At 67.6% G+C, this 46037-nt stretch carries 56 protein-coding genes, 1 tRNA gene and 1 pseudogene; 14 read left to right on the forward strand and 44 right to left on the reverse strand.

The annotated features are described in order from the left end of the window. Positions 1-487: 487 nt before the first annotated feature. The 23 genes from ACT3UN_RS13345 to ACT3UN_RS13455 form a co-directional block, all read right to left on the reverse strand. Positions 488-1477, reverse strand: a complete 990-nt coding sequence (locus ACT3UN_RS13345) for a hypothetical protein (protein ID WP_444657258.1) — start codon at positions 1475-1477, stop codon at positions 488-490. Between the two features lie 83 nt (positions 1478-1560). Continuing rightward, positions 1561-1953: a hypothetical protein gene (locus tag ACT3UN_RS13350; protein WP_444657259.1), complete on the reverse strand. Its 393-nt coding sequence runs from the start codon at positions 1951-1953 to the stop codon at positions 1561-1563. After that, positions 1943-2701 (reverse strand): hypothetical protein, encoded by a 759-nt coding sequence (locus ACT3UN_RS13355; protein ID WP_444657260.1) that lies wholly within the window; start codon positions 2699-2701, stop codon positions 1943-1945. The genes ACT3UN_RS13350 and ACT3UN_RS13355 overlap by 11 nt, the downstream gene beginning before the upstream one ends. 8 nt (positions 2702-2709) lie before the next feature. Continuing rightward, on the reverse strand, positions 2710-3015 hold the full coding sequence (locus ACT3UN_RS13360) for a hypothetical protein (RefSeq protein ID WP_444657261.1): 306 nt from the start codon (positions 3013-3015) through the stop codon (positions 2710-2712). 70 nt (positions 3016-3085) lie between these two features. Beyond that, complete coding sequence (locus ACT3UN_RS13365; protein ID WP_444657262.1) at positions 3086-3289, reverse strand: hypothetical protein; 204 nt, start codon at positions 3287-3289, stop codon at positions 3086-3088. After that, complete coding sequence (locus tag ACT3UN_RS13370) at positions 3286-3663, reverse strand: hypothetical protein (protein WP_444657263.1); 378 nt, start codon at positions 3661-3663, stop codon at positions 3286-3288. The genes ACT3UN_RS13365 and ACT3UN_RS13370 overlap by 4 nt, the downstream gene beginning before the upstream one ends. Next, positions 3660-3938 (reverse strand): hypothetical protein, encoded by a 279-nt coding sequence (locus ACT3UN_RS13375; protein WP_444657264.1) that lies wholly within the window; start codon positions 3936-3938, stop codon positions 3660-3662. The genes ACT3UN_RS13370 and ACT3UN_RS13375 overlap by 4 nt, the downstream gene beginning before the upstream one ends. Continuing rightward, a complete protein-coding gene (locus tag ACT3UN_RS13380; protein WP_444657265.1) occupies positions 3938-4171 on the reverse strand; it encodes a hypothetical protein in 234 nt (77 codons plus the stop codon). Before ACT3UN_RS13380 ends, ACT3UN_RS13375 begins: the two co-directional genes overlap by 1 nt. Before the next feature lie 64 nt (positions 4172-4235). Continuing rightward, positions 4236-4706, reverse strand: a complete 471-nt coding sequence (locus ACT3UN_RS13385) for a hypothetical protein (protein ID WP_444657266.1) — start codon at positions 4704-4706, stop codon at positions 4236-4238. Beyond that, on the reverse strand, positions 4703-5257 hold the full coding sequence (locus ACT3UN_RS13390; RefSeq protein ID WP_444657267.1) for a hypothetical protein: 555 nt from the start codon (positions 5255-5257) through the stop codon (positions 4703-4705). The genes ACT3UN_RS13385 and ACT3UN_RS13390 overlap by 4 nt, the downstream gene beginning before the upstream one ends. Then, a complete protein-coding gene (locus tag ACT3UN_RS13395) occupies positions 5236-6111 on the reverse strand; it encodes a hypothetical protein (protein ID WP_444657268.1) in 876 nt (291 codons plus the stop codon). Before ACT3UN_RS13395 ends, ACT3UN_RS13390 begins: the two co-directional genes overlap by 22 nt. 185 nt (positions 6112-6296) lie before the next feature. After that, positions 6297-6722, reverse strand: coding sequence for a single-stranded DNA-binding protein (locus tag ACT3UN_RS13400; RefSeq protein ID WP_444657269.1), 426 nt, complete (start codon positions 6720-6722; stop codon positions 6297-6299). Beyond that, a complete protein-coding gene (locus ACT3UN_RS13405) occupies positions 6719-7579 on the reverse strand; it encodes a hypothetical protein (protein ID WP_444647344.1) in 861 nt (286 codons plus the stop codon). The genes ACT3UN_RS13400 and ACT3UN_RS13405 overlap by 4 nt, the downstream gene beginning before the upstream one ends. Next, a complete protein-coding gene (locus ACT3UN_RS13410; protein ID WP_444657270.1) occupies positions 7579-8079 on the reverse strand; it encodes an NUMOD4 motif-containing HNH endonuclease in 501 nt (166 codons plus the stop codon). Before ACT3UN_RS13410 ends, ACT3UN_RS13405 begins: the two co-directional genes overlap by 1 nt. A gap of 11 nt (positions 8080-8090) precedes the next feature. Then, positions 8091-8429: a hypothetical protein gene (locus tag ACT3UN_RS13415; RefSeq protein WP_444657271.1), complete on the reverse strand. Its 339-nt coding sequence runs from the start codon at positions 8427-8429 to the stop codon at positions 8091-8093. Beyond that, positions 8426-9424 carry a YqaJ viral recombinase family protein gene (locus ACT3UN_RS13420; protein WP_444657272.1) on the reverse strand — a complete coding sequence of 333 codons (999 nt, stop codon included), beginning with the start codon at positions 9422-9424 and terminating at the stop codon, positions 8426-8428. Before ACT3UN_RS13420 ends, ACT3UN_RS13415 begins: the two co-directional genes overlap by 4 nt. Positions 9425-9575: 151 nt before the next feature. Next, positions 9576-10271, reverse strand: coding sequence for a hypothetical protein (locus tag ACT3UN_RS13425; protein ID WP_444657273.1), 696 nt, complete (start codon positions 10269-10271; stop codon positions 9576-9578). 101 nt (positions 10272-10372) lie between these two features. Then, on the reverse strand, positions 10373-10660 hold the full coding sequence (locus ACT3UN_RS13430) for a hypothetical protein (RefSeq protein WP_444657274.1): 288 nt from the start codon (positions 10658-10660) through the stop codon (positions 10373-10375). 139 nt (positions 10661-10799) lie between these two features. Next, positions 10800-11120 carry an integration host factor, actinobacterial type gene (gene mihF, locus ACT3UN_RS13435; RefSeq protein WP_444657275.1) on the reverse strand — a complete coding sequence of 107 codons (321 nt, stop codon included), beginning with the start codon at positions 11118-11120 and terminating at the stop codon, positions 10800-10802. Between the two features lie 461 nt (positions 11121-11581). Further along, positions 11582-11896: a hypothetical protein gene (locus tag ACT3UN_RS13440; protein WP_444657276.1), complete on the reverse strand. Its 315-nt coding sequence runs from the start codon at positions 11894-11896 to the stop codon at positions 11582-11584. Continuing rightward, the gene (locus tag ACT3UN_RS13445; protein WP_444657277.1) at positions 11893-12081 is read right to left on the reverse strand and encodes a helix-turn-helix domain-containing protein; all 189 of its coding nucleotides are present in this window, start codon (positions 12079-12081) and stop codon (positions 11893-11895) included. Before ACT3UN_RS13445 ends, ACT3UN_RS13440 begins: the two co-directional genes overlap by 4 nt. Further along, positions 12078-12323 carry a hypothetical protein gene (locus ACT3UN_RS13450; protein WP_444657278.1) on the reverse strand — a complete coding sequence of 82 codons (246 nt, stop codon included), beginning with the start codon at positions 12321-12323 and terminating at the stop codon, positions 12078-12080. Before ACT3UN_RS13450 ends, ACT3UN_RS13445 begins: the two co-directional genes overlap by 4 nt. A gap of 26 nt (positions 12324-12349) precedes the next feature. Next, positions 12350-12562: a hypothetical protein gene (locus ACT3UN_RS13455; RefSeq protein ID WP_444657279.1), complete on the reverse strand. Its 213-nt coding sequence runs from the start codon at positions 12560-12562 to the stop codon at positions 12350-12352. A gap of 203 nt (positions 12563-12765) precedes the next feature. Between ACT3UN_RS13455 and ACT3UN_RS13460 the strand changes: the two genes are divergently transcribed. The 6 genes from ACT3UN_RS13460 (at position 12766) to ACT3UN_RS13485 (ending at position 18463) form a co-directional block, all read left to right on the forward strand. Further along, the gene (locus ACT3UN_RS13460; RefSeq protein WP_444657280.1) at positions 12766-13287 is read left to right on the forward strand and encodes a hypothetical protein; all 522 of its coding nucleotides are present in this window, start codon (positions 12766-12768) and stop codon (positions 13285-13287) included. Positions 13288-13298: 11 nt separating this feature from the next. Further along, positions 13299-13676, forward strand: a complete 378-nt coding sequence (locus ACT3UN_RS13465) for an ImmA/IrrE family metallo-endopeptidase (RefSeq protein WP_444657281.1) — start codon at positions 13299-13301, stop codon at positions 13674-13676. After that, positions 13673-15226 (forward strand): HIRAN domain-containing protein, encoded by a 1554-nt coding sequence (locus ACT3UN_RS13470; RefSeq protein WP_444657282.1) that lies wholly within the window; start codon positions 13673-13675, stop codon positions 15224-15226. The genes ACT3UN_RS13465 and ACT3UN_RS13470 overlap by 4 nt, the downstream gene beginning before the upstream one ends. A 165-nt stretch (positions 15227-15391) precedes the next feature. After that, entirely contained in the window at positions 15392-15523 is a 132-nt protein-coding gene (locus tag ACT3UN_RS13475; RefSeq protein ID WP_444657283.1) for a hypothetical protein, read from the forward strand. A gap of 84 nt (positions 15524-15607) precedes the next feature. Continuing rightward, a complete protein-coding gene (locus tag ACT3UN_RS13480; protein WP_444657284.1) occupies positions 15608-16783 on the forward strand; it encodes a tyrosine-type recombinase/integrase in 1176 nt (391 codons plus the stop codon). A gap of 480 nt (positions 16784-17263) precedes the next feature. Beyond that, positions 17264-18463, forward strand: coding sequence for an MFS transporter (locus ACT3UN_RS13485; protein WP_444657285.1), 1200 nt, complete (start codon positions 17264-17266; stop codon positions 18461-18463). 4 nt (positions 18464-18467) lie between these two features. Here the strand turns inward: ACT3UN_RS13485 and ACT3UN_RS13490 are convergent, their stop codons facing one another. From ACT3UN_RS13490 to ACT3UN_RS13500, 3 genes are read right to left on the reverse strand one after another with little or no spacing between them, the layout of a single operon-like run. After that, positions 18468-18884: a phage holin family protein gene (locus tag ACT3UN_RS13490; protein WP_301443309.1), complete on the reverse strand. Its 417-nt coding sequence runs from the start codon at positions 18882-18884 to the stop codon at positions 18468-18470. 45 nt (positions 18885-18929) lie between these two features. After that, positions 18930-20090 carry an AbrB family transcriptional regulator gene (locus tag ACT3UN_RS13495; RefSeq protein WP_444657302.1) on the reverse strand — a complete coding sequence of 387 codons (1161 nt, stop codon included), beginning with the start codon at positions 20088-20090 and terminating at the stop codon, positions 18930-18932. Beyond that, positions 20087-20368, reverse strand: coding sequence for a DUF3618 domain-containing protein (locus ACT3UN_RS13500; protein WP_301443307.1), 282 nt, complete (start codon positions 20366-20368; stop codon positions 20087-20089). The genes ACT3UN_RS13495 and ACT3UN_RS13500 overlap by 4 nt, the downstream gene beginning before the upstream one ends. Before the next feature lie 163 nt (positions 20369-20531). Here ACT3UN_RS13500 and bcp point away from each other — a divergent pair, with 163 nt between their 5' ends. Beyond that, positions 20532-21029, forward strand: a complete 498-nt coding sequence (bcp, locus tag ACT3UN_RS13505) for a thioredoxin-dependent thiol peroxidase (protein ID WP_444657286.1) — start codon at positions 20532-20534, stop codon at positions 21027-21029. A 45-nt stretch (positions 21030-21074) separates the two neighbouring features. On the opposite strand, the gene ACT3UN_RS13510 is transcribed toward bcp, so the two are convergent. Then, positions 21075-23138 carry a neutral/alkaline non-lysosomal ceramidase N-terminal domain-containing protein gene (locus tag ACT3UN_RS13510; protein ID WP_444657287.1) on the reverse strand — a complete coding sequence of 688 codons (2064 nt, stop codon included), beginning with the start codon at positions 23136-23138 and terminating at the stop codon, positions 21075-21077. Between the two features lie 200 nt (positions 23139-23338). Here ACT3UN_RS13510 and ACT3UN_RS13515 point away from each other — a divergent pair, with 200 nt between their 5' ends. Continuing rightward, the gene (locus ACT3UN_RS13515; RefSeq protein WP_444657288.1) at positions 23339-23899 is read left to right on the forward strand and encodes a DUF4352 domain-containing protein; all 561 of its coding nucleotides are present in this window, start codon (positions 23339-23341) and stop codon (positions 23897-23899) included. A gap of 34 nt (positions 23900-23933) precedes the next feature. Here ACT3UN_RS13515 and ACT3UN_RS13520 read toward each other — a convergent pair whose 3' ends face one another. The 3 genes from ACT3UN_RS13520 to ACT3UN_RS13530 all read right to left on the reverse strand — a co-directional run bounded on the left by ACT3UN_RS13520 (position 23934) and on the right by ACT3UN_RS13530 (position 25644). Then, positions 23934-24068 (reverse strand): hypothetical protein, encoded by a 135-nt coding sequence (locus ACT3UN_RS13520; RefSeq protein WP_301443303.1) that lies wholly within the window; start codon positions 24066-24068, stop codon positions 23934-23936. A gap of 643 nt (positions 24069-24711) precedes the next feature. Then, positions 24712-24840, reverse strand: coding sequence for a hypothetical protein (locus tag ACT3UN_RS13525; protein WP_444657289.1), 129 nt, complete (start codon positions 24838-24840; stop codon positions 24712-24714). 719 nt (positions 24841-25559) lie between these two features. Further along, positions 25560-25644 (reverse strand) — tRNA-Leu (locus ACT3UN_RS13530). Positions 25645-25736: 92 nt separating this feature from the next. On the opposite strand from ACT3UN_RS13530, the gene ACT3UN_RS13535 reads away from it, so the two are divergent. Both ACT3UN_RS13535 and ACT3UN_RS13540 read left to right on the forward strand, forming a co-directional pair. Continuing rightward, positions 25737-26204 (forward strand): hypothetical protein, encoded by a 468-nt coding sequence (locus tag ACT3UN_RS13535; protein WP_444657290.1) that lies wholly within the window; start codon positions 25737-25739, stop codon positions 26202-26204. Further along, a complete protein-coding gene (locus ACT3UN_RS13540) occupies positions 26201-26578 on the forward strand; it encodes a DUF3817 domain-containing protein (RefSeq protein ID WP_301442458.1) in 378 nt (125 codons plus the stop codon). Before ACT3UN_RS13535 ends, ACT3UN_RS13540 begins: the two co-directional genes overlap by 4 nt. Before the next feature lie 28 nt (positions 26579-26606). Here the strand turns inward: ACT3UN_RS13540 and ACT3UN_RS13545 are convergent, their stop codons facing one another. The 9 genes from ACT3UN_RS13545 to clpS form a co-directional block, all read right to left on the reverse strand. Continuing rightward, positions 26607-27977, reverse strand: a complete 1371-nt coding sequence (locus ACT3UN_RS13545; RefSeq protein WP_441579482.1) for an amidohydrolase — start codon at positions 27975-27977, stop codon at positions 26607-26609. An 80-nt stretch (positions 27978-28057) separates the two neighbouring features. Further along, positions 28058-28702 (reverse strand): non-canonical purine NTP pyrophosphatase, encoded by a 645-nt coding sequence (locus ACT3UN_RS13550; protein WP_301442473.1) that lies wholly within the window; start codon positions 28700-28702, stop codon positions 28058-28060. Positions 28703-28725: 23 nt separating this feature from the next. After that, a complete protein-coding gene (gene rph / locus ACT3UN_RS13555) occupies positions 28726-29487 on the reverse strand; it encodes a ribonuclease PH (protein WP_444657291.1) in 762 nt (253 codons plus the stop codon). Positions 29488-29498: 11 nt separating this feature from the next. Then, positions 29499-30326, reverse strand: coding sequence for an MBL fold metallo-hydrolase (locus tag ACT3UN_RS13560; RefSeq protein ID WP_444657292.1), 828 nt, complete (start codon positions 30324-30326; stop codon positions 29499-29501). A 75-nt stretch (positions 30327-30401) separates the two neighbouring features. Further along, on the reverse strand, positions 30402-31253 hold the full coding sequence (gene murI, locus ACT3UN_RS13565; RefSeq protein ID WP_444657293.1) for a glutamate racemase: 852 nt from the start codon (positions 31251-31253) through the stop codon (positions 30402-30404). Positions 31254-31301: 48 nt separating this feature from the next. Further along, positions 31302-31961, reverse strand: coding sequence for a rhomboid family intramembrane serine protease (locus tag ACT3UN_RS13570; RefSeq protein ID WP_444657294.1), 660 nt, complete (start codon positions 31959-31961; stop codon positions 31302-31304). Between the two features lie 32 nt (positions 31962-31993). Continuing rightward, the gene (locus ACT3UN_RS13575; protein ID WP_444657295.1) at positions 31994-33019 is read right to left on the reverse strand and encodes a P1 family peptidase; all 1026 of its coding nucleotides are present in this window, start codon (positions 33017-33019) and stop codon (positions 31994-31996) included. Between the two features lie 7 nt (positions 33020-33026). Continuing rightward, positions 33027-33629, reverse strand: coding sequence for a DUF2017 domain-containing protein (locus ACT3UN_RS13580; RefSeq protein ID WP_301442464.1), 603 nt, complete (start codon positions 33627-33629; stop codon positions 33027-33029). A gap of 25 nt (positions 33630-33654) precedes the next feature. Then, positions 33655-33969 carry an ATP-dependent Clp protease adapter ClpS gene (clpS, locus tag ACT3UN_RS13585; RefSeq protein WP_301442465.1) on the reverse strand — a complete coding sequence of 105 codons (315 nt, stop codon included), beginning with the start codon at positions 33967-33969 and terminating at the stop codon, positions 33655-33657. Positions 33970-34001: 32 nt separating this feature from the next. Between clpS and ACT3UN_RS13590 the strand changes: the two genes are divergently transcribed. The 3 genes from ACT3UN_RS13590 to ACT3UN_RS13600 all read left to right on the forward strand — a co-directional run bounded on the left by ACT3UN_RS13590 (position 34002) and on the right by ACT3UN_RS13600 (position 39182). Next, positions 34002-35336, forward strand: coding sequence for a nicotinate phosphoribosyltransferase (locus tag ACT3UN_RS13590; protein WP_444657296.1), 1335 nt, complete (start codon positions 34002-34004; stop codon positions 35334-35336). Then, on the forward strand, positions 35333-37444 hold the full coding sequence (locus tag ACT3UN_RS13595) for an ATP-dependent DNA helicase (RefSeq protein ID WP_444657297.1): 2112 nt from the start codon (positions 35333-35335) through the stop codon (positions 37442-37444). Before ACT3UN_RS13590 ends, ACT3UN_RS13595 begins: the two co-directional genes overlap by 4 nt. A gap of 154 nt (positions 37445-37598) precedes the next feature. Continuing rightward, positions 37599-39182 (forward strand): AMP-binding protein, encoded by a 1584-nt coding sequence (locus ACT3UN_RS13600; RefSeq protein WP_444657298.1) that lies wholly within the window; start codon positions 37599-37601, stop codon positions 39180-39182. Here ACT3UN_RS13600 and ACT3UN_RS13605 read toward each other — a convergent pair. The 4 genes from ACT3UN_RS13605 to nrdF all read right to left on the reverse strand — a co-directional run bounded on the left by ACT3UN_RS13605 (position 39171) and on the right by nrdF (position 44617). Then, positions 39171-40010, reverse strand: coding sequence for an aminoacyl-tRNA hydrolase (locus tag ACT3UN_RS13605; RefSeq protein ID WP_444657299.1), 840 nt, complete (start codon positions 40008-40010; stop codon positions 39171-39173). The genes ACT3UN_RS13600 and ACT3UN_RS13605 overlap by 12 nt on opposite strands. After that, positions 40011-41291 (reverse strand): phosphoserine phosphatase SerB, encoded by a 1281-nt coding sequence (serB, locus tag ACT3UN_RS13610; RefSeq protein WP_301442469.1) that lies wholly within the window; start codon positions 41289-41291, stop codon positions 40011-40013. A gap of 111 nt (positions 41292-41402) precedes the next feature. Further along, positions 41403-43103, reverse strand: coding sequence for an aa3-type cytochrome oxidase subunit I (gene ctaD / locus ACT3UN_RS13615; protein WP_444657300.1), 1701 nt, complete (start codon positions 43101-43103; stop codon positions 41403-41405). A 515-nt stretch (positions 43104-43618) separates the two neighbouring features. Continuing rightward, positions 43619-44617 (reverse strand): class 1b ribonucleoside-diphosphate reductase subunit beta, encoded by a 999-nt coding sequence (gene nrdF / locus ACT3UN_RS13620; RefSeq protein WP_444657301.1) that lies wholly within the window; start codon positions 44615-44617, stop codon positions 43619-43621. 413 nt (positions 44618-45030) lie between these two features. Between nrdF and ACT3UN_RS13625 the strand changes: the two genes are divergently transcribed. Next, complete coding sequence (locus ACT3UN_RS13625; RefSeq protein WP_301442502.1) at positions 45031-45528, forward strand: ferritin; 498 nt, start codon at positions 45031-45033, stop codon at positions 45526-45528. Positions 45529-45787: 259 nt separating this feature from the next. On the opposite strand, the pseudogene ACT3UN_RS13630 reads toward ACT3UN_RS13625, so the two are convergent. Then, positions 45788-46037 (reverse strand): annotated as a pseudogene (locus tag ACT3UN_RS13630) (class 1b ribonucleoside-diphosphate reductase subunit alpha); the annotation flags it as partial.

The raw sequence follows: 46037 nt of genomic DNA on the forward strand, positions 1-46037 counted from the left end.
ATACCTGCGGTGGTCACCGTCGTCGTTGACGGGGTGGTCACCAGCAGTTACAGATACACCACGCTAGAGGACGTAACCCGTCTCCATCGGAGGACGGCCCATGCTTGGGTGGCGCCTATGCGCCGGGACCTCTGTATCCGCCAACGTGGCGCAAGGTGGCGGCATATGGCCATTCTCGCCCGTTTCATGGACCACGTGAGGGTCGCAACGATGGCGATGGCGGCCCAGATGATGCCTACCGCCTGGAGTTCGGGGTGGATCGGGATCATGGACTTCTCCTTGTCTGGGTATGCGTAAGGCCCCCGGTCCGCTTCGTGTGCGGTGGGGACCTTACAGGAGTGAAGTGTGGCTACTGGCCGACGATGTCGACGGTCAACAAGATGACCTCAGTCATGGAATCTCCGGTCAGATAATGTTTAATGGCAGCGTCCGTCGGTCTAACTGCAATTTGCCAGATAGTATTGAGATCAATAAACCTCAGAACCGTCTAGTAAAAACTCGGAAGGGGTCCAATTGCAGTTTCGGTATCCGCCTGCCTCGTCAGGTCAATGGTCTCTGTCATGACGTCTTCGGGCTTAGTCTCGAGGAGGTGCGGCTGGGCGTACGGTGATGTTGCTTCAAGCACATCCTCGACAGAATATTCTCGACGCTCTACATAGACACGGGCAGTCTCTCTGTGGGAGGGAGCTGGCAGCTCTACGTCCTTCGGCATATTGAAATCGTTCCTGACTAGCGACTGTACGATGCGCATTCCTTCATAGAAGACAAGCATAAAGCTGGGGTCGTAAGGTATCGGGCATACGATCAGGTTCTTTGCTTCATCCTTCTTGACCGCATCTGATTTGTTGGACGAGCTGGGAACTATGGCAACACGCAGGCCGTTCGCGGCCTCCAAGGAGCGGGGATTCACTTTCACCGTGGCTCCAAGCCACCGATCGGAAGCTGCCGAGCCTAAGAAAAGGTCAGCCTTCCAGAGTCCGTTAATGCTCTTTGGCAATCCGGTGCGGACTTGAGGCCGCCTAAAGGCCGCAGACAAGTTGTTCAACTGTGCTTGCAGCTTAATGGGACGGCCCGGCCGGCCTGTCATCAACTGAGAGTCTGGGGTTATAAGATCCCGTCGAGTGTCTATCAGCTGCTTGGATCCTGACTTCTCGATTGCGGAAAGAATGGAGTCGGGAGAACCCCCGCGGATTTTTGCCACTCTGAGAGCTGTTTCTACTCTATCGATCACACTCTCTTCGTGTCTGTTAATTGCATCATGGACAGCGTATTCGAATGCAACGCCAAGATCTCCGTCGCTACTCTTCCTGACGCGGCCGATATTCTTGAGGAGTAGCTTCTTTCTTCCTCCATGAACCTCGAGGTGTTCTTCCGCTATCGAGTGCAAGAGTCCAGCGATTATTGGTCGCGTTACTGCTATCAGTGCGCTGACTTCATCTGCCACCGGCGAGAGTTGACGTTCTTTGCGGATTTCCATGCGGCTAGAATACCCCGTTGTCAGGTTCGCTAGATACGGCCTACCCCCGCTTGTCCCTTCGCCTGGACGGTCGGAACCTGCGCTCATTCCTGGTTCCTTTCGTGGTGCGCGGCGGCGAGCAGCAGCGACGCGAGCTCTTCGGCCTCGGCTGGGGTGAGGCGGATATACCCACTCCCCCTCCCGATGACGACTTCCCACTCCCCGTGGCGGAGTCCCCCGCCTCGAGTGAGGGGAACGTGCCCGCTCACGTACCCGTAGTTGCGCCCGTGCTTCGGCCACCAGTAGCCGTGACGGTCTCCCAGCGGCAGTTCCGGGATCGGCCAAGTGCTGACCATCTCGGCCACCTGTTCGAGGTCGTGATCTTCCAGGCCGTCGAGGCCATCGGTGATCACTAGCGCGACGTCATCGGCTAGATGGAGGCGGCTTGCTCGGAGTTGGTCAGCCGCGATCTGCCGTAGTTCCTTCTCACTGGTCATTGGCGTGCTCCTCGGCGTAGTCAGCGGGGTCGGGCAGGGCGTCGGAAGGATACGTCGAGCCTGTGGCGACCATTCGGCTGACCTTGCTCTCCAGTTCCTTGATCTGGTCAAGTCGGGCAGCGCTCTCACGGGTCAGCCGCTCCACCTCAGCGTGGGCTTCTTCTGCCTCGTGTCGCCACTTTCGCACCGTATCCTCGAGTCGCTGTTCCGGCCCTCCATCGAGAATGTCGGAGATTCGGACTAGTTCGGCGCGGGCCTCGTCGCGCTGCCGTTCGACGTGCGCCATTGCCGAATCGGTGCTCTCTATATCAGTCGTCAGTCCGCGTACCTCAGCTCGGGCCTCGTCGCGCTCTTTCGCCACGCGGGCATAGTCCTGTTCCCACAGTCCCATTGCCCGCACATGATCCCTGTCCGTCTGTGCTGCGTGCTCCCATGCGTCCACGGCATCCTGCTGAGCCTTGTCACGCTCCTTCTCGACGGTTTCCACACGATCAGCGAGGGCGCTGATTACCGCTGCCGAGTCTCCATCAGGGTCGCCGTTATAAAGCAGCGTGGCGCGGTACCGCAGTTCGGCGGCGAGGGTCGCAGGCGGGGCGGGGACGGTGGCGCGGTAGTGGCGGATGACATCCGCCATCGGGGTCCGATTCTCGTCCGTGGGCCAGTGGAGGTCGCACCATTCGTGCGCCCTCCGGATGGCCTCGTCGGTCACGGTCGGGGTCTGGTCGGTCTGGTCGGTCTGGTCGATCATGGTGTCTCCTAGCGGTTGGTGTGGAAGTCGTCCGGCACGGGCCGGTAGGTCGGGGTGGTGGGCTGCTCGGGCTCGTCCACGGTGGGGACGTCGAGGTCGGCGGTGTGGCTGCGCCATTCCAGCAGGCCGTCGATACGCCCCTCGGTCAGCGTCGCGGCGCTGGTGAGGTAGTCCACCGCACCGTCCAGCCGGTCAACATCCGCGCCCAGACCGCGCACGTCGCGGCGCAGGGCGATCAGGTCGATGGCGGACCACACCGCCCACGGCACCACGACGAGCAGGGACAGGGTCAGGATCGTTTCGAGGGGGGTCATCGGGTTCTCCTTCGGAGGATGCGCCGCCACCAAGTGCGGGGACGCCGGACGGGTCGGGGTCGGAAGCGGGTCATGGAGTTTCCACCCATTCGCCGTCGTCGGTGAGGGTGAGGTCGTAGAATTCGGCCGCTTTGCCCCAGTCGCAGCCGTGCTCTTCGGCCCATTCGCGGCAGGCGGGACAGTGCGGGTGCGGCATGCGCACCTCCCCTTCCCGGTACGGGTCGCGGGGATCAGGACGGCCGGACGGGACAACGTCGCACACGGTGTGGGTCATGGTTCGTACCTGTCTTCCTGTTCGTCTCCGGTGAGGAGGAATGCGAGGTCGGAGAGGGTCATGGTGACCCACTGGCGGGAGGGGTCTCCGACGCCGTGGCGCTTGTGGACGATGAGTCCGACGGCGGCGTCGTCGTTGCCTGCCTCGGTGTGTGCTTCGGCGATCCAGCCGGCGAGGTTGGGGCGGCTGGTGTTCTTGATCTCGACGGCGACGCGTTTGCCGTGGGCGCGGACGCCGGTGAGGTCGCCGCGGTCTTTCGCGCCGGTTTTGGCGCGGCGGTCGATGAACTCGGAGACCTGGTCTCGGAGCCAGTCGGCGACCTGTCGTTCGAAGCGGGCGCCGGCGGCTTTAGCGGATGCTCGGGTGCGGGTCATGGGGCGATTCCTGGGATGGTGAGTTGGGTCATGGGTGGGGCCGTGTCCTGGTGGAGCTCGTCGCTGATGGTGCGCAGGAGCCAGGCGAGGTGGTGGCCGTGGGTGGTGAGGACATGCCGGCCGTGGCCGGGGCAGCCGCGTCCGCAGTCGTGTGGGCCGCGGGCGTGGCAGGCGCGGAGGGCGAGGCCGTCGGTGATGAAGTCGCGGGCGATCCAGGGTTGGCACTGGCCGGTATCCGCGAGCTGGAGGAGGGCGCGGCGGTGCATCGCGAACATCAGCCGACCTTGCGGCCGGTGGCGAGTTGGTGGCAGGTACGGATGCGGAAGGCGAGGCGGTCCGGGACGGGGGTTTCGGGGTGCTTGATGAGAGTTCGGAGTTGTCCGACGGTGATGCCGAGTCGGTAGGCGGCGGCGCGTTGGGTGCGGCAGTGGCGGACGATGTCGAAGGTCATGTTGGCGATCGCGTGGCGGTGCGGTGGCGGTGGAAGTTGGTGTGTGGCGGGCGGCATACTGTGCTCCTTTCTGTGTTCGCTCGTGTGGTCGATTCGTTGGGCGGGATGGTTGCGTGTGTGGTTAGGCGGCGTCGGTTTCTGGGGGTTCTGCGGGGTCGAACAGGGCCAGTTGGCACCAGCCCTCGGGTATGGGCTGAAAGTCCGGGAGAGGGGCCAGTGGGCGCTGTTTTGGCGGTGTGGGTGCGGTGCGGCGGGCGTGCATCACGTCGGCGTGGACGTTCTGCAGTTGCTCCCACGCCTTCGACCGGACGTGGGCCCAGGTGCCTCGGCGGACGTGGTGCACGAGGTCCTTCGACAGGCCGGTGCGGGCGGCGACGCTGCGCACGGACTCCGTTGGGGCGGCGATGTCGGCGAGGAGGGCTTGGGCGCGGGCGACGGGAACTTCGCGGCTGGTTGGGTCGTGGCCGGTGCCGATCGTGCCGTCCGCGAGTTGGCGGTTGTGTTGCTCGCACAGGCCCAGTCCCACCCGGTCCGGGTCGGCTTTCGGGTTGGGGCATCCGACCCGCAGGCACCTGCGCGGCGGGGTTGTCATCCAGGCGCCCCCTCCCCCGACGGTTCGGTGACGTCGAGACGCGAACGGACCTCGTCGGCCTGCTGACGCTCGGTGGCGCGGCGCTCACGGGCACGCTGTGCGATCTTCGCTCGCGTCTCCCGCCACCGGGTCGTGGTGTCCGCGCTCCGCGGCTCGATCGCAACCATGCCGGTGTCGCCGGCGGCCTCTGGTGCCGTGCCTGGCGGCAGTTCGCCACGCGACTCCCTCGCCCGCAGGCGGGCAGCACGGTGGTCCTGGAGGATCCGCCGCTTCTCCGGGTGGGTCTCCCATACGTCGCGGACGATGTGCTGCGCGGCTTCCTTGAGCTCTCGTGGCGTGGCCATCCGGTCACTGGCGGAGTTCATGGACCACCAGGCGATCGCTTCTGGCCACACCTCGGCTGGCACGCGCATCTCGCCGAGGACCATTCCCCAGGCGACGAGCGCTTCCCGCGTCGGGCGGGGAAAGCGGTCAGGGGTGAGGGACTTGCCGAACGCCAGCACTGTCGCGGCTAGTTTCTCGCGCTCGGTCAGTGCTCGATCTCCGGCCATGAGACCAGCTCTCCTTCCAGGACGTCGGGTGATTCGGGGTTGTCGAAGCCCTGCAGCCAGTCCTCCGGCCGGGTGCCGAAGGTGTGCGAGGGGCGGGGTTCAGCGACTTGCTGGTCGGTTTCCGTGACGGTTTCCCACTTGTGGCCCTTCAGCCACCGGTGGGCGTCAGGGCAGTAGTCGACGTCTGAGACGCCGGGGCGGTCGGCGTACTCGCTGGTGAGGCGGAGCAGTTCGTCCGGGGCGATGATCTTGGTCGCCTTGCGCCACTCGGCGTAGGCGTCCTTCTTCGACCCGTTCTTGTGCTTCGGGTAGGTGCGCCACCACTCGTCGAACTCGGGCGGGTATGCGGCTCGCTTCGGCTCGGTCGCCGGAACCGGAGGTTCGGGCGAAGTAGTTATCCCCTGTTCCCCTGTTCCCCTGCTCCCCTGTTCCCCTGCTCCGTGCAATGGGGTGTCGTGAGTGTCTCCGGAGGGTCTCATGCACTTTGCATGAGCCTCTATCGTTTCCGCAGTTGGGAGGGGGTAGCAGTGCCCCTTCGACGGGCGACTGATCACCTGGTGATCTTTCCACGTCGTGACGTACAGCAGATGCCGCTTCCCGACGATGTACCGGACGATCAATCCGGCGTCTTCCAGTGTTTGAGTGTCTCCGGAGACCCTCCGGAGGGTCTCATGCGGATTACATGCAAGGTCGTCGGCGTACAGATCCGCGGCTATGGAGGATGTCCGGGCTTCCCCGACTCCGTTGTCGTCCACGTAGGACCACAGGCCGATGAACGTCAGCCTGGCCGACAACGGAAGGGCAGCGATGTCCTCCGACCGCCAGAACTCCGGCTTAATCGACCGGATCCTCATGCGATCCTCCTTCCAGGGGTTTGAGAATTTGAGATATGGCGCCGGCCGCGGCGACGGTGAGATACAGCGGCCTGCCGCGTTGGCAGGTGGTGCACCCCATCCAGCCGGCCACCCCGCGGGCAGTCATGTCGTCGGCGTGATGGTGGCGGTCACGGTCCGGTCGGACGATTCGAACAGGCATGCGCCTAGAAGGGCGGCTCGTCGCCTCCGCTGAAACCGGAGGTCGGCGGCGCGCTCCCCTGCTGCTGGTTCCACCCGCCCGACTGCTGCGGAGGCGTGTTGTTCGGCAGGGCAGGACGCACGTAGAACTCGAAGCCGGTCAGCTGGTTCTGCGACCGCTTGTTGCCCTCCCGGTCCTCCCACTGACTCGTCACCGGTTTCGCCTTCACCACGATCTGCTGCCCCTTGACCAGCTGGCCGGCAGCCTCGGCCCACCGGCCGAAGATCGTGACCGACCAGTAGACGGACTGGGTGTTCTCCCACTGTCCGGGGCTGACCTGCTTGCTGTCGGACTCACCGATGCGGAAGCGACAGCGCGGCTTCCCCGCCGGGCTGTACTCGAGTTCGGGGTCGGCAACGAGGCCGCCGGAGTAGTACTGGGGTGTGATCACGCCTGCTCCCCCTCGGTTACGAGCCCGAGCTCGTCGGCACGGGCGGCAGCCGCGTCCTTCAGAGCGTCCAGCTGCGCTTCGGACAATCCCTGGTTCGCGGCCCAGTTCAGCATCTGGTCGAGCTGGTCAGCGTCCTGGCACCGGCCGATGCCCTCCAACGCCTGCTGCGACGGGTCGGCCTTCTCCTCCGGCGCAGGCTTCTTCTTCGCCCGCTCCAGGGCAGACTGGCCACCCCGACGGTCGGTGCGCTCCGCGGTGGCCTTCACCCGGTCACCCTCCCGGTCGCGGACCTCCTCGGCGGACTCGGTGACACCGGCAAGGACCTCCACGCAGTGCGTGCGGATCGCCTCGGACTGAGCACGCCACTTCAGCATCTGGTCGGTGTAGTTGCTCCAGGGCCCCTTACCTCCCCACAGTCCGGCCTTCTTCGCCTTCGCCTCGTCCCACACGATCGGCGACGACGGCTCGTCTTCGTCCCGTCGCCAGATCACGCAGGTGGCGGTCTGGGTCTGCGGGTCGTAGTCCGTGGTCACCTTGTGCCCGGCCTGGCGGGCGAGAGTGACCATGAGGTTCGTCATCGGGGCGGGACGTCCGTTGACGACGCTGATGGAGGTCAGTGCGTGGATGGCGGGGACGTGGACGCTCTCGGCGTACTCCAGGGCGAAGAGGACGTTGGCGGGGTTGCCGCGGTACTGCTGTGGCACCATGTTGCCCTTGCTCATCATGTCGGACCACCGCATCTTCTCCTCCATCGTCATCACCGTGGACGAGAGGGAGGACGGGACAGCTGCCTGCTGCTGGCGGGCGACAGCGATGTCGGCGTCGTGGGTCTGGGTCTGGATTTCGGTGCTGGTCATCATGCAGCCTTTCGGTTGGTGGATCGTGCCTTGTGGCACGCCTTGCAGTAGCGGGCGGTCGGACGAGACGGGATCACCTTCATGTTCTCTGCGTCGTAGGGGTGTCCGGCCGGACAGTGGGTCTTGTTGGCCTGGTAGTCGGTACCGTGTCGGCGCCGATCACGCTGGTTCTCGGATGCTGAGTCCCATCTGAGGTTCGCCAGGCGCGGGTCTCCCCTGTCGCCGTTGTTGTGGCACGCCTCCATGCCCTCGGGGCACGGGCCAACGAACGCCTCGAGGACCAGGCGGTGGACCCTCTTCGATCGGAGGACTCCACCGTCGGCGAGAACGACCAGCGGGTAGCCATGTCGGTTCGACTTCGGGGCGAGAGTCTTGCCCCGGTACCTCCGGTCGCCCTTGCGCGTCGACACCACTCGGCTCAAACTTCGAACTCTCCCCTGGTCAGACACTTCGTAGATGCCCCCATGGCCGGTTACAGGGAGCCAGCGTTCGCTGGTCATGTTGTGTCCTTTCAGAACGGAGCCGGGGCGTTGTCCGGCGGGTTGAGGATGGTAGTGGCCTGGTCGATGAGGTTGCGGGCGCCTTCGGGGTTGATGCCGATGGTCTGGCGGGCCTTGCGGAGCAGTTCGATGGCCTGCGCGTCCTCCCTCTCGTGCGCGTCGAGTGCGTTGCGGTATCGCCTGCACTTCTTCGCGTTGTCATCGGCGCGCATCTCTACGCGCTGGTTGGTGCTTTCGAGCTCGCGCCTGTCCCGGTTCGCCAGGGCAAGTTCGTTCTGGAGCTCGCGGATCTCCTCGGTGAGGCCGTAGGTGAAGTCGGCCGCGCCGAGTAGGGATTTCGCACTGGTCATTTCCAGTCCCCTCTCTTGAAGACGTAGGTGGGCGCCGCGGTGGCGGCGGCGTACAGGTCGGGGTGGTCGCGCTTCAGCGCGGCGGTGTCGAGGGCTTCCTTCGTGACGGTGCACGCGGCGACCGCGGCTTTCGCCTCGTCGGTCTTCGGCAGGCGGGTCTTCGCGAACCGTCCGGCGGTGCGGGAGGCGACGACGCGGCCGTCGAAGCTGGCGCGAGCTGCGTCGCCCATCTGCCCCCGGACCTTGTTCTCGACCGTGGCCAGCGCCTTCTCCGCGGCGGCGGAGCGGTCAAGCGCGGTCGTCCACTCGTCCATGACGTCCACCGGCAGCTCGACGGCAGTGTCCGGCTCCGGGGTGGGGTGCAGGGCGGCGAGGATCTGAGCGGCGTGCTCACTCGCACCGGCGTCCGGCGGGGCGCCGGCCTCGAGGAGGTCCCAGAAGGCGGCGGCGTCGTCCACGATCGCGGTGTACAGGTCCGGGTCCCACTCGATGTGCTCGATGCGCTCCTCCCCGTACTGCGGCATGAGCACCAGGTCCGCCTGGTGGATGCCTGTGACGCCCATCTGAAACATGACCTGGGCGCGCCACTTGTCGTGCACACCCTGGTCCTTGCGCGGTGCCTTGATCTCCACGATGCGGCGAGACCGGCCCCGCGACGCCCGGGAGTCGAGGGTGACGAGGTTGGGGAACGGCAGCTCTGGGTCCGTGTACGCGACCTCCTTGCGGCTGATGCGCCAGCCGGGGTTCTCGTACTGCCAGAACGCCCGACCGGAGGGCTCCATCCAGTGACCGCGGTCGAGGACGCGACTTTCGATGGCGTCCGGTTCCCACCGGCCGGCCATCTCGTGCCACAGCTCGAACGCTGACTGGTAGCCGAGACCGAGGTACTCGCCATCGGCGTCCTGGAGCATGGATGCGACCTTGCTCGCGGTGATCATGCGCCGCCACCCCGCGGTGCCCGGCGCGGGCGGGTCGGTGACTGGTCTGGGGGTCATGCTTGCAGCGTCCTTTCGATGCGTCTTTCTATTTGAGCCCTGAGGGCTTCGCGGTGGCCGTCACGGAGGCTGCGGCAGGCATGCCAGGCGTCGTTGTAGACGCGGAGCAGTTCGTCCCGACGCTCGGGGGTCATGGCCCAGGGATCGGGGGTCATGCTGCTGCTTCCTTCCTGAGCTCGCGGGTAGCCCGGTAGATCCCCCGGGCGGATTTGATGGACAGATGAGCGCGCCGCCCGCTGAGCCAGCTGTTCAGCGACTGCCGGTGAACGCCGCAGGCCTGGGAGACGGTGTCCATGGACCCGAGTGCATCGAGTAGCGCCAGGAGTTGAGCCAGCACGGCTCCAGCGACCCAGACGTTCCCTGGTTCGAGTACGTGGGTCTCGTCGAGGTCGTCGATGTCGTCCCACACCATCGGCGGAACCCACCGGCGGGCCTGAACCCTGATGGATGCTGGACGGATGACGCCTCGACCCCCCAGCCGTTCGTAGGCGTCGTGCACCGTGGTGGCCTTGTCGTCGGGTATCCGGTGGTCGTAGTCGTCGCGAGTCATCGAGCAGATCGACCCCACCCCGATGCCGGTGTGCCCGGAGAGCTCCTCCAGCGTCCAGCCTGCGGCGCGTAGGGCCTGGAGTCGGCGGCGCGTGAGCTCCGGATGGTGCCCACGTTCCGGCGGTGGGGTCACCGGCACGGACATGATCGCCTTGGCGGTGTCGTGCCTGATACGCCCCTGTTCGAGGACTGCTGTGGCGGTGGTGTGGGCGATGCCGGCGGCGGAGCCGATCGCGTGGCGGCTCCACCCTGCATCGAGTAGGTCGCGTATCCGCTGCTGCGCCGGGCCGGAGCTCACAAGGGGGCGGATAGCGCCGACGGCGTAGGCATGGTCCTGGCACAGCATGTGGGACGGACTGTCTGCACGGCGTTGGCATCCGGGTCGACGGCACGTCGTGTCTACAGCCACGGGAGCACCGCCCAGACGAGCTTCCCGATGCCGGCGATCAGCAGGCCGACGGCGAAGATGCAGAGCAGGACGAAGAGGACGGCGCCCACGTTGTCGGTCTTGCGCTGGTAGTACGACAGCTCCCGGGTTTCGTCCTTGGGGGTCTTCTCCCCCAGGTTCAGGTGCTCCGGCGGGACCGGTGGCTGGAACGGGTGCTGGTGGCTTCGCCGACCGGGCGCGCCACGACCTGCAGGGTGGTCGACCATCGCCTTCAGGTACTCGTAGTCGTGCGGTTTCACGATGCCTCCTCGCCGGTGGTGTAGTGCCGGGGCGGTCCCGGCGGTAGGGTGTGTGTCATTGGTCCTCCTTGATCGGTGGATCGGTTGCCGCCCCGCGCAGGTCTGCCAGGACATGCGGGGCGGTTCTTCGTGTGAGGGGTCAGAGCTTCGTGGTGAAGCCGAAGCGCTCGAGGAGTGCGCGGGTCTGGTGCTTGCCGAGGCCACGCACGCGCCGGTTCGAGGCGATGCCGAGTTCGAGCATCAGGACCCCGGTGCGCTTCTTCCCCACGTTGGGGAGGGCTTCGAGGAGCTGGGCGACCTTCATCTTCTGTGCGATCTCGGCGCGTCCTTCGAGGACGTCTTCGAGGGTGAGCTTCCCGGACTTCAGGTCCTTCTTCAGCTCAGCTCGGAGCCGGCGGACGGCGCGTGACTTCTCCAGGGCGATTTCGCGTTGCTCGGGCGTGAGTGTGGGCAGGGTCATGGGTGACCTCCTTGGGTCTGTGGGTGTTCTGGAGTGGAAGGGGTGGGGCGCAGCTATCACCTCGCGGGGAACAGAAAAGCGCCGGTCGTGGGCGATGCTTTGCGGTGTGCTGTGCACGCGTTCACGCCCCTACCCCGGTGCCCTGGTTCGTCCGTGACGACGGTGGCAGGCTCACCTGCGACCAGGGCGGGGTCTGGATACCTCCGAGGGCGTTACCTCGCGGGCCGGCTTGTTGAGGGCCGGGCACCGCGGTGTGGGGAGGGTCGTGGCGCGTCTGTGAACCAGCGCTCGCCACCCCGTATCTCACCTCGGAGTTCCAGGATTCAGTTCTCAAATATCGAGGCCAGTCGGCCTTGCCCCCGACGAGGGATTTGCACCCTCCCCGCTGCGGCTGAGACAGCGGGGCACTTCGCGAAGGGGATTGCGGTCGTCCGTCCTTCCCCGACAGACGACTAGGGGGTCTAGCTCGGTGGGTGGTTGGTACCTCTCCAAAGGTGGCGGTGCCCGCCGTGGCGCTTGAGTGCGCGGGAGGATCCTCCGCCGACCTTCTGGATGAGGCCCTGCTTCGACCAGGAGATGAACAAGCCGCCGAACGCATTGGGGGTGGGCGGGTCGCCGCAGTCGGCCAGAAGCTCACGGAGGTCGTCGCACGAGAACGGCCGGCCAGCGTCGGCGAGATGCTTCATAGCGGCCTCGGCGGCGGTCGCCCAGGGCGCTCCGGCGCGGATGCTGGCGTAGTACGCCGCTTCTGCCGGGTGCAGGTCAGCGGCGATCATGCCGTCACCTCCTCGGTGGTCAGTCCGAGTAGGTCGTCGAGAGGCCTGCGGGGGATGACGTAGCGTCCGCCGATCTTGATGACCGGGACGGGGAACGCGTCAGCCTTCGCTGCGGCGTAGGCCGCGGAGGCGCCGATGCCGAGGAGCTTCGCCGCTTCCCGGACGGTGTAGGTCGCTGAGCTCATGCCGCCACCGCCTTGGCGACGTGGACGCGGGCGGCGGCGAGGACGGCCTGCCCGACCTTGCTGGAGTGGCTGATCTTCCGGTGGGTCGTCAGGCTCCAGATCTCGCCCCACCTCATTCCGGCGCGGGCGTCGGGGTACTCGGCGATCTCGTAGCGGGCCTTGGTCGACTCGACCACGAGATACCGGACGCGGAGGTCTGGGACCGTGCAGGAGTGACCGGAGGTGTCTTCGATGATTTTCATGTCGGGTGTCCTTCGTGGTGTGAGTGTCAGGCAGCTTCGACGCCGACCGGGAGGTCGACAGCGGCGGCATTGAGCAAGGCGATCGTGGTTCCGAGGCTGGGGCTCTCGCCTCGTCGGGCCCGGCCGATCGTCGCCGCTGTCATGCCGAGTCGGACGGCGAGCTTCTCGTCTGAGGTGCATCCGAGGCGCTCTCGTGCCCGGTCGATGACCTCGGGGCGGATCCGGTACGTCTGTCGCACGGTCCCCTCCTCGCTAGTTTTCGGTCTGTCGCCAACTCTTGCTGACACCGTTGAGACTGCCACGGATGACAAGTTCTTGTCAACCAATTCTTGTAATTCCTGCCAAGTGTTGTCTGTAATTACAAGAATCTCGGCAGGTCAGAGCCCCGGAATCTGTCGCAAAGGGTTGCGTTCTTCCGGCCCGTCTGGCAATAATTGGCGACATGACAACTCACGAAGCATGGTTCCAGGACCTCATCGGCCCGGACACGAAGTCCGCGGCCGCCGAGAAGTCCGGGGTCTCGACGTCGACGCTCACGCATCAGCTCAGGAACGGGCACCTATCCGCCCCCACCGTTGTGGCTCTGTCTCGCGCCTACGATCGTGACGTTGTCCGTTCCCTCGCGGAGACCGGCCACATCACCGCCGATGAAGCGACTTTGATCCCGATAGACACAGCGCTCCAGGTCGCGCCCGACAGGAAGCTGCTCGAGGAGTTCGCTCGTCGACTTCGCATGATCCGCCCCGAAGACCGCGATGCTCCGCTAAATGAAGTCGCCGACATCGTCCCTTTTCCTGTTCTTACCCCCGGAGAAACATCGGTTGACCTGCCCGATCGCGACGAAACTACCCCAAGTGTCCGTGACGATGAGCAAGATCTAGACGAAGCCCTGCGCGACGCCAACGCACTGCGTGGAGCCGCACAGCCCCGCACTCCCCGACTCGAGGAGCCCGAAGACCCGTAGAGACGAACAACATGGACCTAGAAACCAAGGCTAAGGAGTTGGACGTGACGATCGTCCCCACCCCACAACTCCGCCCCGACCTCAACGCGATCTACCTGCACAGGCACAAAGTGATCTTCATCCAGGAGGACCTCGACCCCTACACAGCCCGCTCGGCCCTCGCCCACGAGATCGGTCATGCGATCCACAAGGACGAGCACTCCAACAACCCCCGGACAGAACGCCGAGCTGACACGTGGGCAGCACAGGCACTCATCGCCCCGGACGAGTATCGAGACGCCGAGCGCTTGTACGGCCCTCACGTCGGCGCCATCGCCTGGCACCTCGGCGTCACTCGGCACCTCGTGGAAGTCTGGCGGAATATGTTTGAAAGGACATCAATAGCATGATGAATCGTACTTACGACGTGTCAGTTCCCGGGCAACACTGGTGTAGCCAGGAGGTCGCCGGGGAGTACTACTACTCCAAGCACCTGCTCGATCTCAGGTCGGCCTACAAGGCGGGCGGAGAGGAAGAGGTTTTCTTCACCGCTGAACTCATCCCGGAACCTGACAACCCTTACAGCGAGAACGGCCAAGCTATTTCCGTGCGCTGGAAGAACCGGGTGATCGGCTACCTTCCGGAGGAGGACTCCGCTCGCTACCAGCAGCTCAGAAGGATCGTCGCCAGCGGGTACACTCCCATCGCGCATGCTCGCCTGTGGTCCTACGAGGACTACGCCGGCAACTGGAGCTTCAACGTCCGACTCTCGCTTAGAGACCCTGACATGATCGCTCCACTCAACGAACCTCCGCACGACGGATGGACCCTCCTACCCCACGGTTCTACCGTGCAGGTAACGAAGGAGTCTGACCACTTTGACGTGCTCCTAGACTACGTTCCGCCGTCCGGTGTCGGCCAGCTTCTTGTGTCCCTGCACCTGTTCATCGCTGGCATTCGAGCAAAATACGAAGCAGTGGAAGTCCGTCTCGACGGTGAACGAATCGGCGAGCTGTCCAAGCAGACGAGCGGGAAGTACGCCCTCGCCGTACGGCACTTCGATGACATAGGTCTCACGACGTTTTCCCGTGCGACCATCAAGGGGTCGTCACTCTCCGCCGAGGTCACTCTGCAGTCCGCGAAAGCCCACGAGTTGTCCGAAGAAGACCTGGAGCCGGAGATCGCTCCATTGCCCCGCCTGGTCCCTTTCTGTGCTGACCCAGCCGAGTACGGCGTCCCTGACGCCTATGTGGGCGAAAATGCTCAACTTCCGCAGAAGGAGTGGGAGCCGGACTGGGAGGAAGAAGACTGGGATGATGACTGGGAGGAAGAAGAGGACGAGATCGAACCGGTAGAGGAAGAGCGAGCTCCTGCCCCTAAGGTCTCCCGACCTTCCGCGGCGTCGAAGCCCACGCCTCCCCAGTCACCTCCGATCTCGACACCCACAGGGGAAAAAACGCGTCCGGAGATCAAGGTCAGTGACTTCTACGTAGATGGGAAGGTATCCGGTGCAGCCGTGCTCAGCGCGGCTCAGAAGGTGCCCAACAAGACCGGCATCCTGCTGTGGGTCGGCATCGCATTCGCCGTCATGTGCGCCATCGCCGGGCTGGGTTCGTTCGGAGAATCAGCCGCTCTCGCGATCGGGTACATCATGGTTGGTGCTGGTATCGCTCTTGCCTGCGGGTGGCCGTTGCGCTGTCGCAGTCAGGACAAGAAGTCTCACGCAAAGTGGCAGCAAGAGCAGACTACGAACCGCGATCTCGCCCAGTACCTCACTGACGAAGACCGAACGTTGCTCAGCGGACTCAACGACAGCCAACCGCCAGCTCCGGTTGCGAGGAAGTGGAAGGTCGTCGCTCCCATTGCGGCCGTGCTAATCGTCATCGGCTTCGGCATGTCGTCCTCTTCGTTGCCGGAAACCGATTCTCCCGCAACCTCAGGGGTTGGCACCTCTCCATAGACGAACCCCCGCGAGGGTTCATTCCCGCGGGGGTCGCTGAGCTGACACCCTTCAGCTACGAAGGCCACCGACCACGATGGCCCCGCACCCGTGACACTACGGGGCTCGCCGAACCCCTCCGACAAACTCGACACACGAAGAAGACTCCCACTACAGAAGGCCGAGATGACCCCACCAGAGCAGAAACCACCACCACGCGCTCTAATCATCCTCCTTGCAATCATCGCCACAATTCTCGCCATACCTGGAGGAATCATCATCGCGCTGTTCATCATCTCGATCGCGCTGCGGATCTAGACAAGCAGAAGACCCCCACCGCCGGCCAGGGCGATGAGGGTCAGAACGTCCACATACTCAGCAGCAGACACCAGGAGTCTATCAATGGCGCGAGGACGACCGGTCACACCGCCGGGAACCTACGGTGAAGTCAACGCCATCAAGATCAGCACCGGCAGATGGCAAGCGAACCTGCGCGTACGCCTCCTCAACGGCCAGACACAGCAGATCCGGAAGAACGGGACGACGAAGGCCGAAGCGGTGCGCCGAGCGAAGCAGGCGGCGCTGGACGCCGCCGGTGTGGCGGACACGGACGACCTGACCACGGCGAGCACGATCACAGCACTGGTGGACCACTACCTCGACCACCTCGATCGCTCCGCCGGCACGCTCGAGGTCTACCGTTCCACGGCCCGGAACCACATCACCCCCGGCATCGGACAGCTACGTCTCAACGAGGCGACCGCGGGGCGGCTTGACGCGTTCCTCCGCGCCCTCGCGCCGTCCACCGCGAAGCGGGCGCGGTCGATGCTCTCTGGCGCGTTCGGCGTCGCCGTGCGCTACGGACTGGTCCTCCACAACCCCGTGCGAGACACCCTGCCGCCGAAGATCACAACGCCGGAGGCACGGGCGCTCACGATGGAGGAGCTGCAGACCGTGCGACGCATGGCCCAGTGGTTCACCACCGCCCCCGGACACGGGCCTCGGCCGCGGGCCCTGCCGTTCCCCAACGTCCTCGACTTCCTAGCTGGCACGGGAGTGCGGATCTCCGACGCGCTTCGCCTGCAATGGGACGACCTCAATCTCGACGCCACGCCCCCGACCGCGGTGATCCATGACGTGAAGGGCGGCGGACGCCGGCGGATCATCGAACTGCCGGATCTCGCAGCCGAAGCTGTGCGCTCACAGCAACGAGCGACGATGCAGACCTACTCGTCGGTGTTCCCCACCGGCACGGGGAAGCCGCTGACGAAGTCGAACATCGAGCGGTGGATGCGGCAGGCGAAGGAAGCGTGGGACTCACGACCCGCCGACCAGAAGACGGGCGAGCCTGACGTGTCGTGGGTGACGCCCCACACCTTCAGGCGGTCCGTGGCTACGTGGCTCAACGATCGCGTGAGTCTGCAGGCGGCGTCGCAACAGTTGGGGCACTCGGATTCGACGGTGACGGAGCACCACTATCTCGATCGGACGGCGAAGGGGCCGGAGGTGGCCCTGGTCCTCAACGGGGTGCTGGAGTGCACAAATAATGCACAGAAAGAAATGGCGACCAACGGGTAACGGATGGAACGTGTGCGATAGACAGCGCAACTACCTGCGGATACAGGGCACTAGTCGAAAATAGATGGAATCACAAACGCCGAGATCCCCTCCCAGCGGGTTCGGGGTTCAAGTCCCTGATGACGCACCACCTACCCCAGGTAGACACGGTCACCGACCAGAGTCTACCTGGGGTTTCGTCATGCCGCGCCCAATTCCCGCGCTACCCCTCCCCCACAGTCGGCGACGAACGGCCGGTGGGGTACCAAGTTGGACCTGGGAGCTCTGAGTTGGCCGACTCAACGCTCCCAAGTCCAACTTGGTACCCGTCCCCGACGGAGACAGGGGCAAAGATCGAGCGTGGGATCGTTGAACACGGGTGTTCAGACATCCCACGCTCGATCTTGGCCCCTCGGGCACCGCCGCACCGCGCAGCACCGCCGCAACCCGGGAGGCACCCGAGCACGCCGCCGCACCACCTCGTAGTATCAGTGCCCAGTCATGGTCAACAGAAGAAACCGCACGCCGCTGCCCGTCGAGGTGTGGGCACTCGTCGCAGGCGCCTTCGCCGTCGCCCTCGGGTACGGCGTCGTCGCCCCCGCGATCCCCCAGTACGCGCACGCGTTCGGCGTCTCGAACGCCGCGGCGTCCGGCATCGTCAGTGCCTTCGCGCTCATGCGGCTCATCGGCGCACCGCTGGCGGGGCGCGTCGTCGTACGTCTCGGCGAGCGGCGCACCTACACGCTCGGGATCCTCGTCGTCGCCGCGTCCACCGGCGCCTGCGCCCTGGCGGCGAACTACACCCAGCTGCTCATCCTGCGCGGGCTCGGCGGCCTGGGCTCGATCATGTTCACCGTCGCAGCGACGGCCCTGCTGATCAAGGTCAGCCCGGTGGACGCCCGTGGGCGGGTGTCCAGCATCAACGCCGCCGGCTTCCTGCTCGGCAACCTCATGGGCCCGGTGTTCGGCGCCCTCGTCGCCGGCTTCGGACTGCGCGCCCCGTTCGTCTTCTACTTCGGCATGCTCGTCGTCGCCGCGACGGTGGTGTGGGTCGCGTTGCGCGGCTCCACGCTGGCCGGTGTGCGCGCCGACGACAGTCCCCGTACTCCGCTGACCTTCGCCGAGTCGCTGGGGATCCCGCAGTACCGGGTGCTGCTGGGCTCCGTGTTCGCCTTCGGGTGGACGTCCTTCGGTGTGCGCGTGTCGATCGTGCCCCTGTTCGTCGCCGCCGCCTTCCACGGCGACGCCGCCGTCGCCGCCTGGGCGTTGGCCGCCTACGCGGCGGGAAACGCGGTGCTGATCCTGCCGTCGGGACGCTGGAGCGACACCGTCGGACGCAAACCGATGCTGGTGCTCGGCATGCTGGTCACCGCCGTCGGCTACGTGACCTTCCCCTTCTCCCCCGGCATCGCGCCGGCCTGTGCGGCGATGTTCGTCGCCGGGGCAGGGTCCGCGCTGGTCAACCCGGGGCAGCAGGCCGTGCTCGCCGACATCGTGGGCACGAAGCGCGGCGGGTCGACGGTGGCCGGCTACTCCATGTTCCAGGACCTCGGAGGGGTCCTCGGCCCACTGCTCGCCGGGATGGTCGTGGACGCCGCCGGGTTCGGCTGGGCCTTCGGACTCAGCGGGGTGCTGCTGGTCACCGCGGCGATCGGGTGGTCGACGGTCGCCGACTCCCGGACGCTGCAACGCGGCAGCTAGACAGTCAGCGCCGGGCAGACAGCATCCCGGTGATGGGCCCGAGCACCCAGCTGACCAGCGCCATGATGATCGCGCCCCAGAACGCCGCGCTGAAGGAGTCGATGTTGAGCCCCAGGCCGACCGCCTGGGCCAGGATCTCGGCGAGGAGGAAGACGCCGGCGTTGATCACCAGGGCGAACAGCCCCAGGGTGAGGATCGTCAGCGGCAGGCCCAGCAGCCGCAGCACCGGACGCACCGTCATGTTGAGCAGCAGGATCACCGCCGCGCAGCCGAGGAAGACCCACAGCCGGTCGTTCGACCCGTCGCCGACCAGCGGCTGCGACGGGGCGGTCACGGTGACCCCGGTGACGAAGTAGGTCACGACCCACAGTCCCAGGGCGGTGCCGACGGCACGGACGAGGAAGTTCCAGATGAAGCCCATGGCCTGAAACTACCATCGCGGCGCGCACGGTCAGGTCAGGCCTGGTCAGCTCCGGCGCCGCCGGCCCCACCAGCCGATGACCGTGGGCAGGTACGCACCGATCACGAGCATCGCCAGCGTGCGCATCACCTGCACCACCGTGACGATCGGCTCCGACCCCGACTCGTGGGCGAAGGCGAGCACAGCGTAGATCCCCCCGGGCACGGTCGCCAGGTAGGCGTCCAGCATCGGGACGTCGCTGACCTGGGCGATCACCAGGGCGGCGACGATGGCACCGAGGATCATCGACGCCACCGCCGCGAGAATCAACGGCAGGCTGTGGCTGAACTGGCGCAGCGCCGACTTGGTGAGCGTGCCGCCGGCCTGTACCCCGATCACCGCGTAGGCGAACAGCAGGATCAGGCCCTCGGGCCGCAGCCACTGCTCGGAGATCCCCGCCACGCCGGCGACCCAGGTCAGCAGCATCGACACCAGCAGGTAGGGCACGGGCACCTTCACCACCCGGCGGGTGAGCCGCACCAGCAGCCACACGATCGCCCAGATCACCAACGCGCCGACGACCGGACGCAGCTCCGGGGACCACCACGGCGCCGTGTCGGACGCCGCGGCGTCCTGCCCCGCCGTACCGCCCGCGCCGCCCGCCGAGCCGGCGGCGAAGAGCTGCACGAATGCCGGCAGGGTGAGCACCACCAGCGACAACCGCAGGTACTGCGTGAGGACGACGAAACGCACGTCCTCCTTCAGCTCCGCGGCGAGCACCGTCATCCCGCTCGCCCCGCCGGCCAGCGTGGCGAGCAGCGAACTCACCGCACTCGCGGCACCGGAGCGGTGCAGCAGGAACGCCGCCGCCGCGCACACCGCCAGAGTGATCGTCAGCGCCAGGAGCGTCGGGACCACGTAGCCGAGCACGGTGGAACCGTCGAGCTCGACCAGCGGCGCCACGCACACCATGGCGATCACGACCTGCGCCGGCTGCATCAGCCGCGTCGGTGGCGTCGTCTGGCGGTCGGAGACGATCGCGTAGACGCCGAAGGACACCAGGAAGGCGAAGATCCAGGACGCCGGCACACCCAGGTGGGTGCACAGCGCCCCGAGGCCGAGCGCACATGCGCAGACCCCGGCGATCTCGACGGCACGCCTGGTGCCGGAGATCCGCCGGGGCCCGTGAGGTTCGCGGGGGTCGCGCGGTGCGGGGATGAGAATCAGGACCGGGCGTCGGCCAGCAGGCGCTGGATTTCCTTGATCTGCTTCTTCTCGTTGCGCTTGCCCACCACGGTCAGGGCCACGACCAGGCCCACCCCGGCCACGACGCCGCCGATGATGAGCTGGACCTTCGGCTGGGCGAGGATGTTCGACGCCTGGGTCTTCGCCTCGTCCGCCAGGTTCTTCGGAGCCGCGCGGACGCTGAGCTCGTCCAGTGTCCTCGCGAGCTGGTCACGGGTGCGTTCGATGTCGCTCTGGATAGAGTCGATGGTGCGGGCCACTGAAGTCTCCTGCATTGCTGGTCGTGAATGACGGTTTTTAGAGATTGTTCCTGAATTGTACGTTCTCCGGTGCGTGCGGTGCAGAAGAACCCTCCGATGTCGCCGTAGCGACCCGTGCAGCGGCCCTGCCGTAGCCGCGCCGTCCGCCGTACACTCGGATGCCATGAGTACTCCCGAGAACCCCTCCGAAACCCCCGCCCGCACCGTCCTGGAGGTCGGCGACGTCGCCCCGGACTTCACCCTCACCGACGACCGCGGCAACCAGGTCAGCCTCTCCGACTACCGCGGACGCCAGGTCATCGTCTACTTCTACCCGCGGGCGAACACCCCGGGCTGCACCACCGAGGCCTGCGACTTCCGCGACTCGCTCACCGAACTCAACGACGCCGGCATCGACGTCCTGGGCATCTCCCCGGACACCGTGGAGAAGCTCACGAAGTTCCGCGAGGACCACGAGCTGACCTTCCCGCTCCTCGCCGACCCGGAGAAGACCGCGCTGACGGCCTACGGTGCCTTCGGTGAGAAGAAGAACTACGGCAAGATCGTCCAGGGCGTGATCCGCTCGACGTTCCTCGTCAACACAGACGGCACGATCGGCATGGCCAAGTACAACGTGAAGGCCACCGGGCACGTCGCCCGCATCGCACGCGACGTGCTCTGACGTGCTCTGACGTGCTCTGACGTGCTCTGACGTGCTCTGACGTAACTACACGACGCGCACCGTCGCCGAGCCCTCGAAGGGCCGAACGGTGCCGCCGGCGTCGCGCCAGTCCCCGCGCAGGACGACCCGGTGCTCGCCGCGTTCGGCGCCGGTGGTGTCCCACTCCACGGTGGTGGTGGTCTCGGTGACACTCCTGTCGAAGGTCAGCAACGTCGACCAGGAGGAGTCGTGCGCGACGACCGTCCCTTCCGGTCCGCCGCGCACGACCTGCAGGTAGCCGTCCTCCAGGCGCAGGTCGTTGTTCGGGTTCGTCCCCACGAAACGCACCGTGGCGGTCTGCCCGAGGGACACGTCCCCACCGCCGGACAGGACGTCGCCGAAGGCGCGGCCCGGCGCGGCGGTGTCCGGCAGCGCCACGGCCGCCGGGCTGTCCGGGATCACCCCGGTCAGGTCCCCGGCCGGGACGCCGGACGCCACGTCCTCCCCCACCGCGAGCGCCGTCGCCAGCGCGTCCACGACCTGTTGCACCGCCGGCAGCTGCAGGCGTCCGAACGCGGTCGCGCCGCCCTCGTAGTCCTGCTGCAGGTACTCCTCGGGTGTGGTGACGTAGTGGCCGTAACCGCACGAGTAGCCCTGAACGACCACGTTGTCCTGCGGCACCCCCATCGCCTCGGCGACGGTGCGTCGGATGCGCAGCCCTGCGGTCACCGTCGGTTCGAAACCGAGGTAGACCAGGACCAGCCCTCCGAGACGCCACACGCCGAAGATGTGGCGTTGCTGGATCATCCCGTCGATGTAGCCCATCGGCAGCAGCATGTCCTTCGGGGCGTGCACGGCACGTACGTCCTCGGGGACCGGGGCGAGCTCGTTGAGCTGTCGCACCCACGGCGCGCCGCCACGTTCGGCCTCGTCGAGCCCGATGTCGACGTCGAGGCCGCCGCCGTCCTCCTGGCTGGACGCCGCGAACGCCGCGCCGAGCACCGCCGGGCCGGTGCGTCCCGGGCGCCCGTCGGGCGTCCACCGCCCGTCGACGTCGACGGCGTCCATGTCCACCCACCGGGTGCGTCCCTCGAGCCCACCGGGGATGCCGGCGAAGCGGCCCGTGGTGTCCCGCGCGGCGTCTGCCTGCCGGGTGCCGAGGATCTCCACCGAACGTTTCTGCCCCTGCACCCCGGCGCCACCGGGCCCGGACTCCGGCACCAGGCCGTGGTTCGGGGTCACGTCCCCGGGCGCGCCCTGCGCGAACGCCGCGACGAACGGCGCTGCCGCCAGCCCGGACTCGTCGCGGTGTTCCACGCCCGCGGCGTCCTCCACGCTGTAGGCGGCGAAGCCCTTGTTGTCGCCGGAGATGTGGCGGATCTCCGGGCTGAAGCTCGTGGCGTGCACGGAGTACCAGTTGATCAGCCCCACCGGGGTGCCTGCGCGCGCGACGTGCAGGGTCACCGAGGTGCGGTCCACCCCGTCCGGGTTGGCCTCCTTGTCCTGCGGCGGGTTGCGGTCGAAGGCCTGCTTCGAGCGGTTCTCCCCCACACCGTCGAGGTGACCGCGCACGAGGGTGAGTTCGGCCGGGGCGACGTCGCCGTGTGCCCGACGCACCGAGCGCACGATGCCCGCCACCTGTGCCTCGAAGGTCACCGGACGAAAACCCAGGGAGACCAGGTCGACCATGGCGTGGCCGGACCGCCCGCCGGGGCCGACGTGGGTGTGCGTGGCGGTGACCACCACGTTGTCGCTGGTGTAGGTGTCGCCGTAGTCCGCGCGCAGTCGGCGCAGGACCTCCAGGAAAACCGACTGGAACATCAGCGGGGTGTCCACGGTGACGTGGCAGAACCGGTTGGTGCCGTCGTCGAAGATGAAGGCGCGGGAGTACAGGCGTTGGCGGATGCCGACGCTCGTCTGCTCCTGCACGGCGTAGCCGTCCATGCCCGCGCCCAGGGGCTCGCCGGTGGTGTCGGCGATGCCGCGGCCCACGGCGAGTCGGTCGGCGTCCGGTGCTCCCTGCGCACGATCCTGGGCGGTACCGGCGGTCGCGGTGTGCGACGACCAGAGCACCGTGCCCCCGAGCGCGGCGAGGCCGGCGAAGAACGTGCGGCGTGAGAATTCGGTCATTCGGGCTCCCCTCGGGTCCGCACTGACGCTACCTGGGTGGGGGTGCCCTTGTTTCCGGAACGCAAGGAAAACGACCGTGGTTTTCGCGGGGCGAACATCGTTTCCGGCGATTGCGCTGGTCAGCGCGATCCCGATGCAGGTTCGGTAGGAGCTGCTATAGATTCGGTCGCAACCACCGGCACGATCACCAGGAGAGATCCATGACCAGACGCCGCAGCATCGCCGCCCTCGTCCTCACCGCACCCCTCGTCCTGGCCGCCTGCGGCGGTGGGGACGACGACAACAGCGACGGCGACGGGGACGGTGCCACAAGCTCGTCCACCGCCAGCGCTGGGGACAGCGGGGACGGAGAGGACAACGGGGACAGCGGGGACGGAGACGGGATCGACTCCGACCTGCCGCGCATCGGTGAGACGATCAGCATCGACAAGGCCGACATCACCGTGGACAACCTGCGGGAGTATGAACGCGATCCGTCGAACCAGATCTGCGCGGACGTGAACTTCACGGTCACCAGCGAGACCGAGCCGCTCAACGTGCGCGGGCTGGCGGCGTGGAAGCTCTACGACCCGGAGCAGCATCCGCGCACCCAGACGGTCTCCGACGAGACCGTCCACGTGCTCGACGAGGTCGCCCCCGGTCAGAGCGAGGACGGGACGATCTGTTTCGACGGCCCCGTCGACCCCGGTGAGTACCGGCTGAGCTTCCAGGAGAACTTCGAGGCCGGGACCGACCGTGCCGAATGGATCGGCGCGCTCTGACCGCAGCCATCCGGGGCGCGGGGAGCTCCCGCGGCTAGGGGTGTTCCACGCCCTGCGGCAGCTGGAACAGCGCGTCATACTCGACGGCAACTGTCGGGTGGTGGGGCTCGGTCGGTTCATAGGCCGGTCCAGTGAGGTTGTGGATCAGCGTGCGGAAAGTGCGGGGCATGGTCACTCCTTTCGGAAAATGTGTCGACGACAGGTGTCTGAGAAAGTGTTGAGATACAGGGTTCTTAGCAGTTACTTACAGGGAAGAGGACGCGCCTGTCCGTTCGGAAGCCGCCGCAAGCGCTCTACGGTCGGGCTCCCGGGACGTGACATGAAGGACGTTCCCCTGTGATTGCCCGCTCCACCGTCCCCCGGTGGTTTGCTGCCGCGCGGTTCCCCGCATGGCACCACCCTGACGGTCGAGCCGGACGCTGCAGTGTATCACCTAAGAACGCCCCGTGGCCAGCCCCTTTGCCGACACTTTTGCGGGCCACTTGCCGGCCCACCTGCCAAGCTTTGACACCGGGCGCGGCGGACGCGCGGCACGCCCACACGTGCACACGCATGTGACGCACAGGTGACCGTCATTCCGGACTGCCTGTGCGCCACTCGAAAGGAAAATGATCGCTGATCATCGTTGATGGAGATTCATCACGTCTCCACATCCAGAACATTACATGAGCAAACCAAAGGAGTGTGGCAGACACCCCCAGGGGTATAGACCGTGCCGACCATTTCCCCCAACTGTGCGGTCCTCGAACCCAGCTCCGCAGCCGTTCACGGATACGCCACGCAAAAGGACTTGATCCCGCGCTGGCAGCGAGCTAGCCGAGAGTGATGCCAGAGGACCCCGGCTCCTGCTCCAGTTCGTCCATCTCGCGTGACGCCGAGGGCAGGACCACCAGTGTCCCGTCCTTCCGGAACTTCGGGGAGTCCCCAGTCAACCAGGTCACCGCCCGCTTCAGGGTGCCCCAGCAGGGCTCACCGGCTAGGTGCTTGGTGTAGTCAGACTTGTCCTCTACCCAGTGCTTGGCGAATCTAGGATCGGGCGGCGGTAGGTCGTCAACAGGAACCCAGCACAGTTCTACTTCCCCACCCAACCTCGTCACTCCGAGGAAGAAATTCGTTCCCAGGCGCGCCTCAGCATGCTTGTGAACAGTGACGATGGGAACTTTATGGGTGACCGTGTTGCGAACCACCCGGAGCGCCGACACTAGTTCGGACGCGTCAGACTCTGTACCGTCGCCGGACAGCTCCTTGCCCGGGTACGAGAGCTGCTCTGCCAGTAAACGCACCCACCACAGAGTCTCCACCGCGGCAATCCTCCCGGGAGCATCTTCGCCATTCGCTCGCGGCGTTCTGGTCAGCAAAAGTCTCTCCAATGCCGCATTCGCACCACATCGGGCAAGTCGAATGTCATCGGTTGTGGGCTCGGGCACGTCGTCCTCCAGGTCTTGGGGTTTATGCCGCCGAGGGTACGGGAACTCGCGACCGCCCCATTCCCGAAATCCTCGGGAGTTCCAGCACCCCGGTGGCACTGTAGGACTTCGTCCCGCGATCCCTGCGCTGTCATTTCTCGGGTAGCCCAATCGACACATAACTCGAGACCCGGGGTCACGAACCCTTTCGAGTGTGTGACCTCCGGCCGGTCCAGTTCGTGAACCGCTCACTGTGCGCCCGGGGGGACTTGAACCCCCACATCCATCAAGGACACCAGGACCTAAACCTGGCGCGTCTGCCAATTCCGCCACGGGCGCGGTGAGGGCCACGACGTGGTGGTCCTCACAGCCGGAAAGGACCGGCTGCTCTGGGTTATGGTAGCAGCACCGCCAGGGGTACCCTTGAACCCGTGCCAGACGACACCACCGGATCAGCGAACATCTCGACGTCCCCCGGACCTCGGCAGCCGCAGTCGCTGCGGGTCCGTGTCGTCCAGCTGGTCTTCCTGGCCCTTGCGGTTGTCGCCACGCTCTGCCTCGCCTGGTGGCAGTGGGGGCGTTGGTCCAGCGGCGACGGCTCCTACCAGAACCTGGGCTACGCCCTGCAGTGGCCGATCTTCGGCCTGTTCTTCATCTTCGCCTACCGCAAGTACATGGAGTACGAGCGCGACCGGGCGGAGGGCAACGCCAGTCCGGCGATCCCGGAGGAGACCCCGGAGTCCGCGCCGCGTGAGATCCCCAGCGACCTCCTCCCCTCCCGCGCGACGACCGCGCAGGACGCACCGCTCCTCGACGACCGTCGACGCCGGGCCCGGCAGGCCCGCGGGAGCACCGAAACGACCGACGACACAGCAGGAACGGACCACGAACCTCGATGACCACCTCCACCCCCGCACCCCAGGTGACCCCGGAGCGTAAACGCCGGGTCAAGGGCGCACTGACGCGCTACTCCGTGCTCGCCTACATCACCGGTGTACTGCTCCTCGTGCTCTGTGTGGAAATGCTCCTCAAGTACGTGATCTTCCCCCCGATGGACATCGAGGCGCCGGGCTGGTTCTTCATCGTGGCAGCCGTGCACGGATGGGTCTTCCTCGCCTACTGCGCGACATGCCTGGACCTGGGCATCAAGGCACGGTGGGCGCCGAGCAAGTGGGTCACCACGATCCTCGCCGGCGTGATCCCGGTGCTCTCCTTCGTGCTGGAGAAGCGGCGCCGCAATGAGGTCGTGGAGGCCTTCGGCCTCGACAGCTGACAGTCCCCCGGCCGCACACCGTCCCCACTCAGTCGGCCTGCGAGGTCTCCACCTTCGCCCGACGCACCGCGGCGGCGTCGATGTCGCCGGTCCCCGTGCCCGCGTCCGGCGACCAGCCCGCCGGGGCGTCCGGCCACCGGTGGGTCAGGCAGCCCAGCACCGCCAGTGCGGCTGCCTGCGTGGTCACCGGCAGCGTGGTGATGTCCGGCAGGAACCCCGGGTTGTGGTTCGAGGGGATGTCGATGTCCAGCCGGTCGGCAGCCTCGGCACGGCGCCACTGCTTCAACGGCGTGATCCCCACCGTCCAGAACAGGTACGGGGCGTTGAACGCCCGCGGGATCACCGAGAAGTCCTCCGAGGCCGTCCACGGCTCCATCTCGTGGGACTGCTCGCCGAAGAAGCTGTCGAAGTGCGGACGCACCACCGCGTAGGCGGTGCTGTCGTTGTCCGTGGCGGCGAGCAGGCCGAGGAACTTGAACTCCGGCTCACGCTCACAGCCGGCTGCGGCGGCCTCGGCACGCACGATCCTCTTGATCGCGTCCACCGCCCGGGTCCGCACCGACTCCTCGTAGAACCGGCAGCTCAACGCGATACGCGCGGAGTCCGGGATCACGTTGTTCGCCTTGCCCGCCTCCACCGAGGCCACGGTGACCACCGCGAACTTGCCCGGAGGCAATTCGCGGGAGACCACGGTCTGCAACTTCATCACCACCGAGGCGGCCAGCACCACCGGATCCACCGCCCGGTGCGGCATCGAGGCGTGCGCGCCGCGCCCGAACAGGGTGATCTCGATCGTCGTGGAACTGGTCAGCACCGGTCCCGGCGCGGAGTACACCTGGCCGGACGGGCCGGGCACCACGTGCTGGCCCAGGCACACGTCGGGGCGCGGGATGATCGAACGAAGCCCGTCGTTCACCATGCCGTGCGCGCCGATCGACGCCTCCTCGGCGGGCTGGAACAGGAAGACCACCGTGCCGGACCACTTGTCGCGCGAGGCGTCGATGATCGACATGGCCCCCAGGGCGCTGGAGGTGTGCGCGTCGTGCCCGCAGGCGTGCATCGTGGGCACGCGTTGGCCCTGCGCGTCCAACTGGGAGTGGGTGGAGGCGTAGTCCACACCGGTGGTCTCGGCGACGGGCAGGCCGTCGAAGTCGGCGCGGAAGAGCACCGTGGGCCCCTCCCCGTTGCGCAGCACGGCGGTGATGCCGTACCCGCCGATTCCGGTGGTGACCTCCCAGTCGGCGAAGCGGCCGAGTTCCTCGCTGATACGCGCTGCGGTCCACTCCTCGGCGCCGGAGAGCTCCGGACGCCGGTGGAACTCCTTGTACAGGCTGGTGAGCCAATCCCGGTCAAGCGTTGTCCCTGCCACGATGTCAGCGGGTTCGACGGTCACGGGCACGGTCTCACTGGTCCTTCCGGGACGGTCACCGACTCTGCGGTGCCGGTGGGAGTTGTTTTTCCTCCCACCACCCTACCGTCTCAGCCGCGCAACGCCGTGAGGAACGGCACGAGCTCTGCCAGGGCGCGGCCACGGTGGGACAGTTCGTCCTTACGCCGCGGGTCGAGCTGTGCGGAGGACAGCTGCGGCTCCTCGTCCGGGGAGAACAGCGGGTCGTAGCCGAAGCCGTTGTCACCGCGGGGCTCGCGCAGCAGGCTGCCGCGCCAGACGCCGCGCACGGTGAGCTCCTGCTCGCCGCCGAGGCGTCCTGCCATGTCCTCGGGGACCGCCAGGGCGCAGGCGGAGACGAAACCGGCACCGCGGCGCTCGTCCGGCACGTCGGCGGTCTGCGCGAGCAGCAGCCGGTTGTTGGCGGCGTCCACGTCCCCGTCACCGGTGTCGTGGTCACCCGACCAACGCGCCGAGAGCACCCCGGGCATGCCGTTGAGCGCGTCGACGCACAGGCCCGAGTCGTCGGCGACGGTCGGCAGGCCGGCGTAACGCACCCCGTCACGCGCCTTGATCAGGGCATTGTCCTCGAAGGTCGCACCGGTCTCCGGGGTCTCGGGGTACTCGGCGACGTCGCGCAGGCTCAGCAGCTCCACGCCGTCGACACCGGCGGCCTCGAGCACGCGGTGCAGCTCGGCGAGCTTCTTGGCGTTGCGCGAGGCGACGAGAACCTTCAGGGGCTGCACGTGCTCTCCCCCACTCACAGGGTGACCGCCTGACCCAGCTCGGCGTCCAGCGCCTTGCGCTGCAGGGCGGTCAGGTCGCGCAGCCCGCCCTCGGCGAGGTCGAGCAGCACGTTGAGCTCGTCACGGCTGAACTCGGAGTTCTCGCCGGTGCCCTGGATCTCCACGAAGTGGCCCTCCTCGGTCATGACCACGTTCATGTCCACGTCCGCCCGGCTGTCCTCCTCGTAGGGCAGGTCCAGGCAGCCGACACCGTCGATCACGCCGACCGACACCGCGGCGACCGGGTCGAGCAGCGGCTCACCGGGGACCACGCCGCGCTTCTGCAGCACCGCCAGGGCGTCCGCCAGCGCCACGTAGGCACCGGTGATCGAGGCGGTACGGGTACCGCCGTCGGCCTGCAGGACGTCGCAGTCGATGTTCACGGTGTTCTCGCCGAGGGCGCGCAGGTCGACCGCGGCGCGCAGCGAGCGGCCCACCAGCCGGGAGATCTCCTGCGTACGGCCCTTGACCTTGCCCTTCACTGACTCGCGCTGCATGCGCTCGGCGGTGGCGGAGGGCAGCATCGCGTACTCGGCGGTCAGCCAGCCCTCGCCGGAGTCGCGCTTGAAACGGGGCACGCCCTCGGAGACGCTGGCGGTGCACATCACGCGGGTGTCGCCGAACTCGACGAGCACGCTGCCGGCGGGGTTGGTGGTGAAACCGCGGGTGATGCGCACGGTCCTGAGCTGGTCGACGGCGCGACCGTCGGCACGGGTGAAGTTCTCGGGGTTACTCATGCCACGAGAGTCTAGTCACCCACGTGCAGCTCCATGTCGGGCCGGGCCAGCTCCACCGGGCCGTCGTAGAAACGCCGCGCCCCACGCAGCGCACCTTCCGCGTCGCCCCACGGCGGCACGTGGGTGATGACCAGGCGTCCCACCCCTGCCTCCGCGGCGGCCTGGCCGGCCTCCTCACCGGAGAGGTGCATCTGCGGCGGGTTGTCGCCGTTGTCGCGCTCACCCCACGTCGCCTCGCACAGCAGGGCGTCCGCCCCCGCGGCCAGCGCGGCGAGGTGCCCGGTGGCGGCGGTGTCGCCGCTGTAGACCAGCGAGGAGCCGTCCCGGTCCTCCACCCGGATCATGTACGACTCGGTGGGGTGCACCGCCGGGGCGGCGTACAACGTCGCCGAGCCGATGCGGTGACCGGGATAGACGGTGCCGCGGGAGGTCTCGTCGAAGACCACCGGCGCGTCCTGCGCCGCCGGCGCGCGCCAGGAGTGCACGTCGAGGATGTCGGAGAAGTCGTCGACCTGCGACGGGTGGTCCGCCGAGACGCGCCCCAGGTGCAGTGCCGCGATCGACGGGCCGAGCAGGACGTGGCGGTCGGACGCCGCACGCGTGGGGTGGAAGCGCTGCCACACCACCAGCGACGGGAAGTCCGAGCAGTGGTCCGGGTGCAGGTGGGAGAAGACTACGTCCACGTCACCGGGGTTACCCAGCTCCTGCAGGCGCGCCAGCACGCCCGGTCCGACGTCCATGAGGATCTGACGCCCGTCCGCCGTCCGCAGCAGGTAGCCGGAGGCGGGGTTGCCGGGGGCGGAGAGACTCCCGGAGCATCCCAGAATGGTCATGTCCATGCCCGTCATTGTTACATGATACCCCCGTGGATCCATGAGCCAGGCCTCCGACAGCCACCAACGGGTGCCGGACGGCTACCGCAGCATCTCCGGGATCCGGCTGACCCCGGCCACCGACGGGCCGAGGAAACGCGAGGCCAGGGACGCGAAACGGGCCGGGTCGCCGGTGGACTCGAAGGTCAGCTCCGGGGCGGCGGCACCTGCACCGTCAGCTGCGTGCGGGTCGGCGAGCAGGTCGTTGTCGCTCAGGGTGCGGTAGACCATCTTCGCGGTCTCCTCCGCCGAGGACACCAGCGTCACGTCGTCACCCATGACCAGCTGGATCACGCCGGTGAGCAGCGGGTAGTGGGTGCAGCCGAGCACCACGGTGTCCACCCCCGCCTCCTTCAACGGCTCCAGGTAGGTCTCCGCCAGGCCCAGCAGCTGGCGTCCGGAGGTGATGCCGCGCTCGATGAAGGGCACGAACTGGGGGCACGCCTGGGCGACGACCTCCACGCCCGGGCTCGCGGCGAAGAGGTCCTGGTAGGCCCCCGAGGTGACCGTCGCCCGGGTCCCGATGACCCCGACGCGGTTGTTGCGCGTCACCGACACCGCGCGGCGCACCGCCGGCAGGATCACCTCGACCACCGGCACCGGGTAGCGCTCGCGTGCGTCGCGCAGGAAGGCGGCGGAGGCGGAGTTGCAGGCCACCACGATCATCTTGCAGCCGCGCTCCACGAGCTGGTCGGCGATGCTGGTGGCCAGGGAGCGCACCCTGGCCAACGGCTTGTCGCCGTAGGGGGAGTTCGCGGTGTCGCCGATGTAGATCACCGACTCGCCGGGCAGCTGGTCGATGATGGAGCGGGCCACGGTGAGCCCGCCGACCCCGGAGTCGAAGATGCCGATGGGTGCTGACGCGGTCGGTGCTGCGGGGGTGAGGTCGTCCATGCCCTCCGAGTCTAGGCCCGCGCTCCCCTACGCGGTGCCCCAGGTGCACTAGGAGCCCTTGGCCGCCTTGAGCGCCTTGTCCTGCTCGCGCTGCTTGATCGCCGGACGCCCCGCACCCCAGGCCGCCACGGCACCGCCGACGCCGCCGAACAGGTGCCCCTGCCAGCTGACCCCGGGCTGGTTGGGCAGGATGCCCCAGAACAGTCCGGCGTAGAGGATGATGACCAGCACACCGAGCAGGATCTCGGGGACGGCCCGGGTGAAGATGCCGCGCACGGCGAGGAACACCGCCCACCCGTAGATCAGGATCGACGCCCCGACGTGCACCATGTTCTCCCCGCCGAGGAAGAACACGCCCACCCCGGCCACCAACGTGGTCACCACGGTCGACGCCCACACCGCCTTCTGCCCGGACAGTGCGACGAGGAACAGCAGCACCGCCACCGCCGGGGTGTTGGCCAGCAGGTGGGAGAAGCTGGTGTGGATGAACGGGGCGGGCAGGATCCCCCAGATCCGCGAGAAGTCGAGCGGGTGGATACCCCACGACACCAGCCGGTTGCCGGACGCCCAGTTCACCACCTGCACCGCCCACAGCACCGCCAGGAACACCAGGGTGGTGACCAGCGCCTGGCCGACCCGCCCGCGGTCGCGGAAGCGCGTCCGACCCGTATCGTTCGTACTGCTCTGGGTTACGTCTGATCCGCTCATGGTTCTCCTCAGGGTGTGTGGGGTCTGCCGGGTCAGTTCATCACGTCGCGCCAGGACGGCACGTCGAATGCGGTCTCGGCGGCCAGGACTGCCTCCACGACCGCCCGTTCGGTCACCGTCGCCGCCGCGGCGCACAGCGCCGCCAGGTCGGTGGTCGCCACACCGCCACGTGCGCCGGACGGTGCGAGGGCGAAGAAGGTGTCGCCGTCCATCGGCAGGTGCGAGGGCCGGACGGCGCGGGCCAGGCCGTCGTGCGCGGCCATGGCCAGACGCTCGGCCTGCGCCTTGGTCACCGTCGCGTCGGTGGCGACGACACCGATGGTCGTGTTCATCGGCGAGGGGTCCGGACCGGTCATCTTGGTGCCGTCGACGCCGCGCTCCAGGATGGTGCGCAACCCCGCCGCGGTCGGTTCAGGGACAGGTTCGGGTGTCCGGTTCCCCCACAACGCCCCGGTGGACGGGTCGACGACCGAGCCGACGGCGTTGACGACCAGCCCGACGGCCACCACCGCACGCCCGCCGCCCGGCAGGTCCACCCCGCAGGACGCCTCGCCGAAGCCGCCCTTCAGCGCGCCGGCGGTCGCCGCGCGCCCCGCGCCGACGTTCCCCGCGTCCTGCGTCCTGTCCTGTGAGCCGTCCTGCGAGCAGTCGAGGGCACGCTGCACGGCCCGGCGTCCGGTGTCGGCCGTCGGACGTGACGCGGGGTCGCCGACGGGCAGGTCGAAGATGACCGCCGACGGCACGATCGGCACGATCAGAGACGGGGCGAGGTCGCCGAGCACCTGCAGGCCGATGCCGCGGTCCTCGAGTTCGGCCATGACCCCGCCTGCGGCGTCCAGCCCGAAGGCCGACCCGCCGCACAGCGCGACGGCGTGCACCGCCTCCGCCGAGTTCGACGGGGCCAGCAGGTCGGTCTCCCGGGTACCCGGTCCCCCACCGCGTACGTCGACGGCCCCGACCGCACCTTCGGGGCACACCACCACGCTGACCCCCGAGCTCTGCACCTCGGCGTGGCCGAGGAACAGGCCCGGCACGTCCGGCAGGCCGCCGGTACTCATTCCCCGCTCATTCCTCAGGCACGTCCATCGGCCCCATCAGGGCCGTCAGCAGGCTGTCCTGGTGGTAGCCGAGCCACTCCACGTAGTTCTCCGCCGCGGCGATCTCGTCCGCACCGGCCTGGCCACCGGTCTCGCCGAACTCGTCCAGACGCTTCCTGATCAACTCGATCTGGCCGTTGTGGAAGGCACGGATGTCCGTCAGCGCATTGAGCCACGGCCCGGTCTGCTCGGTGTTCAGGCTCACGTTCACCGACCCGTCCGGGCCGAGCAGTTCGCTGACCAGGCGCAGGTTCGTGAGCTTGCCCTTGATGATGTCGGTCTCGTTGAACTGGCGCGACACCCCCGCCTCGCCGTCGACCTCCTCGTCACCGTCACGGAAGAACGACGGCAGCATCGCCGCGAGCACCGGGTCGTCCGGTGCGTCGGTGTGCCCCGACGGCAGGCCCGTCATCTCCGCCAGCTCGTCCTTCGGCGCCGAACGCGCCCGTCCGATCAGCAGCTCGCCGACGTTGGCGGCGCTGTTGCCGAGCATCTCGCGCTCCACCGGTTCCAGCTCGGTGACGAAACGCACGCCGCGCACCAGGCTCTTCTTCTTCGTCCACGGTTTCATCGCATGCCCTCCATCGTGTGCCGCACTAACCTTCCGAGCGCTGCATCGTGGCCCACAGGCCGGCGGTCTGCAGCTTCTTCACGTCGCCCTCGACCTTGTCGCGCTCCCCGGAACTCACGATGGCCTTGCCCTCGTTGTGCACCTGCATCATCAGCTCGGTCGCCCGCTTGCGGGAGTAGCCCAACACGGTCTGGAAGACGTAGGTCACGTAGCTCATCAGGTTCACCGGATCGTCCCAGCAGATGCACTGCCAGGGGAGGTCCGCCTCGGTGAGGGTGTCGGGAAGCTGCTCTTCCACAGGGGTGACCGCCGGTGCGGCGGGAGCGGCGGGTGAAGTCATGGTGTCCAGACTACCGACTAGGATGGACGACCGTGACCGAGCACACCGATAACCCAGCCGACACAGCAGGCCGGTCGACCGCCCTGCTGACCGACATGTACGAACTGACGATGCTGCAGGCCGCGCTGCGCGACGGCACCGCGCACCGCCGGTGCAGCTTCGAGGTGTTCACCCGGCGGCTGCCGAATGAGCGTCGTTACGGTGTGGTCGCCGGCACCGCGCGTGTGCTGGAGGCCGTGCGCGACTTCCGCTTCACCGAGGAGCAGCTCGCCGGCCTGGACTTCCTCGACGACACCACCCGCGAGTACCTGCGCACCTACCGCTTCACCGGGCAGATCGACGGCTACCGGGAGGGCGAGGTCTACTTCCCGAACTCGCCGATCCTCACCGTGCGCGGCACCTTCGCCGAGACGGTCATCCTGGAGACCGTGATCCTCTCGATCCTCAACTACGACTCCGCCGTCGCCTCCGCCGCCGCGCGCATGGTCACCGCGGCGGAGGGACGTCCGATCATCGAGATGGGTTCGCGGCGCACCCACGAGCAGTCCGCGGTGAGCGCCGCGCGCGCCGCCTACCTCGCCGGCTTCCACTCCACCTCCAACCTGGAGGCCGCCGCGCGCTACGGGCTGCCCGCCGGCGGCACCAGCGCGCACGCGTGGACGCTGCTGCACGTCGACGAGCACGGCCGGCCGGACGAGAAGGCGGCGTTCCGCTCCCAGATCGAGGCCCAGGGCCCCGGCACCACCCTGCTGGTCGACACCTACGACATCACCCAGGGCGTGCGCAACGCCGTGGAGGTCGCCGGCACCGCCCTGGGTGCGGTGCGCATCGACTCCGGTGACCTGGGCGTGCTCGCCCGGCAGGTCCGCACCCAGCTCGACGGGCTCGGCGCCTACGACACCCGCATCGTGGTCTCCTCCGACCTCAACGAGTTCGCCATCGCCGCACTGCGCAGTGAACCGGTGGACACCTACGGGGCGGGCACCTCGGTGGTCACCGGCTCCGGGGCGCCGACCGCGGGCCTGGTGTACAAGTTGACCTCCGTCGACGGGCACCCGGTGGCCAAGCGCAGCAGCCACAAGGCCAGCCACGGCGGGGCCAAGCGGGCCCTGCGCGCCTGCCGCGACACCGGCACCGCCGTCGAGGAGGTCGTGTACCCGCTGGAGGCGGACACCCCGGATCTCGGGATCCTGCACCCGGTGGAGCTCACCGTGCCGATGGTGCGCGACGGACGTCTCGTCGACGACCTGCCCACCCTCGACGAGTCCCGTGACCACCTCGCCCGCCAGCTCGTCTCCCTGCCGTGGGAGGGGCTGGCCCTGTCGCGCGACGAGCCGGCCCTCAGCGTCCGCTTCGTCGATCTATGAGCGGACCTGTGGGTACCAAGGTGAGCACGAAGGGAACCAAGGCAAAAGAGAGGACGACGGGACTGCTCGACCACGTCGTCGGGGAGCTCGGCGGGTCGCGTCGTGACGGGCAACGCCGGATGGCCGCGGCGGTGTCCACGGCGATCTCCTCGCAGCGTCACCTCGCCGTGCAGGCGGGCACCGGCACGGGCAAGTCCCTGGCCTACCTGGTGCCGTCGCTGGAGCACGCCGTCGGCTCGGGCGAGCGGGTGGTGGTCTCCACGGCCACGATCGCGCTGCAGCGCCAGCTCGTCGACCGTGACCTGCCGCGGGTGACCGAGGCACTGAAGGACGAGCTGGGCCGGCGTCCGTCCTTCGCGATCCTCAAGGGCCGCAACAACTACCTGTGCCTCAACCGGATCGGCGGCGGCACCGCGGGTTCAGGTGCCGACGGCGCAGAAGGTACGGAAGCACTCATCGACGAGGCCGAGGTCACCGCCACCGGTTCCCAGGTCGCCCGTCTGCACGAGTGGGCCCAGGAGACCGAGGACGGCGACCGTGACACCCTGCCCCGCGGCGTGTCCGACCGCGCCTGGCGCCAGGTCAGCGTGACCAGCCGCGAATGCGTCGGCGCGACCCGCTGCCCCTTCGGCGACCAGTGCTTCGCCGAGGCCGCCAAGGAGAAGGCCGCCCAGTCCGACGTGGTCGTCACCAACCACGCCCTGCTGGCCATCGACGCCCTGTCCGAACAGTCCGTGCTGCCCAACCACGACACCGTGGTCATCGACGAGGCCCACGAGCTGGAGGGACGCATCACCTCCGTGGCCACCGAGGAACTCTCCGGTGCGGCGGTGGCGATCCTCGCCCGGCGCTGCGAGAAGGTCGGCCCGGACGACTGCGCCGCCGAACTGCTCACCGCCGGCGACACCTGGACCGCCGAGATCGAGGCCGCGGTCACCGCGCACACCGCCCCGGAAGGACGCTGGACGTCCGTGCCGATCACCCTCGTCGAACCCCTGCACGCGCTGCGCGACGCGCTGTGGAAGACGCGCAGCCGGCTGCAGGGCACCGGCGGGGCGTCCGGCTCCCCGGGCAGCGCCGTGAGCGAGGCCGACCAGGAGAAGTCCGCGGAGATCTTCTCCTGCCTCACCGCCTGCGAGGAGATGCACGACACCGTGGTGCGCATCCTCGAGGCGTCCCCCGCCGAGGGCGGGGACGGTAGCGGCGACGCCACCGGCGACGCAGCGTCCGAAACGTCCGAAACCTCCGACGACCTGCTCGGCGAGGACGTCGTCTGGCTCTCCGGCGACCGCAACCGGCGCAGCGTGTACGTCGCCCCGCTCAGCGTGTCCGACCTGCTGCGCGGGCGCCTCTTCGCCGACCAGACCGTGATCCTGACCTCGGCGACCCTCGCCCTCGGCGGACGCTTCACCTCCATGCTCGCGACCTGGGGACTGGCCGCCTCCGCGTGCACCACCCTCGACGTGGGCACCCCCTTCGACCCGGCGACGCACGGCATCCTCTACACCGCCCGCCACCTGCCCCCACCCGGACGCGAAGGCGCCTCACCGGAGTCCATCGACGAACTCGCCCAGCTCGTCTCCGCCGCCGGCGGCAGGACGCTGGGACTGTTCTCCTCCCGCCGCGCCGCGGAGAACGCCGCCGCCGAACTGCGCACCCTCGTGCCCCACGAGATCCTCTGCCAGGGCGACGACTCCCTCAGCGCCCTGATCAAACGCTTCCGCGGCGAGCCCGAGACCTGCCTCTTCGGCACGCTGAGCCTGTGGCAGGGCGTGGACGTGCCGGGGCCCTCGCTGTCGCTGGTGGTCATCGACCGGATCCCGTTCCCTCGTCCCGACGACCCGCTGTCCCAGGCCCGCAAGGAGGCCGTGGACTCCGCCGGACGCAGCGGGTTCATGGAGATCGCCGCCACGCACTCCGCCCTGCTCATGGCCCAGGGCGCCGGACGTCTGCTGCGCGCCGTCGACGACCGGGGTGTGGTGGCCGTGCTCGACCAACGGCTGGTGACGAAGCGCTACGGCTCCTTCCTGCGCTCCTCGATGCCGCCGTTCTGGCAGACGGTGGACGGCGACACCGCGCGCGGCGCGCTGCGCCGGTTGCGCGCCTGACGGCGGGGCGCTTGTCGGCACGGGTATCAGGGGCGGGTGTGGCCGCGCGGGGGATTGTGGCGGGGGTCACCGACGGTCGCGGGTAGGATTGACCGCGACCACAAAAGACACCGGGGCCACGACTACCCCGACCATCCCGCGCAGGAGGACACGCATGCCCGTCACGAGCGACCGTCCCGACGTCACCATCCCCGACGTCGGAATCCACGAGTACCTCTACGGCGACCTGTCCCCCGAGGACGAGGACCGCATCGCCGTCGTCGACCTCGCCGGAGGCACCGAGACGTCCTACGCCACGCTGCGCAGCCACGTCGACTCGGTCGCCGGGTGGCTCTCACGCCACGGTGTCGCCAAGAACGACGTCGTCGCCCTGCACTGCCCGAACTCCGTGGAGTTCATCGTCGCCGCCCACGCCGTGTGGCGTCTCGGCGCGGTGCTGACCCCCGTGCCGCTGCTGGCCTCCCCGCCGAAGGTCGCCGAGCAGCTGCGCGACTCCCACGCCGTCATGCTGCTCACCCTCGCCGGGCTGGGCGACGGCGGTGAGGAGGCCGCCGAGCTCGCCGGGCTGCCCGGTGAGCGGCTCATCCACCTCGACACCTCACGGGGCCTCAACCAGATGCTCGCCGAGCGCAGCACTCCCCCGTCGGTGTCCTTCGACCCGTCGACCCAGCTCGCCGCCCTGCCGTACTCCTCCGGGACGACCGGGCTGCCCAAGGGCGTGCGGCTCACGCACCGCAATCTGGTGGCCAACATGGCCCAGGTCGAGGTCTCGGGCCCGGTCACCCGCGAGGACGTCGTCTTCGGTGTGCTGCCCTTCTTCCACATCTACGGACTGACCACCCTGGCCAACCTCACGCTGCGCCTGCGCGCCCGCCTGCTCACCGTGCCGCGCTTCGAGCTCAACACATTCCTGCGCAACCACCAGAAGCACGGAGTGACCTTCACCTTCATCGCCCCGCCGGTGGCCCTCGCTCTGGCCAAGCACCCCGAGGTCGACAACTACGACCTCTCCGCCCTGCGCGGGGTGCTCTCCGGTGCCGCGAGCCTCGACGGGGAGCTCGCCACCGCGGTGCACGACAGGCTGGGCATCGAGGTGTACCAGGGTTACGGGATCACCGAGTCCAGCCCGGTCACCCACGTCAACCTCGGCGACGGGCTGTCCCCCGGTTCCGTGGGGCGCCCGGTTGCCAACACCGAGCACAAGCTCGTCGACCCGGACACCGGCGAGGAGATCGCGGTGCCGTCAGGGACAGACGGGACAAGCGGTGAACTCAGCGCTGCCGGTGAACTGTGGGTCCGTGGCCCGCAGATCATGGACGGCTACCTCGGTAACCCCGAGGCCACGGCCGACGCCCTGCCCGGCGACGGGTGGCTGCGTACCGGCGACCTCGCCCGACAGGGTGCCTCCGGGGAGGTGTTCATCGTCGACCGGGTCAAGGAGCTGATCAAGTACAAGGGCTACCAGGTCCCGCCTGCCGAGCTCGAGGCCCTGCTGCTCACCCACGAGGCCGTGGCCGACGCCGCGGTGGTCGGTGTGACCGACGCCGACGGCGAGGAGATCCCCAAGGCCTTCGTCGTCGCACAGGACCCGGCCGCCGCCGGTGACGAGCTCGCCGACACCCTCGTCAGCTTCGTCGCCGAGCGCGTGGAGCCCTACAAGAAGCTGCGTGCACTGCAGTTCATCGCCGAGGTCCCGAAGTCCGCGACCGGCAAGATCCTGCGCCGTTCACTGGCCTGACGGTGCCGGGGCACCCCGGTCGAGTGCCACCACGGTGACCGACCCGGGCGCGACCTCGGTGTAGCCGGCGTCGCGCACGACGGCCGCGCTCCCGTCCGCCCCGCTCCCGTCGGACGCACCGGTGTCCTGCGTGCCGGCGCCCCGTTCCCTGCGCTCCGCCTCGGCGCGCACCACCTCGAAGCGTCCGGCGTCGACCTCGCAGACGTGCAGCGGGAACCCGTCCTGCGCCCATCGCCACGCCCGCCCGCGGCCCATGGCCGCGGCCAGCAGCATCGAGCCGTGGGCGACCTGGGCGGCGGCCTTGCCGACCGTCATCGTCAACGAGGCGTCCACGTAGACCACCGGGTGGTCGTCGGCGTCGAGCACGCCCTCGGCGTCCTCGGGCAGGGGCAGGTCAGTGCCCTCGATCTGCAGCCGGTTGATCAACGCCGGTGTCTCGGTGACCGGGCAGGCGGGGAAGGCGCGTACCGATGCAGGACGCTGCGGGTCCCCCACGCTGGCGGTCACACCCGGCAGCGACTGGACGTCCGACCACTTCTTGTTGCGCGCCCGGCGGGCGATCTTGCGGATCCGCGCGCCGTACCAGTTCATCAACGCCTCAGCGAAGGCCGTGTCCTGCCCGGCACGCTCGTCCAGGCAGACGGAGACGCAGGCGATCGCCGCGGCCTCCAGAAGGTCACGACGCTCCGGGCGCGGCTCGTGCGGGAGGTACAGCACCAGCGGCATCGCCTGTACCGTCGACGGGTCGGACGGGTCCTCGCCGTCGGGCCTGTCGCCGTCCTCCCCCAGCACCGTGCGCAGACGGTCGTGTGCGAGCGCGAAGGACACTCAGCCCTCCAGCGGGACGCGGTGGTAGCTGCCGTCCTCGAGGTCGGCGGCGTCGATCTCCTCGCGGTCGATGCCGAGCATGAACAGCACCTCATCGAGGAAGGGGTGGTTCACCGTGGCGTCGGCGACCTCGCGCAGGGCGGGCTTGGCGTTGAAGGCGATGCCCAGCCCGGCGACCGAGAGCATGGCGATGTCGTTCGCGCCGTCGCCCACGGCCACGGTCTGGTGCAGGGCGATGCCGTTGGACCAGGCGAACTCCTTGAGGCTCTCGGCCTTGACCTCACGGTCGATGACCTGGCCGATGACCCGGCCGGTGAGCTTGCCGTCGATGATCTCCAGGGTGTTGGCACGGTAGAAGTCCAGGCCGAGTTCGCGGGCCAGCGGCTCGAGGACCTGGACGAAACCGCCGGAGACCGCCCCGGTACGGAAACCGAGACGCTTGAGGGTGCGCACGGTGGTGCGTGCGCCCGGGGTGAGCTGCACCATCTTCGACACCTCGTCGATGACCGAGGCGTCCAGCCCGGCCAGCGCCTTGACCCGCTCGTGCAGCGACTCGGAGAAGTCCAGCTCCCCGCGCATGGCACGCTCGGTGACGGCGGCGACCTCCTCCTCGCGTCCGGCGTGGGCGGCGAGCATCTCGATGACCTCCTGCTGGATCAGCGTGGAGTCCACGTCGAAGCAGATCAGCCGGGGGGCGCGTCGGGTCAGGCCGGCGCGCTGGATGGCGATGTCCACGCCGGTGGCGTGCGAGACGGCGGCGAGGGCCTGGCGCAGTTCCGCACTGCCGCCCGGGGCGGGGTCGGCGGCGGTGACCTTGAGTTCCAGCCCGGTGACGGGGTAGTCGGCGATGCCGCGGATGCGGTCGATGTTGGCCCCGTGGTCGACGAGGGTCTGGCCGATGGCGGAGATGTGCTCGGCGGTGACGGGGTTACCCAGCACGATGACGGCGTGGGTGGAGCGTGCACGGCTGCCCTCGAGCTCGTCGTCGACGTCGAGGGTGACGGTCATCGCCCGGCTGGAGAGTTCGTCGGTGAGTTCCTGGCGCATGGCCTCGGTGCTGCCGGCGACGACGCCGATGTAGGCGGCGAGGTTGAGTGTGCCGCGGAAGTTCGCCTGTTCGACGTCGAGCAGTTGCACGTCGTGGTCGGCGAGGATGCGGAAGAAGTCGGCGGAGACGCCGGGGGCGTCCGGTCCGGTGACGGTGACGACGCCGGGTGAGAGCCCGGGTGCGAGGCTGACGGTCAGGTGACGGGAGGAAGTCTGCTGGTCCACGGGGCTCATTCTGTCATGGTTTCCCTGACACACGAACAGCCGCACCCCGCGTAGTCGGGGTGCGGCTGTCTCTGTGGTGACTGTGGTGGCGGCGTGGTGGTGCCGCGCCTGCGGTGGGCCCTAGAAGTGGCGTCCCACGTGCGCTTCCTCGCGGGCCGTCTTCACCATGTGCGGGTAGTGCAGCTCGAAGGCCGGACGCTCCGAACGGATCTTCGGCATGGAGTTGAAGTTGTGGCGCGGCGGCGGGCAGGAGGTCGCCCACTCCAGGGAGTTGCCGTAGCCCCAGGGGTCGTCCACGGTGACGATCTCACCGTAGCGCCAGGACTTGAACACGTTCCACACGAACGGCAGGACGGACAGGCCCAGGATCAGTGCACCGATGGTGGACACCTGGTTGAGCAGCGTGAAGCCGTCCTGGTCGAGGTAGTCGGCGTAACGACGCGGCATGCCCATGTTGCCCAGCCAGTGCTGCACCAGGAAGGTCATGTGGAAGCCGATGAAGGTCAACCAGAAGTGGATCTTGCCCAGGCGCTCGTCGAGCATGCGGCCGGTGATCTTCGGGAACCAGAAGTAGACGCCGGCGAAGGAGCCGAAGGCGACGGTTCCGTAGAGCACGTAGTGGAAGTGCGCGACCACGAAGTAGGAGTCGGTGAGCTGGAAGTCCAGCGCCGGCGACGCCAGCATCACACCGGTCAGACCACCGAACAGGAAGGTGGCGAAGAAGCCGATCGCGAAGACCATCGGGGTCTCGAAGGAGATCCGGCCCTTCCACATCGTGCCCAGCCAGTTGAAGAACTTCATGCCGGTCGGCACGGCGATCAGGAACGTCATGAAGCTGAAGAACGGCAGCAGCACGGCACCGGTGACGAACATGTGGTGCGCCCACACGGCCAGGGACAGCGCGGCGATCGACAGGGTGGCGAAGATCAGGCCCACGTAGCCGAACATCGGCTTACGGGAGAACACCGGGAAGATCTCCGAGATGATGCCGAAGAACGGCAGGGCCAGGACGTAGACCTCGGGGTGGCCGAAGAACCAGAACAGGTGCTGCCACAGGATGGCGCCACCGTTGGCCGGGTCGTAGATGTGGCCACCGAGGATCCGGTCGTAGAGCACGCCGAGGGCCGCGGCGGTCAGCAGCGGGAAGATCAGCAGTGCCAGCAGCGAGGTCACCAGGATGTTCCAGGTGAAGATCGGCATGCGGAACATCGTCATGCCCGGTGCGCGCAGGCACAGGATGGTGGTGATCATGTTGATAGCGGCGGCGATACTGCCGACACCACCGACACCGACACCGACGACCCACAGGTGCGAGCCCACACCCGGGGAGTGGATGGCGTCCGCCAGCGGCATGTACATCGTCCAGCCGAAGTCGGCGGCACCGCCGGGGGTCAGGAACCCGGTCAGCATGATGATGCCGCCCCAGGTCGTCAGCCAGAAGCCGAGTGCGTTGAGTCGCGGGAAGGCGACGTCGGGCGCACCGATCTGCAGCGGCATAATGTAGTTGGCGAAACCCCAGACGATCGGGGTGCCGAACAGCAGCAGCATGATCGTTCCGTGCATCGTGAACAGCTGGTTGAACTGCTCGTTCGACAGGAACTGCAGGCCCGGATGGAACAGTTCCACGCGGATCAGCAGGGCCATGAGGCCACCGATCGCGAAGAACGTGAAGGCCGTGATCATGTACATGATGCCGAGCTGTTTGTGGTCAGTCGTGGTCAGCATGGTCCATGCATGACCACCCTTCTTCGACTTCCCACCCTGAGGAGCAGGCCGAGCTGGGGAGACCGGTTGGTCTTCCCTGGGCGCTACTGCGGTCATTCAATCCTCCTGACTACGCGGTGCCGTTCGTCGGGACGACACCCAGTGAATGAGCTGCACAGCGAGGACCCGGTGTCGTTGAACGTCACCCGTCACGGGGCCACCCGCACAGACTGGGGACAATACTAATCCCTCGGCCCCGGCTTTAATAGCCGGAGCCCCCCACCTGCCCCAAATGACACGATCGGGGGTGCACGAACCCCTGCACTCCCCCACCGTCCGAGGCGCCGCGCACCCGTCGGGAACCCACCCCCGCATCACCATGCCCCGCGCTGGAAACAGTCGGAAATGGTCGGAAATGGTCACTGACAGGCCCGTGACCGACGCGGTGCGTCCTGCTCGGAGGTCAGGACGCCGCACGGCGCCGCACCGCCGGAGAGCCGACGCAGCGTCCCGCAAGACGATCCTTTCAGGACGCTATGGCGTTCCTGAGACGCAAATGCCCCGCCATGTCCCCTCGCGGGGACGACAGGCGGGGCGGGCGAACCTGGCGCAGCTGGCTCAGAGCTCCGAGCTCAGAAATCCCAGTCGTCGTCGTTGGTGTTCTCGGCTGTGCCGATCACGTAGCTGGAACCCGAACCGGAGAAGAAGTCGTGGTTCTCGTCGCCGCCGGGGTTCAGCGAGGACAGGATCGACGGGGAGACGTTCGTCTCGTCGGTCGGGAACAGCCCCTCGTAACCGAGGTTGTTCAGCGCCTTGTTGGCGTTGTAGCGCAGGAAACGCTTCACGTCCTCGGTCCAGCCGAGGTCGTCGTAGATGTCCTCGGTGTACTGCGACTCGTTGTCGTAGAGCTCGAAGACCAGGTCGAAGGTGTGCTCCTTGAGCTCCTGGCGACGCTGCTCGGACACCTTCTCCAGCCCGCGCTGGTACTTGTAGCCGATGTAGTAGCCATGCACCGCCTCGTCGCGGATGATCAGGCGGATCAGGTCCGCGGTGTTCGTCAGCTTCGCGTGCGAGGACCAGTACATCGGCAGGTAGAAGCCCGAGTAGAAGAGGAAGGACTCCAGCAGCGTGGAGGCGATCTTCTTCTTCAGCGGGTCGTCGCCCCGGTAGAAGTTCAGGATGATGTCGGCCTTGTCCTGGAGGTTCTTGTTCTCCTCGGACCAGCGGAAGGCGTCGTTGATCTCCGGGGTGGAGGACAAGGTCGTGAAGATCGACGAGTAGGACTTGGCGTGCACCGATTCCATGAAGGCGATGTTGGTGTACACCGCCTCCTCGTGCGGGGTGATGGCGTCCGGGATCAGGCTGGTCGCGCCCACGGTGCCCTGGATCGTGTCCAGCATCGTCAGACCCGTGAAGACACGCATGGTGGCCTGCTTCTCGGTCTCGGTGAGCGTGCCCCAGCTCTGGATGTCGTTCGACAGCGGCACCTTCTCCGGCAGCCAGAAGTTGCCCGTCAACCGGTCCCACACCTCGAGGTCCTTGTCGTCCGGGATGGTGTTCCAGTTGATGGCGGTGACCGGACCCCCCTCACTGTGGTGGACGGGCGAGTGCGGCTGCCGGGACGTGGTCATGTACCTCTCCTGAAGGGCAAGTGATGATGCGTGAAGCGCCACGCCGGACGACGCGAACGGCGGGCGCAAGTCACCGCCATCCTAGCCGTCCGCGACCGCCCCTGCTAACCCGTCCGCCGGACGCCGCCGTCGGCGGCGTTCCCCGGCCGGCGTCCGGCGCATCGGAGCGAAGTCACCCCCCACTATAGGGTAATTTGACCGAGGCCACACTAACCCCAGAAACCTCGTGATACGAGGCTCCGATTCGCCGACGTTCGCACGAAAAGGCGCGGACCTGCGGAAACACCCTTTACCCCTAAGCGGTGCAGGCAAGGCATAATTAGGGCAGACATGCCTTTTCACCTGCACCGATAGGCCGTTGGTTAGCCTGAACTGGCTAGAGAAAGGTTTTACCGATCAGTACCGTTACCGCCATGAGCATCAACGAGAAGTTCCAGGAAGCCGTCAACAAGCAGGTCGTCGCCGAGCACCAGGCCGCCCTCATCTACACCCAGCTGTCCTACGAGATGGACCGCCTCTCCTTCCTCGGCATGCGCGACTGGTTCCGCGCCCAGGCCGACGAGGAGCGCGAGCACGCCGCGAAGTTCGCCGAGCACCTGCTCGACCGCGACGCCCGCGTCGACCTCACCGACATCGAGCTGCCCTCCCTGAAGATCGCCACCCCGCTGGACGCCTTCGAGGCCTCCCTCGCCCACGAGCAGAAGGTCTCCGAGCTGATCCGCGACCTCGCCCGCACCGCGGACGAGACCGGCGACATCGACTCCCGCCAGCTGATCAACTTCTTCCTGGCCGAGCAGATCGAGGAGGAGTCCTCCGTCAACGACATCATCGACTGGATCAAGACCGTCGGCAACGACGGCTCCGGCCTGCTGCGCATCGACGCCAAGCTCGGTGCCCGCGACGGCGAGTAGGCACTCCCCCGCCGCACCGGCCTGCGCCGGCGTGCACCAGCACAGCTGACACGACCACCCTGGGTCGGTTCTGAACGAACAGAACCGACCAAGGGTGGTCGTTTTGCGTCTGCAGGAGGGGCGGCGCGGGTCCGGTGGGGCAAACCCCGCGTCGCGTGCCGGATCCGGTCTCCGCGTGCCGCGGAGCGGGCGGATCCGGCACGTGGCGCGGGGTCAACTCGTTCCCGACCCGGCGCTCCGAGCGCCGAACCAGGCAGCCTTAGAGCATGCAGCTCACGCAGCCCTCGACCTCGGTGCCGGCCATGGCCGTCTGACGCAGGCGGATGTAGTACAGGGTCTTGATGCCCTTGCGCCACGCGTAGATCTGCGCCTTGTTGATGTCACGGGTGGTGACCGAGTCCTTGAAGAACAGCGTCAACGACAGCCCCTGGTCCACGTAGCGCGTCGCCACCGCGTAGGTGTCGATGATCTTCTCGTAGCCGATCTCGTAGGCGTCCTCGAAGTAGTCG

It is taken from the genome of Corynebacterium sp. AOP12-C2-36, from assembly GCF_052379185.1.
Taxonomy (GTDB): Bacteria; Actinomycetota; Actinomycetes; order Mycobacteriales; family Mycobacteriaceae; genus Corynebacterium.

Coding starts and splice junctions, on each gene's coding strand:
- ACT3UN_RS13345 (WP_444657258.1), bottom strand. CDS start 1,477: ATGGAAATCCGCAAAGAACGTCAACTCTCGCCGGTGGCAGATGAAGTC.
- ACT3UN_RS13350 (WP_444657259.1), bottom strand. CDS start 1,953: ATGACCAGTGAGAAGGAACTACGGCAGATCGCGGCTGACCAACTCCGA.
- ACT3UN_RS13355 (WP_444657260.1), bottom strand. CDS start 2,701: ATGATCGACCAGACCGACCAGACCGACCAGACCCCGACCGTGACCGAC.
- ACT3UN_RS13360 (WP_444657261.1), bottom strand. CDS start 3,015: ATGACCCCCCTCGAAACGATCCTGACCCTGTCCCTGCTCGTCGTGGTG.
- ACT3UN_RS13365 (WP_444657262.1), bottom strand. CDS start 3,289: ATGACCCACACCGTGTGCGACGTTGTCCCGTCCGGCCGTCCTGATCCC.
- ACT3UN_RS13370 (WP_444657263.1), bottom strand. CDS start 3,663: ATGACCCGCACCCGAGCATCCGCTAAAGCCGCCGGCGCCCGCTTCGAA.
- ACT3UN_RS13375 (WP_444657264.1), bottom strand. CDS start 3,938: ATGTTCGCGATGCACCGCCGCGCCCTCCTCCAGCTCGCGGATACCGGC.
- ACT3UN_RS13380 (WP_444657265.1), bottom strand. CDS start 4,171: ATGCCGCCCGCCACACACCAACTTCCACCGCCACCGCACCGCCACGCG.
- ACT3UN_RS13385 (WP_444657266.1), bottom strand. CDS start 4,706: ATGACAACCCCGCCGCGCAGGTGCCTGCGGGTCGGATGCCCCAACCCG.
- ACT3UN_RS13390 (WP_444657267.1), bottom strand. CDS start 5,257: ATGGCCGGAGATCGAGCACTGACCGAGCGCGAGAAACTAGCCGCGACA.
- ACT3UN_RS13395 (WP_444657268.1), bottom strand. CDS start 6,111: ATGAGGATCCGGTCGATTAAGCCGGAGTTCTGGCGGTCGGAGGACATC.
- ACT3UN_RS13405 (WP_444647344.1), bottom strand. CDS start 7,579: ATGACCAGCACCGAAATCCAGACCCAGACCCACGACGCCGACATCGCT.
- ACT3UN_RS13410 (WP_444657270.1), bottom strand. CDS start 8,079: ATGACCAGCGAACGCTGGCTCCCTGTAACCGGCCATGGGGGCATCTAC.
- ACT3UN_RS13415 (WP_444657271.1), bottom strand. CDS start 8,429: ATGACCAGTGCGAAATCCCTACTCGGCGCGGCCGACTTCACCTACGGC.
- ACT3UN_RS13420 (WP_444657272.1), bottom strand. CDS start 9,424: ATGACCCCCAGACCAGTCACCGACCCGCCCGCGCCGGGCACCGCGGGG.
- mihF (WP_444657275.1), bottom strand. CDS start 11,120: ATGACCCTGCCCACACTCACGCCCGAGCAACGCGAAATCGCCCTGGAG.
- ACT3UN_RS13440 (WP_444657276.1), bottom strand. CDS start 11,896: ATGATCGCCGCTGACCTGCACCCGGCAGAAGCGGCGTACTACGCCAGC.
- ACT3UN_RS13445 (WP_444657277.1), bottom strand. CDS start 12,081: ATGAGCTCAGCGACCTACACCGTCCGGGAAGCGGCGAAGCTCCTCGGC.
- ACT3UN_RS13450 (WP_444657278.1), bottom strand. CDS start 12,323: ATGAAAATCATCGAAGACACCTCCGGTCACTCCTGCACGGTCCCAGAC.
- ACT3UN_RS13460 (WP_444657280.1), top strand. CDS start 12,766: ATGACAACTCACGAAGCATGGTTCCAGGACCTCATCGGCCCGGACACG.
- ACT3UN_RS13465 (WP_444657281.1), top strand. CDS start 13,299: ATGGACCTAGAAACCAAGGCTAAGGAGTTGGACGTGACGATCGTCCCC.
- ACT3UN_RS13470 (WP_444657282.1), top strand. CDS start 13,673: ATGATGAATCGTACTTACGACGTGTCAGTTCCCGGGCAACACTGGTGT.
- ACT3UN_RS13475 (WP_444657283.1), top strand. CDS start 15,392: ATGACCCCACCAGAGCAGAAACCACCACCACGCGCTCTAATCATCCTC.
- ACT3UN_RS13480 (WP_444657284.1), top strand. CDS start 15,608: ATGGCGCGAGGACGACCGGTCACACCGCCGGGAACCTACGGTGAAGTC.
- ACT3UN_RS13485 (WP_444657285.1), top strand. CDS start 17,264: ATGGTCAACAGAAGAAACCGCACGCCGCTGCCCGTCGAGGTGTGGGCA.
- ACT3UN_RS13490 (WP_301443309.1), bottom strand. CDS start 18,884: ATGGGCTTCATCTGGAACTTCCTCGTCCGTGCCGTCGGCACCGCCCTG.
- bcp (WP_444657286.1), top strand. CDS start 20,532: ATGAGTACTCCCGAGAACCCCTCCGAAACCCCCGCCCGCACCGTCCTG.
- ACT3UN_RS13510 (WP_444657287.1), bottom strand. CDS start 23,138: ATGACCGAATTCTCACGCCGCACGTTCTTCGCCGGCCTCGCCGCGCTC.
- ACT3UN_RS13515 (WP_444657288.1), top strand. CDS start 23,339: ATGACCAGACGCCGCAGCATCGCCGCCCTCGTCCTCACCGCACCCCTC.
- ACT3UN_RS13520 (WP_301443303.1), bottom strand. CDS start 24,068: ATGCCCCGCACTTTCCGCACGCTGATCCACAACCTCACTGGACCGGCC.
- ACT3UN_RS13540 (WP_301442458.1), top strand. CDS start 26,201: ATGACCACCTCCACCCCCGCACCCCAGGTGACCCCGGAGCGTAAACGC.
- rph (WP_444657291.1), bottom strand. CDS start 29,487: ATGAGTAACCCCGAGAACTTCACCCGTGCCGACGGTCGCGCCGTCGAC.
- ACT3UN_RS13560 (WP_444657292.1), bottom strand. CDS start 30,326: ATGGACATGACCATTCTGGGATGCTCCGGGAGTCTCTCCGCCCCCGGC.
- murI (WP_444657293.1), bottom strand. CDS start 31,253: ATGGACGACCTCACCCCCGCAGCACCGACCGCGTCAGCACCCATCGGC.
- ACT3UN_RS13570 (WP_444657294.1), bottom strand. CDS start 31,961: ATGAGCGGATCAGACGTAACCCAGAGCAGTACGAACGATACGGGTCGG.
- ACT3UN_RS13575 (WP_444657295.1), bottom strand. CDS start 33,019: ATGAGTACCGGCGGCCTGCCGGACGTGCCGGGCCTGTTCCTCGGCCAC.
- ACT3UN_RS13580 (WP_301442464.1), bottom strand. CDS start 33,629: ATGAAACCGTGGACGAAGAAGAAGAGCCTGGTGCGCGGCGTGCGTTTC.
- clpS (WP_301442465.1), bottom strand. CDS start 33,969: ATGACTTCACCCGCCGCTCCCGCCGCACCGGCGGTCACCCCTGTGGAA.
- ACT3UN_RS13595 (WP_444657297.1), top strand. CDS start 35,333: ATGAGCGGACCTGTGGGTACCAAGGTGAGCACGAAGGGAACCAAGGCA.
- ACT3UN_RS13600 (WP_444657298.1), top strand. CDS start 37,599: ATGCCCGTCACGAGCGACCGTCCCGACGTCACCATCCCCGACGTCGGA.
- serB (WP_301442469.1), bottom strand. CDS start 41,291: ATGAGCCCCGTGGACCAGCAGACTTCCTCCCGTCACCTGACCGTCAGC.
- ctaD (WP_444657300.1), bottom strand. CDS start 43,103: ATGACCGCAGTAGCGCCCAGGGAAGACCAACCGGTCTCCCCAGCTCGG.
- nrdF (WP_444657301.1), bottom strand. CDS start 44,617: ATGACCACGTCCCGGCAGCCGCACTCGCCCGTCCACCACAGTGAGGGG.
- ACT3UN_RS13625 (WP_301442502.1), top strand. CDS start 45,031: ATGAGCATCAACGAGAAGTTCCAGGAAGCCGTCAACAAGCAGGTCGTC.